Source organism: Amycolatopsis sp. NPDC051716 (assembly GCF_040681595.1).
GTDB lineage: Bacteria > Actinomycetota > Actinomycetes > Mycobacteriales > Pseudonocardiaceae > Amycolatopsis.
In genome coordinates this window covers 1-54,925 of the sequence record NZ_JBFAZA010000051.1, presented here as the reverse complement: position 1 = coordinate 54,925, position 54,925 = coordinate 1, and the positions used below count along the sequence as shown (strand labels likewise).

Annotated in this window: 50 protein-coding genes and 1 pseudogene; 22 read left to right on the top strand and 29 right to left on the bottom strand. The window is 70.8% G+C overall.

Annotated features, from left to right (window positions below):
* Positions 1-145: 145 nt before the first annotated feature.
* Both AB0M30_RS43170 and ybaK read right to left on the bottom strand, forming a co-directional pair.
* A pseudogene (locus AB0M30_RS43170) lies at positions 146-288 on the bottom strand (Cys-tRNA(Pro) deacylase); the annotation flags it as partial.
* A gap of 373 nt (positions 289-661) precedes the next feature.
* Positions 662-1,138 carry a Cys-tRNA(Pro) deacylase gene (gene ybaK, locus AB0M30_RS43165; protein WP_103341237.1) on the bottom strand — a complete coding sequence of 159 codons (477 nt, stop codon included), beginning with the start codon at positions 1,136-1,138 and terminating at the stop codon, positions 662-664.
* A gap of 192 nt (positions 1,139-1,330) precedes the next feature.
* Here ybaK and AB0M30_RS43160 point away from each other — a divergent pair, with 192 nt between their 5' ends.
* From AB0M30_RS43160 to AB0M30_RS43150, 3 genes are all read left to right on the top strand, one after another.
* On the top strand, positions 1,331-1,954 hold the full coding sequence (locus AB0M30_RS43160; protein ID WP_013229712.1) for a sigma-70 family RNA polymerase sigma factor: 624 nt from the start codon (positions 1,331-1,333) through the stop codon (positions 1,952-1,954).
* Positions 1,951-2,271 carry a mycothiol system anti-sigma-R factor gene (rsrA, locus tag AB0M30_RS43155; protein WP_103341238.1) on the top strand — a complete coding sequence of 107 codons (321 nt, stop codon included), beginning with the start codon at positions 1,951-1,953 and terminating at the stop codon, positions 2,269-2,271. Before AB0M30_RS43160 ends, rsrA begins: the two co-directional genes overlap by 4 nt.
* 213 nt (positions 2,272-2,484) lie before the next feature.
* On the top strand, positions 2,485-4,005 hold the full coding sequence (locus tag AB0M30_RS43150; RefSeq protein ID WP_103341239.1) for a PAS domain-containing sensor histidine kinase: 1,521 nt from the start codon (positions 2,485-2,487) through the stop codon (positions 4,003-4,005).
* 354 nt (positions 4,006-4,359) lie between these two features.
* Here AB0M30_RS43150 and AB0M30_RS43145 read toward each other — a convergent pair whose 3' ends face one another.
* Positions 4,360-4,614: a WhiB family transcriptional regulator gene (locus AB0M30_RS43145; RefSeq protein ID WP_003059797.1), complete on the bottom strand. Its 255-nt coding sequence runs from the start codon at positions 4,612-4,614 to the stop codon at positions 4,360-4,362.
* A 275-nt stretch (positions 4,615-4,889) separates the two neighbouring features.
* Positions 4,890-5,816, bottom strand: a complete 927-nt coding sequence (locus AB0M30_RS43140) for a diacylglycerol kinase family protein (protein ID WP_364597109.1) — start codon at positions 5,814-5,816, stop codon at positions 4,890-4,892.
* A gap of 350 nt (positions 5,817-6,166) precedes the next feature.
* On the opposite strand from AB0M30_RS43140, the gene AB0M30_RS43135 reads away from it, so the two are divergent.
* A complete protein-coding gene (locus tag AB0M30_RS43135) occupies positions 6,167-6,637 on the top strand; it encodes a hypothetical protein (RefSeq protein ID WP_364597106.1) in 471 nt (156 codons plus the stop codon).
* Between the two features lie 122 nt (positions 6,638-6,759).
* On the opposite strand, the gene AB0M30_RS43130 is transcribed toward AB0M30_RS43135, so the two are convergent.
* Both AB0M30_RS43130 and AB0M30_RS43125 read right to left on the bottom strand, forming a co-directional pair.
* Entirely contained in the window at positions 6,760-7,242 is a 483-nt protein-coding gene (locus AB0M30_RS43130; protein ID WP_364597103.1) for a GNAT family N-acetyltransferase, read from the bottom strand.
* A gap of 1 nt (position 7,243) precedes the next feature.
* Positions 7,244-7,831: an acid phosphatase gene (locus tag AB0M30_RS43125; RefSeq protein WP_364597100.1), complete on the bottom strand. Its 588-nt coding sequence runs from the start codon at positions 7,829-7,831 to the stop codon at positions 7,244-7,246.
* A gap of 83 nt (positions 7,832-7,914) precedes the next feature.
* On the opposite strand from AB0M30_RS43125, the gene AB0M30_RS43120 reads away from it, so the two are divergent.
* Positions 7,915-8,388: a hotdog fold domain-containing protein gene (locus tag AB0M30_RS43120; RefSeq protein WP_364597097.1), complete on the top strand. Its 474-nt coding sequence runs from the start codon at positions 7,915-7,917 to the stop codon at positions 8,386-8,388.
* Here the strand turns inward: AB0M30_RS43120 and AB0M30_RS43115 are convergent.
* From AB0M30_RS43115 to rfbC, 4 genes are all read right to left on the bottom strand, one after another.
* Positions 8,385-9,044 (bottom strand): hypothetical protein, encoded by a 660-nt coding sequence (locus AB0M30_RS43115; protein ID WP_364597094.1) that lies wholly within the window; start codon positions 9,042-9,044, stop codon positions 8,385-8,387. The two genes, AB0M30_RS43120 and AB0M30_RS43115, sit on opposite strands and share 4 nt — an antisense overlap.
* Positions 9,045-9,114: 70 nt before the next feature.
* Positions 9,115-9,549: a MarR family winged helix-turn-helix transcriptional regulator gene (locus AB0M30_RS43110; RefSeq protein ID WP_364597091.1), complete on the bottom strand. Its 435-nt coding sequence runs from the start codon at positions 9,547-9,549 to the stop codon at positions 9,115-9,117.
* A complete protein-coding gene (locus AB0M30_RS43105) occupies positions 9,546-10,019 on the bottom strand; it encodes an SRPBCC family protein (RefSeq protein WP_364597088.1) in 474 nt (157 codons plus the stop codon). Before AB0M30_RS43105 ends, AB0M30_RS43110 begins: the two co-directional genes overlap by 4 nt.
* A gap of 71 nt (positions 10,020-10,090) precedes the next feature.
* On the bottom strand, positions 10,091-10,708 hold the full coding sequence (gene rfbC, locus AB0M30_RS43100; RefSeq protein ID WP_364597085.1) for a dTDP-4-dehydrorhamnose 3,5-epimerase: 618 nt from the start codon (positions 10,706-10,708) through the stop codon (positions 10,091-10,093).
* Positions 10,709-11,067: 359 nt separating this feature from the next.
* On the opposite strand from rfbC, the gene AB0M30_RS43095 reads away from it, so the two are divergent.
* Positions 11,068-12,249 carry an NADP-dependent malic enzyme gene (locus tag AB0M30_RS43095; RefSeq protein ID WP_364597082.1) on the top strand — a complete coding sequence of 394 codons (1,182 nt, stop codon included), beginning with the start codon at positions 11,068-11,070 and terminating at the stop codon, positions 12,247-12,249.
* A 99-nt stretch (positions 12,250-12,348) separates the two neighbouring features.
* On the opposite strand, the gene AB0M30_RS43090 is transcribed toward AB0M30_RS43095, so the two are convergent.
* Positions 12,349-13,758, bottom strand: a complete 1,410-nt coding sequence (locus tag AB0M30_RS43090; protein WP_364597079.1) for a bis-aminopropyl spermidine synthase family protein — start codon at positions 13,756-13,758, stop codon at positions 12,349-12,351.
* Positions 13,759-13,851: 93 nt separating this feature from the next.
* Between AB0M30_RS43090 and AB0M30_RS43085 the strand changes: the two genes are divergently transcribed.
* The 4 genes from AB0M30_RS43085 to AB0M30_RS43070 are packed head-to-tail and all read left to right on the top strand — an operon-like array spanning position 13,852 to position 17,151.
* The gene (locus tag AB0M30_RS43085; RefSeq protein WP_364597076.1) at positions 13,852-14,937 is read left to right on the top strand and encodes an ATP-binding cassette domain-containing protein; all 1,086 of its coding nucleotides are present in this window, start codon (positions 13,852-13,854) and stop codon (positions 14,935-14,937) included.
* Positions 14,934-15,602, top strand: a complete 669-nt coding sequence (locus tag AB0M30_RS43080) for an ABC transporter permease subunit (protein ID WP_364597073.1) — start codon at positions 14,934-14,936, stop codon at positions 15,600-15,602. The genes AB0M30_RS43085 and AB0M30_RS43080 overlap by 4 nt, the downstream gene beginning before the upstream one ends.
* On the top strand, positions 15,599-16,282 hold the full coding sequence (locus tag AB0M30_RS43075) for an ABC transporter permease subunit (RefSeq protein WP_103341251.1): 684 nt from the start codon (positions 15,599-15,601) through the stop codon (positions 16,280-16,282). Before AB0M30_RS43080 ends, AB0M30_RS43075 begins: the two co-directional genes overlap by 4 nt.
* On the top strand, positions 16,279-17,151 hold the full coding sequence (locus AB0M30_RS43070) for an ABC transporter substrate-binding protein (protein ID WP_364597070.1): 873 nt from the start codon (positions 16,279-16,281) through the stop codon (positions 17,149-17,151). Before AB0M30_RS43075 ends, AB0M30_RS43070 begins: the two co-directional genes overlap by 4 nt.
* On the opposite strand, the gene AB0M30_RS43065 is transcribed toward AB0M30_RS43070, so the two are convergent.
* The 8 genes from AB0M30_RS43065 to AB0M30_RS43030 form a co-directional block, all read right to left on the bottom strand.
* A complete protein-coding gene (locus AB0M30_RS43065; protein WP_103341253.1) occupies positions 17,148-17,753 on the bottom strand; it encodes a LysE family translocator in 606 nt (201 codons plus the stop codon). The two genes, AB0M30_RS43070 and AB0M30_RS43065, sit on opposite strands and share 4 nt — an antisense overlap.
* A gap of 55 nt (positions 17,754-17,808) precedes the next feature.
* A complete protein-coding gene (locus tag AB0M30_RS43060; RefSeq protein WP_364597066.1) occupies positions 17,809-18,789 on the bottom strand; it encodes an LLM class flavin-dependent oxidoreductase in 981 nt (326 codons plus the stop codon).
* Between the two features lie 13 nt (positions 18,790-18,802).
* The gene (locus AB0M30_RS43055) at positions 18,803-19,321 is read right to left on the bottom strand and encodes an N-acetyltransferase (RefSeq protein WP_364597063.1); all 519 of its coding nucleotides are present in this window, start codon (positions 19,319-19,321) and stop codon (positions 18,803-18,805) included.
* Positions 19,322-19,533: 212 nt separating this feature from the next.
* A complete protein-coding gene (locus tag AB0M30_RS43050; protein ID WP_364597060.1) occupies positions 19,534-23,244 on the bottom strand; it encodes a multifunctional oxoglutarate decarboxylase/oxoglutarate dehydrogenase thiamine pyrophosphate-binding subunit/dihydrolipoyllysine-residue succinyltransferase subunit in 3,711 nt (1,236 codons plus the stop codon).
* 232 nt (positions 23,245-23,476) lie between these two features.
* Positions 23,477-23,989: a DUF4291 family protein gene (locus AB0M30_RS43045; protein ID WP_364597057.1), complete on the bottom strand. Its 513-nt coding sequence runs from the start codon at positions 23,987-23,989 to the stop codon at positions 23,477-23,479.
* A 254-nt stretch (positions 23,990-24,243) separates the two neighbouring features.
* Positions 24,244-27,990, bottom strand: a complete 3,747-nt coding sequence (locus tag AB0M30_RS43040; protein WP_364597054.1) for an ABC transporter ATP-binding protein — start codon at positions 27,988-27,990, stop codon at positions 24,244-24,246.
* Between the two features lie 96 nt (positions 27,991-28,086).
* Positions 28,087-28,968: an ABC transporter permease gene (locus AB0M30_RS43035; protein WP_364597052.1), complete on the bottom strand. Its 882-nt coding sequence runs from the start codon at positions 28,966-28,968 to the stop codon at positions 28,087-28,089.
* The gene (locus AB0M30_RS43030; protein WP_103341258.1) at positions 28,968-30,026 is read right to left on the bottom strand and encodes an ABC transporter ATP-binding protein; all 1,059 of its coding nucleotides are present in this window, start codon (positions 30,024-30,026) and stop codon (positions 28,968-28,970) included. The genes AB0M30_RS43035 and AB0M30_RS43030 overlap by 1 nt, the downstream gene beginning before the upstream one ends.
* 562 nt (positions 30,027-30,588) lie before the next feature.
* Here AB0M30_RS43030 and AB0M30_RS43025 point away from each other — a divergent pair.
* Positions 30,589-31,266, top strand: coding sequence for a response regulator transcription factor (locus AB0M30_RS43025; protein WP_364597049.1), 678 nt, complete (start codon positions 30,589-30,591; stop codon positions 31,264-31,266).
* A gap of 102 nt (positions 31,267-31,368) precedes the next feature.
* On the opposite strand, the gene ald is transcribed toward AB0M30_RS43025, so the two are convergent.
* A complete protein-coding gene (gene ald, locus AB0M30_RS43020) occupies positions 31,369-32,484 on the bottom strand; it encodes an alanine dehydrogenase (protein ID WP_364597046.1) in 1,116 nt (371 codons plus the stop codon).
* 173 nt (positions 32,485-32,657) lie between these two features.
* Between ald and AB0M30_RS43015 the strand changes: the two genes are divergently transcribed.
* Entirely contained in the window at positions 32,658-33,593 is a 936-nt protein-coding gene (locus AB0M30_RS43015) for a zinc-binding dehydrogenase (RefSeq protein ID WP_364597043.1), read from the top strand.
* Positions 33,594-34,011: 418 nt separating this feature from the next.
* Here the strand turns inward: AB0M30_RS43015 and AB0M30_RS43010 are convergent, their stop codons facing one another.
* Together AB0M30_RS43010 and AB0M30_RS43005 are read right to left on the bottom strand one after the other, a co-directional pair.
* Positions 34,012-34,932, bottom strand: a complete 921-nt coding sequence (locus AB0M30_RS43010; protein ID WP_103334705.1) for a zinc metalloprotease — start codon at positions 34,930-34,932, stop codon at positions 34,012-34,014.
* A 164-nt stretch (positions 34,933-35,096) separates the two neighbouring features.
* Complete coding sequence (locus AB0M30_RS43005; protein ID WP_364597039.1) at positions 35,097-36,653, bottom strand: helix-turn-helix domain-containing protein; 1,557 nt, start codon at positions 36,651-36,653, stop codon at positions 35,097-35,099.
* A 50-nt stretch (positions 36,654-36,703) separates the two neighbouring features.
* On the opposite strand from AB0M30_RS43005, the gene AB0M30_RS43000 reads away from it, so the two are divergent.
* On the top strand, positions 36,704-37,324 hold the full coding sequence (locus AB0M30_RS43000; RefSeq protein WP_364597036.1) for a class I SAM-dependent methyltransferase: 621 nt from the start codon (positions 36,704-36,706) through the stop codon (positions 37,322-37,324).
* A gap of 345 nt (positions 37,325-37,669) precedes the next feature.
* Entirely contained in the window at positions 37,670-38,095 is a 426-nt protein-coding gene (locus tag AB0M30_RS42995) for a hypothetical protein (protein WP_364597114.1), read from the top strand.
* 64 nt (positions 38,096-38,159) lie between these two features.
* On the opposite strand, the gene rdmE is transcribed toward AB0M30_RS42995, so the two are convergent.
* Positions 38,160-39,722, bottom strand: coding sequence for an aklavinone 12-hydroxylase RdmE (gene rdmE / locus AB0M30_RS42990; protein WP_364597033.1), 1,563 nt, complete (start codon positions 39,720-39,722; stop codon positions 38,160-38,162).
* Positions 39,723-39,883: 161 nt separating this feature from the next.
* On the opposite strand from rdmE, the gene AB0M30_RS42985 reads away from it, so the two are divergent.
* Both AB0M30_RS42985 and AB0M30_RS42980 read left to right on the top strand, forming a co-directional pair.
* Positions 39,884-41,188 (top strand): bifunctional o-acetylhomoserine/o-acetylserine sulfhydrylase, encoded by a 1,305-nt coding sequence (locus AB0M30_RS42985; RefSeq protein ID WP_364597030.1) that lies wholly within the window; start codon positions 39,884-39,886, stop codon positions 41,186-41,188.
* Entirely contained in the window at positions 41,185-42,303 is a 1,119-nt protein-coding gene (locus AB0M30_RS42980; RefSeq protein ID WP_364597028.1) for a homoserine O-acetyltransferase, read from the top strand. Before AB0M30_RS42985 ends, AB0M30_RS42980 begins: the two co-directional genes overlap by 4 nt.
* A 12-nt stretch (positions 42,304-42,315) precedes the next feature.
* Here the strand turns inward: AB0M30_RS42980 and AB0M30_RS42975 are convergent, their stop codons facing one another.
* From AB0M30_RS42975 to AB0M30_RS42965, 3 genes are all read right to left on the bottom strand, one after another.
* On the bottom strand, positions 42,316-42,822 hold the full coding sequence (locus AB0M30_RS42975) for a hypothetical protein (RefSeq protein ID WP_013229665.1): 507 nt from the start codon (positions 42,820-42,822) through the stop codon (positions 42,316-42,318).
* A 49-nt stretch (positions 42,823-42,871) separates the two neighbouring features.
* Entirely contained in the window at positions 42,872-43,459 is a 588-nt protein-coding gene (locus tag AB0M30_RS42970) for a TetR/AcrR family transcriptional regulator (protein ID WP_199191026.1), read from the bottom strand.
* A gap of 94 nt (positions 43,460-43,553) precedes the next feature.
* On the bottom strand, positions 43,554-45,152 hold the full coding sequence (locus tag AB0M30_RS42965; RefSeq protein ID WP_364597024.1) for a cellulase family glycosylhydrolase: 1,599 nt from the start codon (positions 45,150-45,152) through the stop codon (positions 43,554-43,556).
* Positions 45,153-45,433: 281 nt separating this feature from the next.
* Between AB0M30_RS42965 and AB0M30_RS42960 the strand changes: the two genes are divergently transcribed.
* From AB0M30_RS42960 to AB0M30_RS42945, 4 genes are all read left to right on the top strand, one after another.
* Positions 45,434-46,204, top strand: coding sequence for an SGNH/GDSL hydrolase family protein (locus AB0M30_RS42960; RefSeq protein WP_364597021.1), 771 nt, complete (start codon positions 45,434-45,436; stop codon positions 46,202-46,204).
* A gap of 126 nt (positions 46,205-46,330) precedes the next feature.
* Positions 46,331-47,944 (top strand): carboxyl transferase domain-containing protein, encoded by a 1,614-nt coding sequence (locus AB0M30_RS42955; protein WP_364597018.1) that lies wholly within the window; start codon positions 46,331-46,333, stop codon positions 47,942-47,944.
* A 5-nt stretch (positions 47,945-47,949) separates the two neighbouring features.
* Entirely contained in the window at positions 47,950-49,935 is a 1,986-nt protein-coding gene (locus AB0M30_RS42950) for an acetyl-CoA carboxylase biotin carboxylase subunit (RefSeq protein ID WP_364597015.1), read from the top strand.
* The gene (locus AB0M30_RS42945) at positions 49,932-51,086 is read left to right on the top strand and encodes an acyl-CoA dehydrogenase family protein (RefSeq protein WP_364597012.1); all 1,155 of its coding nucleotides are present in this window, start codon (positions 49,932-49,934) and stop codon (positions 51,084-51,086) included. Before AB0M30_RS42950 ends, AB0M30_RS42945 begins: the two co-directional genes overlap by 4 nt.
* A gap of 82 nt (positions 51,087-51,168) precedes the next feature.
* Here the strand turns inward: AB0M30_RS42945 and AB0M30_RS42940 are convergent, their stop codons facing one another.
* The 3 genes from AB0M30_RS42940 to AB0M30_RS42930 are packed head-to-tail and all read right to left on the bottom strand — an operon-like array spanning position 51,169 to position 53,327.
* Complete coding sequence (locus AB0M30_RS42940; RefSeq protein WP_364597009.1) at positions 51,169-52,458, bottom strand: hypothetical protein; 1,290 nt, start codon at positions 52,456-52,458, stop codon at positions 51,169-51,171.
* Complete coding sequence (locus AB0M30_RS42935; RefSeq protein ID WP_364597007.1) at positions 52,455-52,790, bottom strand: hypothetical protein; 336 nt, start codon at positions 52,788-52,790, stop codon at positions 52,455-52,457. Before AB0M30_RS42935 ends, AB0M30_RS42940 begins: the two co-directional genes overlap by 4 nt.
* Positions 52,791-52,805: 15 nt before the next feature.
* Positions 52,806-53,327: a YbaB/EbfC family nucleoid-associated protein gene (locus AB0M30_RS42930; RefSeq protein WP_360173482.1), complete on the bottom strand. Its 522-nt coding sequence runs from the start codon at positions 53,325-53,327 to the stop codon at positions 52,806-52,808.
* Positions 53,328-53,470: 143 nt separating this feature from the next.
* Here AB0M30_RS42930 and map point away from each other — a divergent pair, with 143 nt between their 5' ends.
* Positions 53,471-54,235 carry a type I methionyl aminopeptidase gene (gene map, locus AB0M30_RS42925; protein ID WP_364597004.1) on the top strand — a complete coding sequence of 255 codons (765 nt, stop codon included), beginning with the start codon at positions 53,471-53,473 and terminating at the stop codon, positions 54,233-54,235.
* 9 nt (positions 54,236-54,244) lie between these two features.
* The gene (locus AB0M30_RS42920; RefSeq protein ID WP_364597001.1) at positions 54,245-54,757 is read left to right on the top strand and encodes a GNAT family N-acetyltransferase; all 513 of its coding nucleotides are present in this window, start codon (positions 54,245-54,247) and stop codon (positions 54,755-54,757) included.
* Positions 54,758-54,925 lie beyond the last annotated feature (168 nt).

Here is a 54,925-nt window from a genome sequence, read left to right as displayed (position 1 = left end):
CCGCTGCGACGTCCTCTACGCCATGCTCCGCAACGGCACCCACTACCGCCACCCCGCTGCCGCTGCGGCTTGACAACCAGATAGGGACACCCCCCAGGGACGGGCGGGGGACGTCCGGTCGCTCCCTGGGTCGTATTTTTGCAGCTCAGGCGCCGATCGGCGCCACTACGGCGCCGGTCAGCCGGATGAGCTCACCCGGCGCGAGTTCCATTTCCAGCCCCGCCGCTCGGCCGAGCAGAACACCGTCTCGAACCCCTCCGCCGAGGCGTCGATCACCACCGGTAGCTGTCTCGTTTGAGGACACGCATCCTCAGCTTGCGCGCCGCGTCGCGGCGTCGCCCGGCAGCTCGCTGGTGCTCAAGAAGCCGCCCCCGTGCGGCCACGCTCCAGCTCGCCCGCGCTCCGAAGGTGCGATGACATCAGGCGACCAGCGTTCGGCGCACGTCTTCTCGACTATCGCGTGGCCTCTCATTCGAAGCAAGGTGATCAGTTGCGGTGCGTTATAGACCGCTGACCAGCTGTGTCCGAGGTTCGCTTCGCGGATTTCCCAGCCTTTGCGGCGTTCCGGCTGCCTCATTCAGCGGGAGTAAGCGGTCGCCCCCACGCCGCCGTGCCGATCGGCGGTATCCGCTCGATCAGGGGTCGTGCTCGATCCTCCCCGTTACGCCCCGATCGGCGCCACCGCGGCGCCGGTCAGCCGGATGAGTTCGCCCGGCGCCAGCTCCACTTCGAGCCCCCGCCGCCCGGCCGAGCAGAACACCGTCTCGAACCCCTCCGCCGAGGCGTCGATCACCACCGGTAACCGGCTTCGGTGGCCCAGTGGCGAGATCCCGCCCAGCACGTACCCCGTCGCCCGCTGGGCCGCCGCCGGGTCCGCCATCTTCGCCTTCTTGCCGCCCGCCGCGGCCGCCAGTGCCTTCAGGTCCAGCTGGCCGGTGACCGGGACCACGCCCACCACGAGCCGGCCGTCCACCTCCGCGACCAGCGTTTTGAACACGCGTGCGCGGTCCAGGCCCAGCGCTTCCACCGCTTCCAGCCCGTACGAATCCGCCCGCGGGTCGTGGTCGTAGGCGTGCAGCGTGTGCGCCACTTTTTGCTTCACCAGCAACGCCGTCGCCGGGGTGCCCTTGCCAGCCATGGCGGAAGTCTAGGGAATGCCCGATCCCCCCGATCGGTTGTACCGGACGTGACAACAACGCTCGCCACCACACGCTCACGCAGCCGCCGCAGTTCCCAGGCACCGGCGAACCGCGGCGTGCCCGGTCCCCGCGTAAACTCGGGTCCGCCGTATGCGCGCACGCGCATCGACGCCGAGCGGGAAGGGAACGGTTTGCCGAGCACGCAGAACTCAGCGCCGGAAGAAGCGACCGAGGCCGAGCGCGCCGAGCGTTTCGAGCGGGACGCGATGCCGCTGCTCGACCAGCTGTACTCGGCCGCGATGCGGATGACCCGCAACCCCGCCGATGCCGAGGACCTGGTCCAGGAGACCTACCTCAAGGCGTACGCGGCGTTCGCCTCCTTCAAGGCGGGGACGAACCTGAAGGCCTGGATGTACCGCATCCTGACCAACACCTACATCAACGGCTACCGCAAGCGTCAGCGGCAGCCGGTGCAGGCGCCCACCGAGGAGATCACCGACTGGCAGATCGCCAAGGCGGAGAACCACACCTCGAGCGGGCTGCGGTCGGCCGAGGTCGAGGCGATGGACAACCTGCCCGACACCGACGTCAAGGCCGCCCTGCAGAAGCTGCCCGAGGAGTTCCGGCTCGCCGTCTACCTGGCCGACGTCGAGGGCTTCGCGTACAAGGAGATCGCCGAGATCATGGACACGCCCATCGGCACCGTGATGTCCCGCCTGCACCGCGGCCGCGCTCAGCTGCGCGACCTGCTCGCCGACGTGGCCCGGGAGCGCGGTTTCATCCGGGGTGCCCAGGAAGAGGTGGCCGGGCGATGAACGACATGTGCGAAGGCGCGTCCGACAAGGTCCGCTGCGAAGAGGCGCTCGCCGACATCTACCTGCTGCTCGACCGCGAGTGCAGCCCCGAGCGTGACGCCGCGTTGCGCTCGCACATCGAGGACTGCCCGCCGTGCCTCGAGGAGTACGGCATCGACGAGCACATCAAGCAGCTGCTGGCCCGCAAGTGCGGCGGCGACCACGCCCCAGCCGAGCTGAAGAGCCGGCTGCGCGCGTCGATCCGCCAGACCGTCGCCACGCGCGGCGGCGTCACCGTGGAACGCACCGAGATCACCCTCGAGCAGCGCTCCGAGTAGTGCCTGAGCACGACTAAGGCCCCCACGCTGAGTGTGGGGGCCTTCGTCATGCCGACGCCGGGAATCAGGCGTTGGGCTTCTTGCCGTGGTTCGCGCCGTTCTTCTTCCGGTCGCGACGCTTGCGGGCGCGCTTCGACATGTTCACTCCTCGTCGTCAAAGCTGGTCAACCTCTCAAGTGTGTCATGACGTCCCGCTCTGGTTGGATGGGGTGCGTGTCCACGCTCGCCGAACTGCTCGCCGACAACACCGGCCTCCCGGGGGAGGCGGCGGATCACCTGCAGACCGTCGTCGCGGAGTGGCAGCTGCTGGCCGACCTGTCCTTCGCCGACTTCCTGCTCTGGGTCCCGGTGACCGAGGAACTGCAGCCCGACGGCGGTGACTTCGTCTGCGTCGCGCACGCGCGGCCGACGACGGCGCCCACGGCGCACCCCGAGGACGTCGTCGGCACGCGGTTCACCGTCCAGGAGCACCCGCAGCTGGCGAAGGCCATGCGCGAGGTGCGGATCTGCCGCGAGGAAGACCCGCACTGGTACCGCGACCTGCCGATGCGGCGTGAGGCGATCCCGGTCCGGTTCCACGACGAGGTCATCGCCGTGATGAGCCGCGAGACGAACCTGGCCGCGCCGCGGGTGCCGTCGCCGCTGGAAATCGCGTACCTGGGCAGTGCCGGCGACCTGTGCCAGATGATCGTCGACGGCACGTTCCCGCCGAACGGGACGAACGCGACCGACACGCACACTTCGCCGCGGGTGGGGGACGGGCTGATCCGCCTCGACTCGAGCGGCACGGTCGTGTTCGCCAGCCCGAACGGCCTGTCCGCCTACCACCGGATGGGGCACGAGTCCGACCTGGTCGGGACGCGGCTGGCGCCGCTGACGCGGTCGCTGATCCGCGACCCGTTCGACGCGACCGAGGTGTCCCACCGGATCATCGAGGCCCTCGACGGGAAGCCGTCGAGCCGCACGGAGGCCGACTCGCGACGCGGCGCCGTGGTGCTGTTCCGCGCGCTGCCGCTGCGGCCGGCGGGGCAGGCGGCGGGCGCGCTGGTGCTGGTCCGCGACGTCACCGAGGTGAAACGGCGTGACCGCGCGCTGCTGTCGAAGGACGCGACGATCCGGGAGATCCACCACCGGGTGAAGAACAACCTGCAGACGGTGGCCGCGTTGCTGCGGCTGCAGTCCCGGCGGACGTCGTCGGAGGAGGCGCGGCTCGCCCTGGCGGAGTCCGTGCGCCGGGTGACGTCGATCGCGCTGGTGCACGAGGCGCTGTCGATTTCGGTGGACGAGCGCGTCGACCTCGACAAGCTGCTGGACAACGTGCTGCCGATGGTCGGCGAGGTCGCCACGGCGGAGTCGCAGGTCGGGCTGTCGCGCAAGGGCTCGTTCGGGGTGGTGGTCGCGGAGATCGCGACGCCGCTGGTGATGGTGCTGGCCGAGCTGGTGCAGAACGCGATCGAGCACGCGTTCCCGGCGGGCCGGTCGGGCAAGGTCGAGCTGATCGTGGAGCGTTCGGCCCGCTGGCTGGACGTCGTGATCCGCGACAACGGGCGCGGCCTGCCGTCGGGGTTCTCGCTGGAGCGGTCGGACGGGCTCGGGCTGCAGATCGTCCGGACGCTGGTGGAGTCCGAGCTGCGGGGCTCACTCTCGCTGCGAAAGGTGCGGCCGGAGACGTCGGCGACCCGAGTGACGGGGACGGAAGCCGCCCTGCGCATCCCGCTGTCCCGCCGCCTCTGACTCGTGTCGTCTCTTCAATCACGCGTGTCGACTCCCTGAACACGCGAGTTGGCTCCTCAATCACGCTGGTGCCTTGCTGCCGTGTGATTGAAGGGTCAACTCGCGTGACTGGGGGGTCGACACGCGTGATTGGGGGGTCGACACGATGAAGGCCCGGCACCAGGTGCGTGGTGCCGGGCCGTTCAGCGCTTCGTGGGAGGTTGAAGTCCCGGTGAGGTTTCACCGCACCCGTCGCCAGGTGGTTTCGCCTCGGTTGTTAAGCTCAGACCGGGTAGGTATCACCCCAGACGGCGTGGGCACGACAAATGCCCGCCGGGTGAAATTCCTGCTCGGCCTGGGTGGATCTCGAGAAACTTAGGCGTTGGTCCGCGTGCCGATGTGCGTACGGCGGCGCTTGAGCGCGCGTCGCTCATCCTCGCTCATGCCGCCCCACACGCCCGCGTCCTGGCCGCTGGCCAAAGCCCAGGCCAAGCAGTCGGAAGCGACGGTGCAGCGGTGGCACACGGCCTTCGCCTGCGTAACCTGCGACAGAGCCGGACCGCTGGTTCCCACCGGGAAGAACAGCTCGGGGTCCTCGTCTCGGCAGGCCGCGTCGTGGCGCCAGTCCATGTTCGTGAGCTCCTTCATATGGCGCGGGAGGGCCGCGCCACAGTCGTCTAATGGCGGTCGTGTTCTTGGGTGCTTGTGAATGCTTTCACGAAGCACCGCTTTCGACAAGGGTTTCCGGAAGATCGGTGAGTCAGGTCACCCGGCCGAGCGACCCCTCTGACCTGCGGTTTCTCTCCGACACAGCCGTCCGAAGGGAAGGCTGATGCGCTGAGTGGAGCTTCTCCGTCGACGAACGGCACCTGGCACTTATCCGCAGGCGATCAGCGGTCCCGTCGTCACACGATTACCGTGAGTGCGTTCGGGACGCTGAAGAATTCCACTCGGGTCCGCTGGCCGACGAGGTCGCCGTCCACCTGGAAGTTTACCGGTTCAGCTGCGTCGATGCGGATCATCGGGAGGTCATCGTGACGCACGAGACGCCGGCCGCGCTGGTTGCTCTTCGTAGTCAAAGCTTGGCGTACATGCTTGAACACCGTCGGCAACCCCAGACCGTTCAACGCGAACAAACCCAATCCCGTCTCGAACGAGCAACCCGGGTTGAGGTGAATGGCTCGCTCACCCAGGTAACTCCACGGATCGGTGTTCGACACGAAAGCGGTCAACGCCTCGGCGGGTTCTTCACCCGGGATGCGGATCGTGAGGGCCGGCCGGCCCAGCGGTGGCCGGAAGTAGGAGCGGACGGCGGCCCGCAGGTAGAGGCCGGCCGTCGTCTGCTTGCCGCGGCGCTTGGCGACCCGGCCGACGACGTCGGCGTCCCAGCCGAGGCCGGAGTTGAAGGTGAACCAGTGCCCGTCGGCCAGGCCGAGCCCGACCCGGCGCGAGCGGTCGTTCTCCAGCGCGTTGAGCAGCTGGTGGGTGGCCTCGAACGAGTCCGCCGAGATGCCGAGGGCGCGCGCGAACACGTTGGCCGAGCCGCCGGGGACGACGCCCAGGGCGGGTACGTGCCCGATCTCCGAAGGGTCGCCGTCGGCGTCGGCGAGCAGGCCGTTGACGACCTCGTTGACCGTGCCGTCGCCGCCGTGCGCCACGACCAGGTCGATGCCGTCCCGCGCGGCCGAGCGCGCGACGGCCATCGCGTGGCCGCGGTAGTCCGTCTCGACCACGTCGAGTTTCACCTGGCTGGCGAGCGCGTGCGCCAGCACGTCCCGGCCACCGGCGGTGGTCGAGGTGGCCTGGGGGTTCACGACGAGGATTGCGCGCATTACCGCAGAGTAAGTGACATCCGGCGGCCCGAGAACCTTCCGGCGCCGCATGGTGACGGGCGCAACCCCGGGGAACAGCACCTTCGAGACCCTGTGCCGGGCGGTCCTCCTTCGCACGCGAGTGTCCGCTCGTCGTGACAAGTGCACCCGGGCCGACCGCCCGCTCATCGACGACACCTGAATCTTCGGCGCCCGGGCGGTCCCGCGAAAACGGCCGACCGGGTGGCATACGATCGAATTGGCTCACGCACGGTGACTCGCCCTGGTCGAGTCCACTGTGCCGCCGCAAAACTGTGCTCCCGCAAAGCAGGTCGCCAGTACTTGCCCCGTCCGTCCGGAAGGCCGCCGCAGTGAAGTTCTCGCCCGCTCCCCGCGAGGTCCGGCTGGCCGGTGCCGTCACCGCGGTGCCGTCGCTCGCCCTGCTGGTGTTCGGGGTGATCGTGCTGGTGAACGGCCTGCGGTCGCCGGCTCAGCCGGGCAACAACGTCTTCGTCGAGTCGGGCACGTTCATCGTGGTGGCGCTGGCGTTCCTGGCCGCGTCGGCCGGGCTGGTGCTCGGCCAGACGTGGGCGCGCTCGCCCGGCGTGGTGATCGCGCTGATCGTGATCGGCCTCGGCTGGTACCTGCTGGGCCCGTCCGGCGAGCCGCTGTGGGGTGTGCCGATCGCCCTGCTCGGCATCGTGGCCCTGGGCCTGCTGTTCCGCCGGTCGGCCCGGGCCTGGGCGCTGGGCCTCCGCGAAGGTGAGACCGAGACGGAAGCCGCCGAACGCGGCGGCCTCGCCGGCCGCCGCGCCGAGCGCGAAGGCCACGAAGAGGACTGAGTAAGGCCCCGCCGAGAGGTCGCGAATGACTCATTCGGGACCTCTGATGCCGCGAATGAGTCGTTCGCGACGTTCCTCGGTGCGGGCGATGAGCCGTTCGAGACCTCGGGCGGCCAGGCGCGTTACGCCTGGGCGGCGAGGGTGTGCAGCGGGGCGTCGGTGAGGCGGTTGACCGTCCACTCGTCCATCGCGACCGCGCCGAGGGCCTTGTAGAACTCCGTCGCCGGGTTCCAGTCCAGGACCGACCACTCGAGCCGCGCGTAGCCGTTCGCGACGCACTCGGCCGCCAGCGCCGCCAGCAGGGCCTTGCCCAGGCCCGAGCCGCGGTGGGACGCCTGCACGTACAGGTCCTCGAGGTAGATGCCGTGCACCCCGCGCCAGGTCGAGAAGTTGAGGAACCAGACCGCGAAGCCGACGACCTCGCCGTCCACTTCGGCCACGTGCCCGAACAGCTTCGGCGCCTCGCCGAACAGCGCGTCGTGCAGCTGTGCCGGCGTCAGGTGGCACTCGTCGGGGGCGCGCTCGTACTCCGCCAGGTCGTACGCCAGGCGGACGGCCGCTTCGACGTCGTCGGGGCGGATCCGGCGGATGCGGTCGTCGGGCACGTCAGTCCTCCGCGGGCAGCAGGTTGAGGTGTTCGATCTGGGGTTCGCCGCGCTCGTCGCCGAGCACCGCGATGCCGGCCGCGTCGAGTCCGAAGTGGACGCCGGCGGTGGCGGGCAGGCTGAGCCAGCGGGCCACCAGCACGCGGCTGAAGTGCCCGTGTCCCACCAGGATCACGTCGCCCGCTTCGCTGGCTCGCCGGGCGCGCTCCAGCACCCGATCAGCGCGGGCGGAGACCTCCGAAGCGCTTTCGCCGCCGGGGATCGGGTGGCTCCAGACCGTCCAGCCCGGCACGGTTTCGCGGATCTTCGGCGTGGTGACGCCTTCGTAGTCGCCGTAGTCCCACTCAGCGAGGTCTTCGGTGACTTCGTCGACGCGCAGCCCGGCCAGCGCCGCGGTGCGCAGCGCCCGGGCTCGCGGGCTCGACAGCACCAGCGACGGGCCGCCGACGAGGCTGCGGAGGGTGCCGCCCGCGGCCCGCGCCTGGCCTTCGCCCGCCGGCGTCAGCGGGATGTCCGTGCGGCCGGTGTGCCGCCCGTTCAGCGACCATTCGGTCTGCCCGTGCCGGAGGAGGAAGAGACGGTTCGCCACGCGGCCGAACATACCCGGCCGTTTGCGCGCCGGCTGGCCCTCTGGTTTGCTACTGAGCGGTAGCTTAGCTTGAGGAGATCTTCATGTCCCAGACGCCGACGTTCGCGATGTGGCACAAGCTGGCCGGGAAGCCGGGCGGGAAACAGCTGTTCAGCGCCGCGATGTGCCTCCGGGTGCCGTACTTCCGCACGGTGCTGCCCTCGGTGCGCGAGCTGCGGCCGGGCCACTGCGAGGTCACCGCGCCGAAGTGGTGGGGTGTTTACAACCACATCCGCACCTTCCACGCGATCGCCGCCTGCAACCTGGCCGAGATCGCGATGGGCATGCTCGCCGAGGCGACCGTCCCCACCACGCACCGCTGGCTGCCGAAGGGCATGACCGTCGAGTACGTCGCGAAGGCCGAGACGGGCCTGCGCGCGGTGGCGGCCCTGCCCGCGCTGCCGGAATTCGGCGACGAAGGCTTCGACCTCGAGGTCCCGGTGACCATTTCGGACACGAACGGCAAGTCCGTGGTCACCGGGACGATCACCATCTGGGTGACGCCGAAGAAGCGTTAGAGCTGCTTGTACTGCACGTACGTCGTCTGGTGGAACGTGTTCTGCCCGGTCGGCGACGGCAGCCCCAGCTTCCGGTCGACGAGCTCGCCGAGCGGGCCGCAGCCGTGCGTCGCCGGGACGGCCAGATCCGGGTCCACGACGCCGAAGTGGAACGTCGGCGGGTTCTTGGAGAGCACCACCGGCGGCAGCGCCGGGTCGTCGTGGACGACGGTGTGCATCGGCGCGGCCGCCGTGCCGATGCTGCATTCCCGGCGCAGCAACGGGTGCCGCAGCACCGCGTAGACGTCCAGCTCGCCGCGGCGGGTGTCGTTGCCCTGGAAGTCCGAGTAGCCGCCGTAACGCAGCTGGAGCGTCGTGCCGGTCAGGCCGGGCACGCGCACCGGCTCGTGCCGCAGCGCGCCGAACGCCTGCGCGTACTGGCCGTTCACCCGGCCTTCGCTGAACGTCAGCCGCATTTCCCCCAGGGGGATCTCCTGGCTGCCGATCGTCAGCTTTCCTTGTGAGACAAACGCTTCACAGCGCCAGGTGCCCGGGTCGGCGTTCGACGGCGGTGCCGGGCAGTCGGTGAAGTCGAATGTTGGAAGTTCGTCCGCGGACGCGGTTCCCGGCAGCAAAGCCAGTGCGACCGCGGCCGCCCCCAGTGCGAGAAGTTTCATGGCGGTGAGCCTGCTCGGATCGCGCGACCGGGACATCCGGGATCGTCCCCAGGGAAAGCCCCGGGATTCGTCAGGGCCCGAGCCGGGCCAGTGCGTCGACGAAGCCGTCGTCGGTGGCCGCGAAGAACTCGGCGTCCGCGGCCTCGACGTCCTTCAGCGCCTTCGCGACCAGTTCGAGGCCGGCCGGGGTGACTTCCAGGCGCTTCGCGCGGGCGTCGGCCGGGTCGTCGGCGCGGGCCAGGAGGCCGCGATCGGCGAGCTTGCGGACGACCTGGCTGGTCATCATCGTGTCGGTGCCGGCCTGGTCGGCGAGCTGCCGCTGGGTCGGTGGCTCGCCCGAGCGGGTGAGCCACCACGTCGTCGTCAGCAGCACGAACTGGACGTGCGTGAGGTCGTGCGGGGCCAGCGCGGCCCGCATTGCCCGCTGCCAGGCCAGCGTCACGCGCCACAGCAGGAAGCCGGGGCTGCGCTCGGGGCCGGGCAGGCGGGACTCGGGGGCGGTCATACCTGCGATCCTGCCCTCGGGGGGTTCCGGGTGGCGGAGCTCCCGGCCTCGGGCGAAGCCCCGGATGTCGCAGCCTCGGCAAGACGGGCCAACGCGCGCATGGCGTCCGGGGTGTCCGACGTGACCTGCGGGCCGAAGCCCTCCGGGCCGTCGATCGTGACGCGGTAGGTGATCCGCGTGCCGCCGTCGATGTCGGTCAGGACGTGCTCGAACCGCAGGTGCGCGTCCGGCAGCACGGTCTCGTCGGTGAAGCTCCGGCCCTCGGTGACCTCGGTGAGGGTGAACGGGATCGGCGGTATGCCGTCCATCGTCATCGTGCCGCTGGATCCGGGGGCGAAGGGGCCGTCGAGGACCACCGACCGGACGCCGGCGTCCCACTCCGGCCAGCGGCCCGTGTCGGCCCAGAGCGGCCAGATCGCGGCGGCGGGGGCGGCGGAGTTCTCACTGTGCTCGTACTCGTAAAGTGCCATGCGAGCAGACTATATGCACGCATACTAATTGCGCAAGCGGCCAAGCGGCCGGGATCGGGCAAGGCGATCGGTCAGGGGGACTGGTCAGGGGCCGAGCGGAGTTTGTCGTAGTAGGCGAGGCAGTCCGCGTACATCGGGAGGAGCCCCTGTTCCTCGGCTTCGGCCAGGGTCGGCGCGACGCGGTCCTTGTCCGAGATGATCTGCTCGATGTCCGCGGGCCAGGGCAGGTCCAGCGCGGGGTCGAGCGGGGTGATGCCGTGCTCGCCGGTGGGGTTGTACGGCTCCGAGCACATGTACGTCATCACGGTGTCGTCCTCGAGGGCGACGAAGCCGTGGCCGAGCCCTTCGGCGAGGTACATGGCGCGGAAGTCGCGCGAGTCGAGCACGACCGCGTCCCACCGGCCGAAGGTCGGCGAACCGACGCGGACGTCGACGATGACGTCGAGCAGCGACCCACGCGGGCAGTAGACGTACTTGGCCTGGCCGGGCGGGGTGTCGGCGAAGTGGATGCCGCGGATGGTGCCGCGCCGGGACACGCTGTGGTTCGACTGGCCGAGCCGCAGCGGGTGGCCGACCGCATTGCGGAAGGCGTCCTCCTGGAAGGGGGCGATGAACAGGCCCCGCTCGTCGGGGAACGCCCGGGGCGAGAACTCGAAGGCGTCCGGGACGCTCAGCGGGCGGAATTGCATGACATCACCATATCGGGCGCCAACAAAACCGGACGGACGTCTTGGGAATTGCCGGTGAATCGGCTCCGGTGTGACATCAACCGCACCGAGGGGTCACCGGCGGCGGAGGACCTGTCACAATGAACGAACCGCCGCGTCCGCGGCCATCGCCAGACCCACGGCACCGATGGCCGACGTGACGCCTCGCCGACAGGCCGGCGCTACCGCGCTGGGCTGCCGTGCCGGGATATCCCACGGTTTCCCCCTGCGGACCGTGGTCCCAGCCCGCATGCCCAGGAGAAATTCCAGTGACCCGAGTCCGAACCGCGAGTTCCGTCATTCCCACTGGACGAATGACGGAAACGACGACAGGAAACCCCATGACCGACCCCACCGGCGCCGCAGCGCCGGTCACCGACGAAGAGATCTTCACCGGGCACGAGGGCGGCAAGCTCTCGGTGGCGGCCACCCGCCCGATTTCCAGCCCCCGTGACCTTTCGATCGCCTACACCCCCGGAGTGGCGAAGGTGAGCCGCGCGATCGCCGAAGACGCGGCCAAAGCCAAGCGCTACACGTGGGCGGACCGGCTGGTCGTCGTGGTCAGCGACGGGACGGCGGTGCTCGGCCTCGGCGACATCGGCGCCAGCGCGTCGCTGCCGGTGATGGAGGGCAAGTCGGTGCTCTTCAAGACCTTCGGCGGGCTCGACTCGATCCCGCTGGTGCTGGACACCACCGACGTGGACGAGATCGTCGAGACGCTGGTGCGGCTGCGGCCGTCGTTCGGAGCGGTCAACCTGGAGGACGTCTCCGCGCCGCGGTGCTTCGAGCTGGAGGACAAGCTCAAGGAGGCGCTGGACTGCCCGGTCATGCACGACGACCAGCACGGCACGGCGATCGTGACGCTGGCCGCGCTGCGCGGCGCCAACCTGGTCCTCGACCGGGCGATCGCCGACCAGCGCGTGGTCGTCTCCGGCGCCGGCGCGGCGGGCGTGGCCTGCGCGAAGATCCTCCAGGAGGCCGGCATCGGCGACGTCACGGTGCTCGACTCCCGCGGCATCATCCACGCCGGTCGTGACGGCCTGAACCCGGTCAAGGAGCGGCTGGCCGCGACGACGAACAAGGCGGGTCTGCGCGGCGGCCTGGCGGAGGCGCTGGAAGGCGCGGACGTGTTCCTCGGCCTGTCGGGCGCGACGATCGACGAGTCGCTGCTGGCCCGGATGGCGGGTGGCGGCATCGTGTTCGCCCTGTCGAACCCGGACCCGGAAGTTCACCCGGACGTGGCCGCGCGGTACGCGTCGATCGTGGCCACCGGGCGGAGCGACTTCCCGAACCAGATCAACAACGTCCTGGCGTTCCCCGGCGTCTTCCGCGGTGCGCTGGACTCGGGTGCCCGGGCGATCACGGAGAACATGAAGCTGGCGGCCGCCGAGGCGATCGTGTCGGTGGCGATGGACGACCTGGGCCCGGACCGGATCGTCCCTTCGCCGCTCGACCCGCGGGTGGCCCCGGAGGTCGCCGCCGCGGTGGCGAAGGCGGCGGAAGCCGACGGCGTCACGGACTGAGTCTCAAGCGCCCCAATGTGGCCTTCGGTGCGTCAGACGCACCGAAGGCCACATTGGGTGCGTCTGACGCAACCAAGGCCACATTGGGGCGTTCGAGACTCAGCCGAGCAGTTCGGTCAGGCGGTGGCGGGGGACGTCGACCAGGCGCAGGTTCACCAGGTCCGCCGGGACGTCGAGGGAGACGTTCGCCAGCCGGGCGTGGGCGCGGGTCAGGACCTCGTCCTGGTGCGCCACCGCGTCCGCGACCACCACCGCGTGGCGGTTGTCCGGCGTGCTCCGCAGGTACCGCAGCGCGTACTTCCCCCGGACGAGTGAGGCGAGCGCCTCCTGGGCCGCCTGGTCCGCCAGGTCGGGGTGGGCGTTCGGCAGGAGCAACGCCAGGCGCCGGGCGTTCGTGCCCAGCAGCGTCCGCAACAGCCACGGGCCCGGGTCGCCCGAGAGGTCCATCGCCACCGCGTCGCCCTCCGGGCCGGAGATCGACCAGTCCACCGGCCGCGACTCCAGCGAAAGCCCGCTCGAGACCGCGATCTCCTTCAGCTTCTCCAGCAGCGCCGGTTTCGTCCCGGCCGCCTCCACCGACTGCGGGCCGTGCGTGTAGATCGCCTTGCCGCTGCGCATCTTCTTGGCCTTCGCCGTCGGCTGGCAGACGTACAGGTCCGCCGCGCTGCCGATCGCCTGCGCGCCGAAGTAGCGGTTGAAGCCCGGCAGGATCGCTTCGAACGTCAGCCCGAGCGTCGCCAGCGAGCGCTGGACCTGCGCGCCCAGCGCCGGGTGGCGCGGGCTGTAGCCGTAGGCCAGCAGCAGCCGTCCTTCGCTCGGCTCGCGCAGCGCCTGCACCCCGCGCGCCGCGAACAGCCCCATGCCTTCGGGCGTGTACGGCGGATCGCTGAACACGAGGTCGAAGCCGCTCGAGAGCGAGGGCGGCAGGCCGACGCGCAGGTCCGCGTGCACCGTCCGGATCTCGCGGCCGCCGCGGTCGTCGAGGTAGGCGAGCACGCGCTCGTCCAGGTCGACGACGGTCGGCGACGCCGACGGGCAGACCGCCCGCACCGCCAGCGACGTCAGGTCGTGGTCACCGAGGAACAGCAGGCGGGCCGAGGCGAGGTCGTACTGCGCGTCCAGCCAGAGCGCGCGGCGCAGCACGGTCTCCGGCGTGGCCTGCACGTGGTCGAGCGCGGCCAGCGGTGCCGGCACCTCGGCCACCCACTCGGCGATCTTCGGCAGCAGTTCGTGCGCCGCGACGGCTTCGTCGAGCGGATCGGCGTAGCGCGGCGCGTGGTACTGCAGGTACGACGCCGCGACGCCGGGCGAGATGCGCAGGCGGTCGCCGCTGCGGTCCAGGTCGTCGCCGAGGGCGGCGAGGACGGCCTCCACGCTGCGCCGCGGCGCTGTGCTCAGCCGGACCAGCTCGCCGAGGTCGTGGTCGCCGGTGCGCAGCAGGTCGAGGACGCGGTACAGCGGGCGGACGCCGACGCCGTGCGCGGCGAGGACGTCGTCGAGTGCCTTCACGGGCTCCGAGCCTAGCCAACCACCTGCCGGAACAGCGTGCCAACCACCGCCGACTCGGCTACGGTCGAACCGACCGGGACATGGGGAGTGGCTGTGACCATCGAATTCCGCGACGTGACCAAGCAGTATCCGGATGGGACGGTCGCCGTCGACAAGCTGAACCTCACGGTCGAAGACGGCACGATCACCGTGTTCGTCGGCCCGTCGGGCTGCGGCAAGACGACGTCGCTGCGGATGATCAACCGGATGGTGGAGCCGACCGGCGGCCAGGTGCTGCTGGACGGCAAGGACGTCGCCGAGGGCGACCCGGCGCTGCTGCGCCGCGGCATCGGCTACGTCATCCAGCACGCCGGCCTCTTTCCACATCGGACAGTGCTGGACAACATCGCCACGGTGCCCCTGCTTTCCGGCTGGGACAAGGCGAAGGCGCGCAAGCGGGCCGCCGAGCTGCTGGAGATCATCGGCCTGCCGGTCGAGCTCGGCAAGCGCTACCCGGCCCAGCTTTCGGGCGGTCAGCAGCAGCGCGTCGGCGTCGCCCGCGCGCTCGCCGCGGACTCGCCGGTGCTGCTGATGGACGAGCCGTTCTCCGCGGTCGACCCGATCGTGCGCGAGGACCTGCAGAACGAGCTGCTGCGGCTGCAGTCGCAGCTGGGCAAGACGATCGTGTTCGTCACCCACGACATCGACGAGGCGGTCCGGCTCGGCGACAAGGTGGCGGTGATGCGCGTCGGCGGCAAGCTCGCCCAGTACGGCACCCCCGCCGACGTCCTGCGGCACCCGGTGGACGACTTCGTCGCGTCGTTCGTCGGCCGGGACCGCGGCTACCGCGGCCTGTCGTTCCTCTCCGCCGAAGGCGTCGAGGTCAAGGAGCTGGAGCTGGTCGAAATCGGCTCCGCCGTTCCCGCGAGCGACGGCTGGCGGCTCGCGGTCAACACCGAGAAGCAGCCCCGCGGCTGGCTGCCCCCGAACTCCACTGTGGACGGTCCGCTCACCGAGGACGCCCTCGTGGCCGGGGGATCGCTCTGGGTGCGGGGGACGCCGATCCGCGGCGCGCTCGACGCGGCGCTGTCGTCGCCCGCCAGCCTCGGCGTGGTCGTGGACGACGACCACCGGGTGCTCGGCGGCGTCGTCGCGAGGCAAGTGCTGGACGTGATCGAGGCGACCCCGCAGGCGTCATGAGCTTCTTCGACGAGCTCGGGCGCTACCTGAGCAGCGCGAACAACCGCATCCAGATCCTCGGTGACCTGGGCGACCACGTGTACCTGGCGCTGCTCCCGCTGGTCGTCGGGATCGTCCTGGCGATCGCGGCGGGCTGGCTCGGCCACCGCTGGCGGCCCGCGCGGCAGGTGCTGATGGTGGTGGCCAACCTGCTCTACACGATCCCGTCGCTCGCGCTGTTCGTCGTCATCCCCGGCCTGATCGGGTCGAAGATCCTCGACAGCGTCAACGTCGTCGTCGCGCTGACGATCTACACCACGGCGCTGCTGGTCCGGCCGGTGCTCGACGCCCTCGACGCGGTGCCCGCGCCGGTGGTCGCCGCCGCGACCGCCGTCGGGTACAAGCCGGTGCGCCGCTTCTTCGCCGTCGAGCTGCCGTTGTCCGTGCCGGTGCTGGCGGCCGGCGTGCGGGTCGCGTCGGTCAGCAACATCAGCCTGGTCAGCGTCGGCGCGCTGATCGGCACCGGCGGCCTCGGCGTGCTGTTCACCGACGGCTTCCAGCGCGAGTACTTCTCGCCGATCGTGGTCGGCATCGTGCTGACCCTCCTGCTGGCGCTGATCGTCGACCTGGTGCTGGTGGGCTCGCGAAACCTGCTGACGCCGTGGACCCGGGTGGAGGCGCTGTGATCACCGATCTCGTCCGCTGGTTCGGCGACCCGGCGCACTGGTCCGGGCCCGACGGCATCCCGCAGCGGCTGCTGGAACACCTCGGCTACACCGCGTTGTCGCTGGTGATCGCCCTGGTCATCGCGGTGCCGCTGGGCCTGTTCGTCGGCCACACCGGCCGCGGCGGCGTCGCGCTGGTGAGCGCCGGCAACGCCATCCGCGCGCTGCCGACGCTCGGGCTCGTCACGTTCCTGTTCCTGCTCTTCACCGAGAGCGTCACCTCGACGATCATCGGGCTCGTCGTGCTGGCCGTCCCGCCGATCCTGGCCGGGACGTACGCCGGGCTGCAGGCGACCGACCACGGCGTGGTCGACGCCGCCGAGGGCGTCGGGATGACCGGCTGGCAGCGGCTGTGGCAGGTCGAGGTGCCGATCTCGCTGCCGCTCGTGCTCGGCGGCATCCGCAACGCCGTGCTCCAGCTCGTCGCGACCGCCGCGGTGGCCGCGTACGTCGGACTCGGTGGCCTGGGCCGGTTCCTGCTCGACGGACTGGCCATTTTGGACTATTCCGAGGTCATCGCGGGCGCGTTGCTGACGACGTTGCTGGCCATCGTCCTGGACCTGCTCTTCGCGGTGCTGAACCGGGCCCTGGTGCCCCGGGGCGTCCGGCTCGCGGCGGCTGTGAAGAAGGTGGCGGCGTGAAGCGGCTGGTCGTGCTGGCGGTCCTGGTGTTGGCGGCCGGCTGTGGCAACCCGCTGGCGGGCGGCGGTGAGGGCGGCGCTTCCGGGGACATCATCATCGGAGCGTCCGACGTCGGCGAAAGCCTGCTGCTGGCCCAGATCTACGCCGGGGCGCTGCGGGACGCGGGCGCGACCAACGTGACCGTGCGGCCGCCGGTCGGCAGCCGCGAGGTCGTCGTCAAGGCGCTGCAGGACAAGTCGCTGTCGGTCGTGCCGGACTACAGCGGCAACCTGTTGCGCTACTTCGACAAGAACACCACCGCGACGACGTCCCAGGACGTCTACGCGCAGTTGCGGCAGAAGATCCCGCCCGGCTTCGAGGTGCTGGACCAGGCACCGGCGGAGGACAAGGACCTGCTCGTCGTCGGCCCGCAGCTGGCGTCTTCCGGGGTGAAGACGTTCTCGGACCTGGGGCGGCGCTGCCGCGAGCTGGTGTTCGGCGGGCCCGGCCAGTGGAGCAGCCGCTGGAAGGACAAGATCAAGTCGCTGTACGGCTGCGAGTTCAAGGAAATCCGTACGACGGACACGGGCGGCCCGGTGACGGTGGCGGCGCTGAAGTCCGGCGACGTGCAGGTGGCGGACCTGTTCAGCACGTCCTCGACGATCGCGGCGAACGGGTTCGTGCCCCTGGCCGACGACAAGAACATGTTCCCGGCGCAGAACATCGTGCCGCTGGTGGCGCGGGGGACGCTGTCCCCGCGTGAGGTGGCGGCGCTGAACCGCGTGTCGGCGGCGCTGACGACCGAGCAGCTGACGCGGCTGAACGTCGAGTTCACCGAGGAGAAGCGCAACCCGCTGGACATCGCGGAGGACTTCCTCGCCCGGGCTTAGTGGTCGACGGCCAGCTTCACGCCGAGGCCGATGAAGATGCCGCCGGTGGCGACCTCGATGCGGCGCTGGTTCTTCTTCCGCCGGACCCAGCCGCCGAGGCGGCCGGCGAGGACGCCGACCGTGCCGTCGACGAGGAACTCGAACACGATCATGATCGCGCCGAGGACCGCGAACTGCAGCCAGACGTGGCCTTTCGCCGGGTCGATGAACTGCGGCAGGAAGGCGATGGTGAAGGTGACCATCTTCGGGTTGAGCAGGTTGGTGAGCAGGCCGCTGAGGTAGGCGCGGTCGCTTTTCCGCTCGACGAGCGGCTTGCGGTTCCGGATGGCCTGGACACCCAGGTAGATGAGGTAGCCGGCCCCGGCGACCCGCACGACGGTGAAGGCCACGGGCACGGCGGCGAAGAGCGCGGCCAGCCCGGCCGCCGCGACGGCGACGTGGATGGCTTCACTGGTGGCGACCCCGGCGGTGGCGAGCAGGCCGGCCTTCGGGCCGCCGCGCATGCCGCAGCCGAGGATGAAGAGCATGTCCGGGCCCGGGGTGACCATCGCGATCGCGGTGGTGACGAGGAAGGCCAGGAGGAGGTGCTGGTCGACCGGCATGGCTCGATCGTGGCACGCCGGTCGTCCCGCACGAACTCCTTTTCCGGGAACGGCCTCAGCCGCGCACGGCCGACGCCACCCGGGCCGCGTCCTCGATGCCCCGCTCCGGGGGCTCCTCCGGCAGCGGCAGCAGCACCACCGAACCGCTGCCGGCCTCGTGCAGCGCGCGGACCGCCGCCGCGCAGGTGTCCACGTCGCCGCAAACGGCCAGACGGTCGATCCACTCCGGACGCAGGCCCGCCGCCAGATCGTCCACTGTGGACGCCGAGTCCAGCAGGGCCAGCAGCTCCCCGGCGAACGGCAGGCCCTCCACCTGCACCCGCGATCCCGGGGTCAGGGACTCCGCGACCGTCAGGCGCGCCCGCTCGCGGTCGCCCAGGGCCAGCCAGTTGTACGTCACCACCGCGTGGTGGGCCGGCGCGCCTTCCGCCGCGCGGCCCGGTGCGATGCCCGCCAGCGCCGTCCGGACGTACTCCGGCGGGGCCGGCTCGGCGAGGATCGTGCCGTCCGCCGCCGCGCCCGCGACCGCCAGGGACTTCGGGCGGCGGACGCCCGCCACCAGCGGGGGCGGCGACGCCGGCGGGAACACCAGCTCGACCTCGTCCAGGTGGACGTGCAGGCCGTCCATCGAGACGCGCTCGCCCGCCAGCAGCCGCCGGACCGCCAGCAGCGTCTCCTCCAGGGCCGCCAGCGGGGATGCCGGGTACGCCCCGATCTGCCGCATCCACGACGCGACGCCGTGGCCGAACCCGGCGATCAGCCGGTCCGGGTGCAGCTCGGCCAGCGCCGCGACCTCCATCGCCGCGATCGCCGGGTTGCGCGCCACCGCCGGCAGCACGCCGATGCCCACCTTGATCGTCGACGTCACCGCCAGCGCCGTCGCGACCGTGGCGACGCCGGCCGCCCAGAAACAGTCCTCGACCAGCCAGAGCTCGTCGAGACCCGCGTCTTCGGCTTGGCGCGCGAGGTCGCGCAGCTTGGCCGGCGGCTGCTCGCGGTTGATCCGCACCCCCACGGACGAGGTCGGTGTGTACACGCGCGGCTCCTGTTCAGATCCGGGAGAACGCGGGCGCGTACTCGAACGCGCCCGCCTGGGTTGGTGCGTACGCGGAGAGGGTCCGCGCCTGGAAGTACCGGCCCCACCGCGGGTCCGGGGCCGTGATCGCCAGGTCCGCCGCCGGCACGAACCCGAATCGCGAGTAGTAGGCGGGCTCGCCGACCAGGACGACCAGGCCGTGGCCGAGGGCGTCGGCCGCGGCGACCACGGCGTGCACCAGCGCGGAGCCGACACCGCTCGTTTGGTGCGCGGGCAGCACGCCGAGCGGCCCGAGCCCGACGGCGGCCTTCTTGTCGTCGCCGAGGCGGGCGCGGCTGCAGCACACGTGCCCGACGACTTCGCCGTCGTGGAGGGCCACCAGCGACAGGGCGTTGATCAGGTCGCCTTCGGCGCGGAGTTCGTCGACGAGGGGCGCTTCGACCGGGGTGACGTTCGCTTCGCGCCGGAAGGCCTCGCTGTGGACGGCGTGGATCGCCGCCTGGTCAGCGGCTGTCTCGCGGCGGATCAGCATGATCGCCACCTTGCCGTGAACCGGCTGCGGATGGCAATCGGGTTTGGGCTGCGCCCCCGGTTTCCACGCTACCGGAGGGCACCGACAGTTCCGGGCGGGCGACGAAGCCCGGGTGGGCGACGAAGCCGGGCAGGCGACGAATTCCGGCGGACCACGACGAAGGCCTCCTCACCGGCGGACCGGGGAGGAGGCCTTTGTCAGGCTTCAAGCGATCAGTCGAACGCCTTCGAGATCAGCGCCTTCTGCTCGACCTCGTGCACCTTCGACGAACCCGCCGACGGAGCCGCCATCGGGCGGCGGGAAACGACCTGCAGGCCCGAGAGCACCTCCGGGAACTTCCGGGGCAGGTTCAGGCCGAAGAACGGCCACGCACCCTGGTTCTCCGGCTCCTCCTGGACCCACGCGACCTGCGTCGCGTTCGTGTAGCGCTCCAGCGCCGCCAGCAGCTTCTTCTTCGGCAGCGGGTAGTACTGCTCGATCCGCACGATGGCGACGTCGTCGGCCTCGCGCTTCGTCCGCTCGGCCACCAGCTCCCAGTACAGCTTCCCGGAGGTCAGCAGCACCTTGCGGATCTTCGCCGGGTCCGGGGTGACGTCGTCGATGACGGACATGAAGCGGCTTTCGCCGGTGAAGTCCTCGGTCGGCGAGGTCGCGGCCTTGTTGCGCAGCATCGACTTCGGCGTGAAGACGACCAGCGGGCGCTGGATGCCGTCGAGGGCGTGGCGGCGCAGCAGGTGGAAGTAGTTCGCCGGGGTCGACGGCACCGCCACCGTCATCGAGCCCTCCGCGCACAGCGAGAGGAAGCGCTCGATGCGGCCGGACGTGTGGTCCGGGCCCTGGCCCTCGTGGCCGTGCGGCAGCAGCAGCACGACGTCCGAGCGCTGGCCCCACTTGGCCTCGCCCGAGGAGATGTACTCGTCGATGACCGTCTGGGCGCCGTTGACGAAGTCGCCGAACTGCGCTTCCCACATGACCAGCGACTCGGGGTTGGCCACCGAGTAGCCGTACTCGAAGCCGACGGCCGCGTACTCCGACAGCGCCGAGTCGTAGATCATCACGCGGCCCTGGCCGTCGGCCAGGTTCTGCAGCGGCGAGTACTCCTGGCCGGTCTTGCGGTCGATGAACACCGAGTGCCGCTGGGTGAACGTGCCGCGGCGCGAGTCCTGGCCGGACAGCCGGACCAGGCGGCCCTCCATTGCCAGCGACCCGAACGCCAGCAGCTCGCCGAACGCCCAGTCGATGTCGCCCTCGCGGGACATCTTGTGGCGGCGCTCCATGACCGGCTTGACGCGCGGGTGCGGGGTGAAGCCCTCCGGCACGTTCACGAACGCGTCGCCGATGTGCTCCAGCGTCTTGCCGGTGATCGCCGTCGCCACCTTGGCCGGCACCTGCTGCTCCTCCTCGACGGAGGGGCTGGCCTTCGCCGGGTGCTTCTCCAGCTCGCGCACCTCGTTGAAGACGTGCTCCAGCTGGCTCGAGAAGTCGCGCAACGCGGCCTCGGCCTCTTCGACGGAGATGTCACCGCGGCCGATCAGCGACTCGGTGTAGGTCTTCCGCACCGAACGCTTGGTGTCGATGATGTCGTACATCGCCGGCTGCGTCATCGAGGGGTCGTCACCCTCGTTGTGGCCGCGGCGGCGGTAGCAGATCAGGTCGATGACGACGTCCTTGTGGAACGCCTGGCGGTACTCGACGGCCAGCTTGGCCACCCAGTGCGCGGCCTCCGGGTCGTCGCCGTTCACGTGGAAGATCGGCGAACCGATCATCTTCGCGACGTCGGTGGCGTACTGCGACGAGCGCGAGTGCTCCGGCGCGGTCGTGAAGCCGACCTGGTTGTTGACGATGACGTGCACGGTGCCGCCGGTGCGGTACCCGCGCAGCAGCGACAGGTTCAGCGTCTCGGCGACGACGCCCTGGCCCGCGAAGGCCGCGTCGCCGTGCATCAGGACCGGCAGCACGGTGTAGCCCTCGCCGCCCTTGTCCAGGAGGTCCTGCTTCGCGCGGACGATGCCCTCGAGCACCGGGTCGACGGTCTCCAGGTGCGAGGGGTTCGCCGTCAGCGACACCTTCGTCTCGCCGTCGCCGAACATGCGGAAGTACTTGCCCTCGGCGCCGAGGTGGTACTTCACGTCACCGGAGCCGTGCGCCTGGCCCGGGTCGAGGTTGCCCTCGAACTCCTGGAAGATCTGGCTGATCGGCTTGCCGACGATGTTGGCCAGGACGTTCAGCCGGCCGCGGTGCGGCATGCCGATGACGACCTCGTCGAGCTCGTGCTCGGCGGCCTTGTCCAGCAGCGTGTCGAGCAGCGGGATCGCCGTCTCGCCGCCTTCGAGCGAGAACCGCTTCTGGCCGACGTACTTGGTCTGCAGGAACGTCTCGAACGCCTCGGCGGCGTTCAGCTTCGAGAGCACGTACTTCTGGACCGCGGGGTCCGGCTTCTCGTGCGGGATCTCGACGCGCTCCTGGATCCAGCGGCGCTCCTCGGGGTCGAGGATGTGGGTGTACTCGATGCCGACCGTGCGGCAGTACGAGTTGCGCAGCACGCCCAGGATGTCGCGCAGCTTCATCCGCTCCTGGCCGGCGAAGCCGCCGACCGGGAACTCGCGGTCGAGGTCCCAGAGCGTCAGGCCGTGGGACAGCACGTCCAGGTCCGCGTGGCTGCGCTGGCGGTAGTTCAGCGGGTCGGTGTCGGCCATCAGGTGGCCGCGCATCCGGAACGCGTCGATCAGTTCGATCACGCGGGCGGTCTTGTCGACCGGGCCGTCCGGGATGTCGGCGACCCAGCGGATCGGCTCGTACGGCAGGCGCAGGCTGGTGAAGACGTCGTCGTAGAAGCCGTCTTCGCCGAGCAGCAGCTGGTGGATGCGCTTGAGGAACTCGCCCGACTCCGCGCCCTGGATGATGCGGTGGTCGTACGTCGAGGTCAGCGTCATGATCTTGCTGATGCCGAGGTCGACCAGCGTCTTCTCGCTGGTGCCCTCGAACGCCGCCGGGTACTGCATGGCGCCGACGCCGATGATGGCGCCCTGGCCGGCCTGCAGGCGCGGCACCGAGTGGTTGGTGCCGATGCCGCCCGGGTTGGTCAGCGAGATCGTGGTGCCGGAGAAGTCGTCGGCCGTCAGCTTGTTGTTGCGGGCCTTCTTGACGATCTCCTCGTAGGCCTGCCAGAACTGCAGGAACGACATGTCCTCGACGCCCTTGACCGAGGCCACGACGAGGTTGCGCGACCCGTCCTTGCCCTTCATGTCGATGGCGAGCCCGAAGTTGACGTGCTCCGGCGTGATCGCGAACGGCTTGCCGTCGATCTGCTGGTAGTGCCGGTTGAGGTTCGGGTAGTCCTTCAGCGCCCGCACCATGGCGTAGCCGATGAGGTGCGTGAAGGAGATCTTGCCGCCGCGGGTGCGCTTGAGGTGGTTGTTGATGACGATGCGGTTGTCCGCCATCAGCTTCGCCGGGACCGCGCGCACGCTGGTCGCGGTGGGGACGCTCAGCGAGGCGTCCATGTTCTTGGCGATGGCCGCCGCGGCGCCGCGCAGCTGCTTCGACTCCGGCTCTTCCTTCTTCGCCTCGGCCTTGGGCTCGGCCTTCGCGGCCGGCTTCGGCGCCGGCTTCGGGGCTGCCTTCGCGGGGGCCGGCTTCGCGGGCGCCGACGCGGTCGACGACTGCTTGGCCGCCGACTCCGCGTTCTGCACGGCCTTGGCCGAGGGCTGCGCCGCCTGGCCGTTGGCCGTCGGCTTGACTTCGGCCTGCTGCTGCCGGGCGGTGTCCGCCTTGGCCTGCGCGCTCTGCGTCGGCTTGAAGTCCGCGAAGAAGTCGTGCCAGGCGGCATCGACTGAAGATGGGTCTGCGAGGAACTGGTCGTACATCTCTTCGACCAGCCACTCGTTGGGGCCGAACTGTGACGCAGGGCTGCTGCTGGACACGGCTGGGGCTCGCCTCTATCCGTCTCGATCTCGATCTTGAATCCGCTGATGCGCCTACCAGGCTAACCCCCTCGGTGACCGCGATGTGATGGAACCGGCCTGTGTGAGGCGTGGCGCACTAGGGTATCGGTCACTGACTCGATCAAGATGTGCTAAGGGAACCTTAAGCCCTGGACCGGGTACAGGGTTCCCGGCCGGCCGGGATGGGGCCGCTCGATCGGAGGGCGCTCTCTCAGGGCGTGGCGTCGACGGCCTCGGCGAGGTCCTCGCCCAGCGGGTACGGCGGCTCGTGGGGGACGAGCTTGACGGCCAGGTGGAGCTGGTCGGTGGCCAGCAGCCCGGCGATGTCGCGCATCACCGGTGTGACATCGGTGACGGCGGTGATCCACTCGTCGACGGGTGCACCGTCGAGGCCGATCCGGATCGCCTGGAAGTTCAGCGCGGTGTGGTCCAGATCTCGCTCCGCTTCCCACCGGACGTGCCCGTGGGCCAGGGCCCACTCGAAGCCTTCGCGGGTGAGGTCGATCGCGAGGATGCGCTCGTGGCCGGGCTTGCGCCCGTTCTCGCTGCCGTGGGCCGCGAGCCGGAACGACGGCGTGACCTGCACCACCCCGCCCCGCTCGAAGGCCTGCTTCTCGAGCGCGGCATCGGCGACGGCGGGCGGGCACGCCTGGTAGACCCGGACGCTCGCCTCGGTCTGCGCCGCCCGCACCTGCCGGTCGGGAACCCGCTTCTCTTCGAACATGCCCGCCATGCTCCCAGCGCCCCGGCCACCCGGCCACGAACTTTCGTGCGTAAGCAGTCATCACCCGTGATTGGAGGGCCATCACCCGAGTTTGAAGGGTCGACTCGCGTGCCTGGAGGGTCGGCTTGCGTACCCAGGGGGTCGGCTCGCGTACCCAGGGGGTCGGTTTGCGTACCTGGAGGGTCGGCTCGCCATCCGACCCTCCAGGTACGCGAGCCGACGGTGCAGGTACGCGAGCCGACTGGTCCGGTACGTCAGCCGAGGGCCCAGAGGCGGGCGTAGGGGCCGTTGGCGGCCAGGAGCTCGGCGTGGGTTCCGGTTTCCACGATGCGGCCGTGGTCCAGGACCACGATGCGGTCCGCGCGGGCCGCTGTCGCGAGGCGGTGGGCGACCACGAACGTCGTGCGGCGGTGGGCCACCGTCTCCGTGGCCCGGAGGACCGCCGCCTCCGTCGAGGGGTCCAGGGCCGCCGTGGCCTCGTCGAGCAGGAGGACGTCCGGGTCCACCAGCTCCGCCCTCGCCAGGGCCACCAGCTGACGCTGGCCCGCCGACAGCGAGCGACCACGCTCGCCCACCGGCTGCAGGAAGCCCGCCGGGAGGGCCGCGACGCCGTCCAGCGCGCCCACCGCGCGGACCGCCGCCTCGACCTCCGCGTCGGACGCGGCCGGGCGGCCGTAGCGGACGTTGTCGGCCACCGTGCCCGAGAACAGGTGCGCCTCCTGCGGCACCACGCCCATCCGGCGGCGCATCCCGGCCAGCTCGTACTCGCGGACGTCCGTGCCGTCGATCCGGACCTCGCCGCCGGTGACGTCGTAGTAGCGCGCCACCAGCTTGACCGCCGTCGACTTCCCGGCGCCGGTCGCACCGACGAGCGCGATCGTCTCGCCGGCCGCGACGTCCAGCGAGAACTCCGCCAGCGCCGGAGTCTCGGCGCCGGTGTAGGAGAACTCGACCTCCTTGAACGAGACCTCGCCGCGCAGCCGCGCCGGCACCGCAACCGGCTTCTCCGCCGCCGGGACCGACGTCGGCGTCCGCAGCAGGTCGCCGATGCGGTTCAGGCCGACGCTCGCCTGCTGGTAGCCGTCGAACACCGCCGACAGCTGCTGGATCGGCGAGAAGAACTGCTGCAGGTACAGCAGGAACGCGAGCAGCACGCCGGCCGACAGCGTGCCCGCCGAGACGCGGCTTGCTCCAGCCACCAGCACCGTTGTGGTCGCCAGGTCCGACATCAGCGCCACCAGCGGGAAGTACGTCGCCACGTACCGCTGGGCCCGCAGCCGCGAGCGCCGGTAGTCGTCGCTGCGCGAAGCGAACGCCTCCGCGGAGCGGTCTTCGCGCGTGTACGCCTGCGCGACCCGCAACCCGCTGACGTTCTCCTGCATGTCCGCGTTGACGACGCTGACCCGCTCGCGAGCCTCGTTGTACGCCTTCGACGCCGAGCGCCGGAAGATCACCGTGGCCACCGCCAGCACCGGCACCATCGCCAGCGCGTACAGCGCCAGCCCGGCGTCGGTGACCAGCAGCGCGGCCGTGATCCCGGCCAGCGTCAACGCGCTGACCACCGCGGTGGCCAGCCCGGTCTGCAGGAACGTCGAGAGCGCGTCGACGTCCGTGGTCATCCGGGTCATGATCTTCCCGGACAGCTCACGCTCGTAGTAGTCGAGCCCGAGCCGCTGCAGGTGCGCGTAACTGCGGACGCGCAGCGCGTACAGCACCGTCTCGCCCACCCGGGATGTCAGCCTCGTCTGCGCGAAGACCACCAGCCAGTCGGCGGCGATGACCGCGGCGCCGATACCGGCGGCCAGCCAGATCATCCACTCGACGCCGGCGCGCACCCCGTGGTCGACGCCGAACTGGTACAGCCCGGGCAGCGCGATCGACGCCAGCGCGTCCGCCGCCACCAGCCCGATCACCAGGAACAGGGGCCCGCGGACCGGCCGCAGCAGCCCGGCCAGCCGGAACTTCGGGTCGGGCGCGGTGACGTCCACACCGGGCAGCTGCGGCTCGTCGACGGCGGGCGGGAGCTTGCGGACGCCCTCGATCAGCTCCGGCGTCGGCGGCACGTCCAGGCCGCCGCCCCCGCCGACGAACCCGCTGCTGTTCGGGTCGCCACTGCGCATCCGCGCGGCTTCGGCCAGTGCGTCGACCTCGTCCTGGCTCTCGTCCCGCGGCCACAGCGACGGCGTGACCCCGCCGGGGCCGCGATCGAGGCCCTCGCAGCGGTGCTTCTCTTCGACGTCATCGCCCGGGCCGGCCACGAGTTCGCGGAACAGCGGGCAGCGCGCCATCAGTTCCGACTCGGTGCCGACGTCGACGACGCGGCCTTCGTCCAGCACCGCGATCCGGTCGGCCAGGGCAAGGGTCGAGCGCCGGTGGGCGATCAGCAGGGTGGTCCGCGCCGCGGTCACCGAGCGCAGGGTGTCGTAGATCGCCGCTTCGGTAACCGTGTCGATGGCCGAGGTCGCGTCGTCGAGCACCAGGATCCGCGGGTCGGTGATCAGGGCCCTGGCCAGCCCGAGCCGCTGCCGCTGCCCGCCCGAGAGGGTCAGCCCGCGCTCGCCGACCAGCGTTTCGTAGCCGTCCGGCAGCGCGCGGATGAACCCGTCCGCCTCCGCGGCCCTGGCCGCGGCGACCACTTCTTCGTCGCTCGCGTCCGGACGGCCGTAGGCGATGTTGTCCCGGATCGAGGAGGAGAACAGGAACGCCTCCTCGAACACCACGCCGATCGCCTGCCGCAGCTGCCGCAACGGGACGTCACGGACGTCGAGGCCGCCGACCCGCACCGCGCCCTCGTGCACGTCGTAGAACCGGGGCAGCAGCAACGAGATCGTCGACTTCCCCGAGCCCGCGGTGCCGACCAGCGCGAGGGTCTCGCCCGGGTTCGCGGTGACCGAAAGACCGGCCAGCACCGGTTCGCTGCGGGTGTAGCCGAACCGGACGCCGTCGAGCTCCACGCCCAGCGGCCCCTCTGGCAGCGGCCGCGCGTCCGGCGCGTCGGCGACCTCCGGCTGCGCGTCGATCAGCTCGTACACCCGCTCGGCGCCGGCGCGGGTCAGCTGGGCCTGCACGACCAGGCCGGAGAGCATCCGGGCCGGGCCGATCAGCGTCGCGAGGTAGGTGGCGAAGGCCAGGAACGTGCCGAGGGTGATGGACCCGTTCAGCGCGAGGACACCGCCGATGCCGAGCACGGCGACCTGGCCGGCGGCGGGCAGGGCGGCGGTGGTCGCCGTCGGGATCGCCGAGAGCTTCGCCGCGCGAAGCCGCTCCCCGAACAACTTGCGCGCGGTCCCTTCCAGCTTCGAGACTTCCCGCGTCTCCTGGCCGAAGCCCTTGACCACCCGGACGCCGGTGACGGTCTCTTCGACCTGCTGCGCGACGTCCGCCGCGCGCTGCTGCGCCGACCACGTCGCCGGGAAGAGGCGCTTGCGGCTGCGCGCCACGATGATGCCGACCGCGGGCGTGACGACCAGCGCGATCAGCGTCAGCACCGGCGACAGCCACAGCATCGCGACGAACGACAGCAGCGCGAAAACCACCGAGCCGAAGGACAGCGGGACCTGCATCAGGATCCCGGTCACCAGCTGCAGGTCGGAGATCGCGCGCGAGGCGACCTGGCCGGTGCGCAACGCGTCTTGCTTGCCGCCGTCCAGCCGCGAAACGGCGTTGAAGACGCGCTGGCGCAGATCGTGCTGCACGTCGAGGGCGAGCTTCCCGCCGAGGTAGCGGCGCGCGAACGCGGTGCCGAAGGCGATCAGCTGCAGCGCGACCAGGAAAACGGCGATCCCGGGCAGCCCGCCGGTGCGCCCGGCCACCGCGTCGTCCACCGCCGTGCGCACCAGCAACGGGCTGGCGGCCTGCACGCCGACGCCGAACGCGGCCGCGAGCAGCGACAGCACGACGAGCACACGGTGCTCCCACGCCGCCGCGGACAACCGGCGGATCCAGCCGGCTGTCTCGGTGGGTGGGAGCTCTTGACGGGAGCGGGGCGGAGCGACGGTCACGTTGTGACAGTAAGCGCCACCACCGACAAAATATTTCCTCGAACGCCAAGAAGGCCACCTCGAGCAACTCGAGGTGGCCTTCGCGGACAGCTGGGACTACGTGATGTCGCGCTTCTGGTTGCCCGCCCAGCCGAGGCCGAAGAAGAGCAACGTCCACCCGAAGAAGATCAGCGCCGAAGCCCACCACGAGATCACGCCCGGTGCGCCCGCCGCGAGCTGCAGGCCGAGCGCCGACCAGTGGTCGACGCCACCCGGCAGGTTGAGCGAGTTGATGCCGAACGCGTCCGCGGCGATCCCGCCCACGATCCCGTTCGCGGTGCCGTTCGGCAGCAGCCCGCCCAGGATGTCGGCCGGTCCCCAGAGCGCGATGACGAGCACGTTCTCCACGATCAGGAACCACACCAGGAACAGCACCACGGCCAGCGGCACGCTGCGCAGCACCGCGCCGAACCCGATGCCGAACAGCGTCACCAGCACCGAGGCCAGGATCGTCCCGCCGAGCGCGGCCAGCCACTGGCCGGCACTGGGCCACCGCCCGGAATCGACCGACACCATCACCGCGATCGCCGAGACGCCGAAGCTCACCAGGCCGTAGATCGCGCCCCACGCCACGTACGTCAGCATCTTCGCGGTCAGCGCCGTGACCCGGTTCGGCGCCGTCAGGAACGTCGTCGTGATCGTCTTGCTGCGGTACTCGCCGGCCAGCGCGAACACGCCGAACAGACCGGGAATCAGCTGCGCGATGTTCACGCCGTGCGCGAACGCCAGCAGCCCGACCGGCAGCTTGCTCGCGTCCAAGCCGACCGCACCCGCGACCTCGCGAGCATCGCTGGAGCCGATGAAGTCCGCGAAGTCGTTCGTGATCTTGCCCCACACGAACGTCAGCCAGAACGCCACCAGCGCCAGCGGGATCAGCAGCACCCACCACGTGTTCAGCGAGAGCGTCTTGCGGAACTCCGCCTTGATCAGGTTGCCCATCACTGCTGCGGTCCTCCCCAGTACTGCTGCTGCTGTTGCTGCTGCGGGCCCGACGGCGGACCCTGCTGGTAGTGCTGCTGCTGCGGCGGGTAACCGGGCGGCGGGCCCTGCTGGTACGGCGGCTGCGGCGGCGGATAGCCCGGCGCACCGGCGTACTGACCCTGCGTCAGCTGGAAGAACATCCGCTCCAGATCGGCGTGCTCCTCCTGCATCCCGTAGACCGCGATCCCGGCCTTCGCGGCCAGGTCGCCGATCTGCTGGACACTCGACCCGGCGACCGCCACCCGGCCGTCCGGCGTCGGCGACACCTGCTGGATGCCGTTCTCCTGCAACGCCTTCACCAGCGCCGCCGGATCCGCGGGCTGCACCAGCACCCGCGACTGCTGGCCCTTGCGCAGCTGCTCCAGCGGGCCGTAATACCGCGTGACGCCCTGGCTGATGATCACCACCTGGTCGATCAGCTGCTCGACCTCGTTGAGCAGGTGGCTCGAAACCAGCACGGTCCGCCGCTGCTCCCGCGCGTACGACCGCAAGAAGTTGCGCAGCCACAGGATGCCCTCGGGATCCAGGCCGTTCGTCGGCTCGTCGAGCACCAGCACCTGCGGGTCACCCAGCAGCGCCGTCGCCAGCGCCAGCCGCTGCCGCATACCCAGCGAGAACCCGCCCGCCTTCCGGTCCGCGGCGCTGCCCAAGCCCACTAGGCCGAGCACCTCGTCCGCCCGCCGATCCGGCACCCCGATGGCCGCCGCGTACACCCGGAGGTGGTTGCGAGCCGTCCGCCCCGGGTGGAAACCCTCGTTTTCCAAAACCGAGCCCACCACCCGCGCCGGATTCCCCAGCTGCGCGTGCGGCCGCCCGTTGATCGTCGCCGTCCCCGATGTGGGTGTCACCAACCCGAGCAACATGCGCAACGTCGTCGTCTTACCGGCGCCGTTCGGACCCAGGAAACCCGTCACCGAACCAGGTTCGACCGTGAAGCTCAGGTTCTGCACGGCGTTCACCTCGCCGAACCGCTTGCTCAGGTTCTGCACCACAATCCGGCCACTGCCGTCGTGCATACCGTCCCCTAACGTTCCCCGCTGATGCGGCGTCATCCTGCCCTACCAGCCGCGCTCGCGCGCACGGAACGCCCGAGAGCGACCTTCGTCACTTTCCGCTACCGGCCAGTACCACGCTCGGCGCCGCTGACCAGAGGATTCACGTCGTCCGTCAGATCAACTTGGTAAAGAATTCGTGCGACTTGTCCACCCGGTGCAGCCAACTCCGCCAGACCCCTCTAAGCTAGGTATCGGCGGCCCGCTCCCAGTGACCCCCAGGCTGGTTGAGCGGGTCGCCCCTTCGTCTCTGCATCGCGGCTTCGCCGCTCATGTCGACTTCGTCCTTTTGCCCGGGGGGCCGAGCCCCCCGGACCCCCCACGGTGCCTTGCGCTCGGCTTCCGAGGGGGCTGGGAGGGAGTCCGGGAGGGGCACGGCCCGGGAGGGCAGGGTCCGGGAGGGGCCGGGGCCGGGGCCGGGAGGGGCAGGGGCCGGGACGGCGGGGTGTGGGGGCTCCCTGGGGTTTGCGGTGGCTGGTGCTCCGCTTTGGGGTGGGGTGCGTGGGGTGTGTGGCATCGTTGCGTTGTGCGGATCTTGGTTGTTGAGGATGAACGGCGGCTTGCTGAGGCTCTGCGGGCTGGGTTGGGTGCTGAGGGCTATGCCGTTGATGTTGCCTTCAACGGGCGGGATGCGCTTTGGCATGCCGGGGAGCGTTCGTACGCGGCCATCGTTCTTGATGTCATGCTGCCTGGGCTGAATGGGTATCGGGTGTGCCGGCGGCTTCGGGAACAAGGAGATCGGACTCCTATTCTCATGCTCACCGCCAAAGATGGTGAGGATGATGAGATCGAGGCGCTCGATACCGGGGCCGATGACTTTCTGCCCAAGCCCTTTTCCTATGGGGTTCTGCTTTCGCGGCTGCGTGCCCTGATCCGGCGAGGTGGGGCCACTCGGGCCGGTGTGCTCAAGCTGGGGGATCTTGAACTCGATCTGGCCAGCCGGACCTGTCGGCGCGGCGACGCCGGTATCACGCTCACCGTCAAGGAATTCGCCCTTCTCGCCTACCTCATGCAGCGGGCCGGGCAGGTTGTCAGCAAAGGCGAACTCGTTGACAACCTCTGGGACTTTGCTGCCTCCGCGACGGCCAACCTGGTCGAGGTGCACGTCAGTGCGCTGCGGCGGAAAATCGATCTGCCGTTCGGGGTCGAGACCATCCGGACCGTTCGCGGCGCCGGTTATCACGTGGTGACCGCGGGGGCCTGATTTCTGGCGCGCCCGGCAACCCGTCCGTAGTGGACGGACGGGCGTGAAAAAAGGGAGCGGGCTCCTGCCGTGTGCGACAGGAACCCGCTCGGGGAAATGCGGTCAGGCGAGGACGGTGTCCAGCGGCGTGTGCGGGAGGTCGTGGGCCACCGCGACCGGGCCGTTCGTCAGGACGCCGGCGTGGGTGTTGAGACCCTTCGCGAGCGCCGCGTCGGCCTGCAGGGCGGCCTTCCAGCCGTGCTCGGCCAGCTGGACCGCATACGGCAGCGTGACGTTCGTGAGGCCGTAGGTCGACGTCCGGGGCACCGCGCCCGGCATGTTCGCGACGCAGTAGAACACCGACTCGTGCACCGTGTAGGTCGGGTCGTCGTGCGTGGTCGGGCGCGAGTCGGCGAAGCAGCCGCCCTGGTCGATCGCGATGTCCACGAGCACGCTGCCCGGCTTCATGCGGGCCACCAGTTCGTTCGAGACCAGCTTCGGTGCCTTCGCGCCGGGGACCAGCACCGCGCCGATGACCAGGTCGGCCTGCAGCACGGACTCTTCGACCGAGAGCCGGGTCGAGGTCACCGTGCGGATGCGGCCGCCGAAGTCGTTGTCGATCTGGCGGAGGCGGTCGACGTTGGTGTCGAGGATCTCGACGTCCGAGCCGAGGCCGAGCGCGACGCGGGCGGCGTTCAGGCCCGCGACCCCGCCGCCGATGACGACGACGCGGGCCGGGTGCACGCCGGGGATGCCGCCGGGCAGCACACCGCGGCCGCCGCTCGGCTTCATCAGGGAGAACGCGCCGACCTGCGGGGCCAGCCGGCCCGCGACCTCGGACATCGGGGCGAGCAGCGGGAGCGCACCGGTCGCGGTCTGCACCGTCTCGTAGGCGATCGCGGTGGTGCCGGCCGCCAGCAGCGCGTCGGTCAGCGGCCGGTCGGCGGCGATGTGCAGATACGTGAAGAGGACCTGGTCGCGCCGGAGCCGGCCGTACTCCTCGGCGATGGGTTCCTTGACCTTGAGGACGAGCTCGCCCTCGGCCCAGGTCTCCTCGGCGGTGGTGAGGATCTTCGCGCCGGCGGCGACGTACTCCTCGTCGGTGATGGACGAACCCATCCCGGCGCCGGTCTCGACGAAGACGTCGTGCCCCCGGCCGGCCAGCTCGTGCACCCCGGCCGGGGTCAGCGCGACCCGGTATTCGTGCTTCTTGATCTCACGGGGAACGGCGATACGCACGGTCGGCCTCCTGGGTCGGTCTGCGTCCGGAATTCGGTGCGGTGTTGCCACTCACGGTGAACCACCCGGACGGCGGTGTCATCGTGCTGAGCGGACAGTTCCGAGCCGCATTCATGGTTCTCTGAGAACAAGGTCCTTGACTTCGACTTCACTTGAAGTTGCAGCGTTGCGGCATGCGTGCGGTGTGGTTGAGAGAGTTCGGTGGTCCGGAAGTCCTGGTACCGGGGGAGGCGTCGGATCCGGTCCCCGGGCCGGGGCAGGTGCTGGTCGAGGTGGTGTTCGCGAACACCACGTTCGTCGAGACGCAGTTCCGGGCGGGCGCTCCGGGGCCGTTCCGGGGCTCGCTGCCGGTGATCCCGGGCAACGGCGTCGGCGGCGTGATCAGCGCGGTCGGCGCGGGCGTGGACCCGGGGCTGGCGGGGCAGCGGGTGGTCACGTCGACCGGCGGCTCCGGCGGGTACGCCGAGCGCGTCGCGGTGGACGCGTCGGCGGTGTTCGAGGTACCGCCCGCGCTGGCGCTCGACGCGGCAGTGGCGCTGCTCGCGGACGGGCGGACGGCGACCGGCTTGGTCCATGCGACCAGGGTGCGCCCGGGCGATCGAGTCCTGGTCGAGGCGGCGGCGGGCGGCGTCGGCGGCCTGCTGGTGCAGCTGGCGAAGGCGGCGGGAGCCACGGTGATCGGCGCGGCGGGCGGACCGGCGAAGGTGGCGCACGTGCGCGGGGCCGACGTGGTGACCGACTACCTGCGGCCGGACTGGACGGCCTCGGCCGGCCCGGTGGACGTCGTGTTCGACGGCGTGGGCGGGGCGATCGGCACGGCGGCGTTCGGGCTGCTGCGCCCGGGCGGCCGGATGGCGGTGTACGGGCTGGCGGGCGGTTCGTGGGCCGAAGTGTCCGAAGAGGACGCCGCGGCGCGGGGAGTTTCGCTGGTGCGCTCGATCGGAGAGCCGGCGCGGCTGCGGGCGTTCACGGAGTCGGCGTTGGCCGCGGCGGCGACCGGGAGCCTGGTGCCGGTGACCGGGCAGCGGTTCCCGCTGGAGAAGGCGGCGGACGCCCACGCGGCGATCGAGTCGCGCGCGACGGTGGGGAAGACGTTGCTGGTCGCATAGCGGCGATTTCGGCGGTGGGGCCTCCCTGCCACGCCCCACCCATCCCTGGGGGACGAGCCCTGCTCAGTCTATCGGTCGTCGCCGACCGTTCTGGCCGTTTCAGGGGCTCGGAGCCGGATTGATCCACAAGCGGCGAGGGTTGTGGACAGCCGGGCGGGCGGCTGGAGGGGCGGCCCGCGGCGGCGGCGCTTGTACTGGGGAAGCGCGGAACATCGCCGCAGTGGGGTGCATCGAGAGCACGGTGGCGGGAGCGCCGGGAAAGCGATGCGGTGCAGCCGAAGACCGCGAGGCGGCGAGACCAAGTCGACCGAGGGCTCAGCCGAGCGTCTCCGGCGGGCCAAGCCGCCGGAGACGCCGTGAAGGCCCCCTCGGGGAGCCCGAGGAGGCCTTCACGGATTCCGCCGCGGGAAACGGAGGCTCAGGCGCGGTACGCCGACCACGCGCTCTTCATCCGCGAGGTCTGGCCCGCGGTGAACTCGTACATGCAGCTGTCGTAGCTGTAGTCCATGAAGTTGTGGACCGGGTCCTTGCCCGTCGAGGTGCAGGTGTCCTTGTTCGCCGGGCAGCCCGACGTCGCCGTCGCTTCGGCCGGGGTGTCCGAGACGTAGTCGCCCGAACCGGAGCAGCCGCCCTGGAACGTGTGGTAGAGGCCCATCCAGTGGCCGACCTCGTGGGTTGCCGTGTCGCCCTCGTTGAAGTTCGTCGCCGAACGGCCCGGGAGGGACTCGTCGAGCAGCACCACGCCGTCCAGCTTCGGCTGCGAGCTGTAGTTCGACGGGAACGTCGCCCAGCCCAGCAGGTCGTCGCCGAGGTTGGCGGTGTAGACGTTCAGCGCGTTCTTGCCGCCCTTGCGCAGCGCGTTCTTCATGTTGCGCTCGGCCGAGGTGCCGTCGGTGATGCCGTTGTACCAGGTGGAGTTGTTCGTGTAGTCGGTGCTCACGAGTGAGAAGCTGAAGCCGCTCGACGCGTAGGCGCTGTTCAGGACCGAGATCTGCTTGCTGATCGTCGACGCGGGCAGGTTGCCGGTCGAACCGCTGGTGATCACGTGGAAGTACACCGGGATCGAGACCGCGGCGGCGGCCTCGGCCGAACGCGCCGAACGCTTGCCGGCGAGCTTGCTCTGCATGTCCGCCTCGATGCGGGCCGCCTCGGCCGGGGACACCGAGTCGGCGTGACCGTCCTTGCTGCGGTCCGCGGCGTGGGCGGGGGTGAAGCAGTCGCCGCTCGGCGCCGCGACGGCGCTCCCGGCTCCTGCGGCCGGGACGACCAGGGCGACCAGGGAGAGCGCGGACACCGCACCCAGCTTGATGGCCTTACCGAACCGCTCCGAACTGCTCATGGAGGTACTCCTCTGGCAACGACCCGGCTACCCGGGGTGGTGAGGAGAAAATGCGGCACGCGATCTTCGGAATCCACCATCTTTCGGCTGGAAAAGACAATCCGAACGATCGGCGCGATCCATGCGGAGTAACGCATGGGTGAAACGCTGGGCCGAACGGCCCATCAGCTCCAGCGCACGGCGACGAGCTGGGTCAGCAGGGCCAGCCGGACGTCGGGGTCGTCGAGGTCCAGCGGCACCAGTTCGAGCAGCTTCCGCATCCGGTACCGCAGGGTGTTCGGGTGGATCCGCAGCTCCCGCGCCGCCGCCCGCGGGTCGCCGGGGTGCCGCAGCCACTCGTAGAGCGTCTCGACGTACCCGGCCTTGCCCGATTCGTCGTGCGCGCGCAGGGTGCCCAGCGGGCCGAGATCGGCGACCCGCGCCGCCGAGGCCGCCGTCGCGCCGCGATGCAGCGTCAGCGCCGTCCAGGCCTCGTCGAAGGCGATCACGCGCGCCGCGAGGATTTCGGCGCGCAGCAGGCTGAGGGCTTCGTCGGCCTGGGCGCGCGACGCCGAGAGGTCGCCGAGCCCGCCGGGGGAGCCCGCCGCCGCGCGGGAAGCGCCGCCGCGCCGGGACGCCGGTTGTGCGTCCAGGGCCTGCCGCAGCTCGGTCCAGCCGCCCGGACCCGGCCGGTCCGGCACCACGGCGTAGAGCAGCCCGCCGAGCTCGGTCGCCACCGGGCGGCTGCCGATGCCCTGGGAGATCCGTTCGAGCAGGGCGAGCCGCAGGCCCTCGGCGTCGCGCCCGTCGCCGCCGGTGACCTCGATGACGACCACGCGGTGCGGCTCGTCGGACAGGTCCAGCTCCGCCATCGCCTTGCGCGGGTTCGCCCGGCCTTCGAGCACCTCGCGCAGCAGCTCGGCCGACGCGCGGCGCTGGGCGTCGGTGTGCGCGCGCCGCCGCAGCAGGTGCAGCGCGACGACCGGGGCGGCGTCGGCGAACGCGGCCGCGCGCTCGTCGGACACCGGCCCGGCGACCACCGCCCACATCGACCCGAGCAGCTCGCCGCCCATCCGGATCGGCACGATCAGCCGCGGCAGCGTGCCGTCGCGCTGGGCCGGGACGAAGATCGTCTGCCGGCCGCGCGACAGCTCGCGGAACACCCCGCGCGACCGGAACCGCGCGAGGACGTCGTCGGGGATGCGCCGGCCCATGATCGTGGCGACGCGGGCGGGGTCGGTCAGGTCCTGGCGCGCGGAGTAGGCGAGCACGCGCGAGTTGGTGTCCTCGATGGTCACCGGCGCGTCGACGACGCTCGCGACGGCGTCGGCCAGCCGGAACAGGTCACCGGACCCGGGGTCGAGGTCCTCGGACTCGTCGGCGAGGGCGTCGAGGACGGTCCGCAGCAGCCAGACGAGCTGCGCCCACGACGTCGCGGCGTGCACCTGGATCAGCGCGATCCCGCTGGCCTTCGCGGCCCGCTTCACCGCCGGTTTCGCGGCCAACGGCGGCTTGAGCAGCACCGCCGCGGCGCCTTGTCCGGCGCTCTGCTTCACCAGCTCGGCGGCGTCTTCGGGGCCGGTCGTGGCGACGCCGAGCACGAGGTCCCCGGCGGACAGGGTGAGCGCCCCGCCGGGTTCGGCGATGACGACGTCGGCGACCGCGGGCGAGTCTTCGGGCACCTGGAGCGCGTGGAGCAGCGTCGGCCCCACCCGGTCGACCACGCTCCGCACCGAAACCACCAGACCATTCTTGCCGAGAAACCGCTGGAAGGCTCGGTAGGGTCGGTGCGGTGAGCGAAGCCCGGCGGATCGTGGAAAGCGGTTACGACAGCGTGGCGGAGCGGTACCTCGAGTGGAGCGCGCGGATCGCGGACGACCCGCGGTCGCGGTTCCTGGGGGAGCTGACCGGCCGGCTCGGCGACGGCGCCCGGGTGCTCGACCTCGGCTGCGGCGCCGGGGTGCCGAGCACCGCCGCGCTCGCCGGACGCCACGACGTCCTCGGTGTCGACCTCTCCGCGGCGCAGCTGGACCTGGCGCGGCGGAACGTCCCCGGCGCGCGGTTCGAGCGGGGCGACATGACCGCACTGTCCTTTCCGGACGGCAGCTTCGCCGCCGTGACGGCGTTCTACTCGGTGCTGCACGTGCCCCGGGAGGACCACGGCGCGCTCTTCGCGCGGATCGCCGCCTGGCTGCGTCCCGGCGGCTGGTTCCTGGCCGCGCTCGGGTGCAGCGAAGCGAACGGCGTCGAGGCCGGCTGGCTCGGCGCGCCGATGTTCTTCAGCAGCCACGCGCCCGCGGAAAACCGGCGGCTGCTCGCAACGGCCGGGTTCACCCTCGAGGTGGACGAGCTCGTGACGATGCGGGAGCCGGAGGGGCCGGCGACCTTCCACTGGGTGCTCGGCCGGCGCTGAGCCGGGGCCTGCCGGGGCGGTGGCGGGCGGACGCGCCGCCCCGGCAGGCGTTCAGGGGGGATCGCGCACGGTGCTCCGGTGATTTCGGGAATGCCGGACCCGCGGATCGATCCTCGGGTCCGGAGAGGCGCCGACTCTATTTCATCCCGGCGATCCGTCCCAGCCGGTTCCCCCATTCATCGCAACGGTGGAAAACTCCTGCCGGAGATCCCGGAAGAGCGAAAAGAAACCGCCCGTGGCGCCGGAAGCCCTTGTGGTCAGCGAAACCCGCCCCGGTGGGCTCGCGGATCGGACGTGTGGCATCCTCTCGCGATCGACCGGAAGGTTTCGCCGGGAAAGTGCGAGGTGGCCGGCTTGTACGGACGTGACGTGGCGGAATGGCAGAAGATGATCGACGCGGGCAAGGCGATTCTGATCGCGCGCGCGGTCGTGGACCGGACGACTTCCTTCGGTGAATTCGCCGCCGCGCTGATCCGGCGCACCGGGGTGGCCGGGTTCGACTTCACCACCGGCGAGGGCCGCGCGAGCATGGCCTGCCTGCTCGACCGCATCTCGGAAGCCGGGTTCGACGAGGCGGGCGGGCGGCTGCTCGGCGCGTTCGTCCGCGACCTCGGTGCCGAGGACGCCGGGCCCGGCTTCTACCGGCTCGCGAGCCGCAAGGGCCTGGCCGTGCCCCGCACCCGCGGCGGGCGGCGGCTGTTCTGGGCCCAGCACGTCCGCGAGCTGCACGAACACTTCGCCGGAGTCGGCCGGCGGCCCGCGGCGGGGTGACCAGCCGGGTGGCCGCCCCGAACCGCGGGCTCCGCGTGAAGCCGGAGAACCGGAGAAGCAGCGACTAGCGGGACAGGACCGCCGTCAGGACCCGCCACAGCTCGCCCGCGGTGTCCTCGGCCGGCTCCGGGGAGCGCCACGCGACGATGCCGTCGGGACGCACCAGCGAAGCGCCGCCCGTCGCAAGGCCGTAGCGAGCGGCGAAGAGGTCGTCGTCGAGCACGTGGCAGTCGAGACGGACGCCCAGCTCCGCCGCGATGTCCGCCGCGGCCGGCTGCCACCGCGTGCCGTCGCCGGCGCACAGCAGGACCCACGAATGCCCGAACAGGTCCACAGTGGACTCCAATCCGGGTGCGCGGAAGCCGGGGCGGCCGGTCGGGGCGTGCACGTCCTCGACGCGTTCGCCGTCGTCCGGCTCCTCCGCGAGCACCGCGGTCGACCGGTAGCGGAACCCGAGCAGGATCGCCAGCTGGTCCTCGGCCTTCGTCAGCCCGGAGACGTCGAGATCGGGGTGCATGCGCTGCTTCATGTTGTGCAGCGACGTGTCGATGACCATCCGCGCGATCGGCTTCCGCTCGGCTTCGTAGGTGTCGAGCAGTGCCGGGCCCGCTTCGCCGCGCAGCACCGCGGCGAGCTTCCACGCGAGGTCCGCGGCGTCGCCGACCGCCGTGTTGCCGCCCATCCCGCCGGTCGGCGGTGTCACCTTCGCCGCGTCGCCGATCAGGAAGACCCGCCCGGCGCGGAACCGGTCGGCGAGCCGCGCGGCGACCTCCCACGAGCCCGTCCAGACGATCTCCGGGTCCAGTTCCGGCAGGTCGGTGGCGGCGCGGATCATCGCGACGAGCCGGTCGTGGGTGAAGTCCGCCGGGCTTTCCCCGCGGTCCGGGAAGTAGTCCGGGGCGAAGACGTACCGGTTCGGCACGTCGGTGTTGACGAACCCGGCCGTGAAGTCCGGGTGCTGCAGGTAGAACAGGTCCGACAGACCGGACTGGACCCGGTCGCCGAGGTCGGCGTCGAACACCACGCCGAGGCAGTGGCTCAGCGCGTCCATCCCGGTGGTCCCGATGCCGAGCCGCTGCCGGATGCCGCTGCGCCCGCCGTCGGCGGCGACGACGTAGTCCGCGCGCACCACGGTTTCCTCGCCGGTATCGCGGTGCCGCAGCGTCGCGGTGACGCCGCCGGAGTCCGGCGCCAGGTCGGTCAGCTCGGTCCGGTACACCACCCGCGCGCCCGCCTTTTCCGCGTGCGCCAGCAGGATCGGCTCCACGACGTCCTGCCCGGCCATGCCGGCGGGCAGCGTCGTCGACGCCGAGACGTCGAACTCGCTGCCGTCCTGGCCGAGCCGGTGCAGCACCCGGCCGGCCAGGCTGGTCGCGACGGTGATCCGCAGCCCCTGCGACGCCCGCGGGCTGGCCGCCAGCACCTCGCGGTCGATTCCCGCCCAGTGGAACAACTCCATCGTGCGCCAGTTCTGCCCGGCGGCGCGCGAATGGACCGACGTCCCCGCGTGCCGCTCGACGGTCAGCACCTCCACGCCCGCCTGCGCCAGGAACAGCGACGCCGACAACCCGCCCAGCCCGGCCCCCACGCCCAGCACCTGCACCCGCTCCGCCACGACTACCTCCATGCTCGTGAATCTCCCTTGATAAATATCTTAGTCACAGAGAGATTAGATTGGCAAGACAATCCGGCTCCCAGGAGGTGGGAAGGGTTGGGTAGGCCGTTCGGCGCAAGTAGCTTCGTCCCGGCAGCCCTCCGAGAACCCCTTGAGCCGCAAGGAGAAAACCGATGGCCGAGAATTCGGCGTGGTCCTTCGAGACCCAGCAGATCCACGCGGGTGCCGCGCCGGACCCGGCCACCGGGGCGCGGGCGACGCCGATCTACCAGACGACGTCGTACGTCTTCCGCGACAGCCAGCACGGCGCCGACCTGTTCAGCCTCGCCGAGCCCGGCAACATCTACACGCGGATCATGAACCCGACCCAGGACGTGCTGGAGCAGCGGCTCGCCGCGCTCGAAGGCGGCGTCGCGGCGCTGGCGTTCGCGTCCGGCTCGGCCGCGACCACGGCGGCGATCCTGAACCTCGCGGGGGCGGGCGACCACTTCGTCTCGAGCCCGTCGCTCTACGGCGGCACCTACAACCTCTTCCACTACACGCTGCCGAAGCTCGGGATCGAGGTCACGTTCATCGACGACCAGGACGACCTGGAGCAGTGGCGCGCCGCCGTCCGGCCGAACACCAAGCTGTTCTTCGCCGAGACGCTGGCCAATCCGGGCAGCAACGTCCTCGACATCCGGGGCGTCGCCGACGTCGCGCACGAGGCCGGCGTGCCGCTCGTCGTCGACAACACCGTGCCGACGCCGTACCTGCTGCGCCCGATCGAGCACGGCGCCGACGTCGTCGTGCACTCGGCGACGAAGTACCTCGGCGGCCACGGCACCACGGTGGCCGGTGTGCTGGTCGACGGCGGCACGTTCGACTTCGGCAAGGACCCGGCGAAGTTCCCGGGGTTCACCGAGCCGGACCCGAGCTACCACGGCCTGAAGTACTGGGAGGCGCTCGGCCCGGGGGCGTACGCGGCCAAGGCGCGCGTGCAGATCCTGCGCGACACCGGCGCGGCGATCTCGCCGTTGAACAGCTTCCTGATCCTGCAGGGCATCGAGACGCTGTCGCTGCGCATCGAACGGCACGTGGCGAACGCGCAGGCGCTGGCCGAGTGGCTGGAGCAGCGCGACGAGGTCGAGACGGTCTACTACGCCGGCCTGCCGTCGAGCCCGCACCACGCCAACGCGCAGAAGTACCTCCCGCGCGGCGCGGGCGCGGTCCTGTCGTTCGACCTGCGCGGCGGCGTCGCGGCGGGCCGGAAGTTCGTCGACGGCACCGAGCTGCACAGCCAGCTGGTGAACATCGGTGACGTCCGGAGCCTGATCGTGCACCCGGCGTCGACCACGCACAGCCAGCTCAACCCGGAGGAGCAGCTCTCCAGCGGCGTCACGCCCGGGCTGGTCCGGCTCGCCGTCGGGCTGGAGGGCATCGAGGACCTCAAGGCCGACCTCGAGGCCGGATTCCGGGCGGCCAAGGCGGAACTGTGACGGCTGAGCCCGTCACTGGCGCCTGGCGGATCGGTGATCCGCCGGGCCGCCGGCAGTTCGTCACCGGCCCCGGCGCGCTCGCGCTGGAGGCCGGTGGCGTGCTGCCGTCGTTCTCGCTCGCGTACGAGACGTGGGGGACGCTGAACGCCGACGCGTCCAACGCGATCCTCGTCGAGCACGCCCTCACCGGGGACAGCCACGCGGCCGGGCCCGCCGGGCCGGGCCACCCGAGCGCGGGCTGGTGGGACGCGCTGATCGGGCCGGGGAAGGCCGTGGACACGAACGAGTTCTTCGTCGTGGTCCCGAACGTGCTGGGCGGCTGCCAGGGCTCGACCGGGCCGTCGTCGCTCGCGCCGGACGGGCGGCCGTGGGGCAGCCGGTTCCCGGTGGTGACGGTCCGCGACCAGGTCGCGGCCGAAGCGGCGCTGGCGGACGCGCTGGGCATCGGCCGCTGGGCGGCCGTCGTCGGCGGGTCGATGGGCGGGATGCGCGCGCTGGAGTGGGCGGTGTCGCTGCCGCCGCGGGTCGCTTCGGTGCTGGTGCTGGCCTCGACCGCCCGGGCGTCGGCCGAGCAGATCGCCTGGGCGGCACCGCAGCTGCACGCGATCCGCGCCGACCCGTGCTTCCACGGCGGCGACTACTACTCGGCGCCGTCAGGGCCCGGCACCGGGCTCGGCATCGCCCGGCGGATCGCGCACGTCACCTACCGCAGCGAGCCCGAGCTGGCCCAGCGGTTCGGCCGGGAGCCGCAGGACGGCGAAGATCCCCTGCGCGGCGGCCGGTTCGCCGTCGAGTCCTATTTGGACCACCACGCGGCCAAGCTGGCGCGCCGCTTCGACGCGAACAGCTACCTGGTGCTGACGGAGTCGATGAACACCCACGACGTCGGCCGCGGCCGCGGCGGCGTGGCGGCGGCCCTCGGCCGGGTGACGGCGCGGGCGGTGATCGGCGGCGTCGACAGTGACCGGCTCTACCCGCTGTACCAGTCGGCGGAGATCGCGGCCGGGATCCCGGGGGCGCCGGAGCCGTCGATCGTGTCCTCGCCGTACGGGCACGATTCGTTCCTCATCGAAGCCGGCCAGATCGCGGCCCTGGTCAAGCACCTGCTGGGTTAGGCCCGCTTGGCCCTAGTCGGAGACGGCCTCGGAGATCCAGGGGGCCACCGGCAGGTCGCGGTCCAGGCACTCCACCGACAGCCGGATGGTCCAGCGCAGCGCCTGCAGGACGAGGCTGTCGACCTCGTCCGGGGCCGCGTTGGCGAGCGCGATCTCGACCTGCTCCTGCGCGGCTTCGGTGTTGCCGTGCACCTCCGCGAGCAGCGTCCGGACCGCGGTCCGCACCGGCGGGTCGGCCTGGTCGATCGAGACCTCTTCGCCGTCTTCGTCGAACACCTGGACCTTCACCGGGGCGCTGCCGCCGTCGCCGAGGGTGGAGACCATCGCGCTGCACTCGCCGAAGAGCAGCAGCATCAGGGCCTTCGTCTCGTCCGCGCGGGCCTGCGGCTCGGCGGCCGAGGGGGCGACCTCGCCCAGCGCTTCGGCGTCGTCGCCGAGGCTCAGCGCGGTCAACGCGCGCTGAGCCTTCTCGACGAGCCGGCGCTCCTGCTCGCTCCAATCCGGGTCCACGTGCCCCATCAAACACCACGAGGGCGCTCGGCGGGATACCTTGATCCGCCGATGGCCATCAGGCCGCACGAAGGGCACCCAGCGCGAGCCGGCAGAGCAGTTCGGCGAGCTCGTCGTCACCGAGATGGCGGTTGTACGGGGTCGAGTTGATCAGACCGAACACGGCGTGTGCCGCCGACCGCGCCTGCCGTTCTCCCAGGTCCGGGACCGCTTCGCGGATCACGCGCACCCACACCTCGACGTACTGGCGCTGGAGCGCGCGCACCTGCTTGCGGTCGGCGTCGGTGAGGTTGGCGAGGTTGCGCTCCTGAACGGTGATCAAGGCCGGGTGCTCGAGCGCGAAATCGACGTGGAACCGCACGAGGCCGGTCAGCGTGTCGTCGGGCTCACCCGGCCGGGCGGCCCGCGCCGTGCCGCCGTCGAGCAGGTAGCGGCTGATCGAGTTCAGCATCTCGCCGAGGATCGCGTCCTTGCTGCGGAAGTGCCGGTAGAGCGCCGGGCCGGAGATGCCCACGGCGGCGCCGATGTCGTCGATCCCGACGCCGTGGAAGCCGTGGTGGGCGAACAGCTCGGCGGCCGCGGACAGGATCTGTTCCCGCCGGTTCGCCTTCTCGCCGTTCACCAGAGGGGTGGGGTTGGCCGGCATCAGGCCATATTAGAGCGGCAGGTTAGCGAGCGCTAACGTCGCCGCGTCCCGGCCCTGGCTGCGGTGCGCTGACGGCCCCGCAGCCAGGGGCGGATCACGCGGTGCAGGCCGCCGTGCCGAGCTTGACGGCCGAAGGTGCGCCCGACGGGCCGTTGGCGGTGAAACCGAGCGACACCGCCGCTCCGGCGCCCAGGGACGGGCTGTAGGAGGGCGCGCTCACGGTGACCGTGGTACCGGTCTGGGTGAAGGTGCCGTTCCAGCCGCTGGCGATGGTGGCTCCGGCGGGCAGGGCGAACACGACGGTCCACGGATTGGCGGCGTTCGTCGCGGTGTTGGTGACCGTCAACGTGCCCTGGAAGCCGCCCTGCCAGGAGTTGTCCAGTTTCCACGCCGTCTTGCACCCGCCGGTGCCGCCGCCGGTCGTCGTGGTGGTCGGGGTGGTCGTCGTCGGGTCGGGACCGCCGCCGGCAGGCGGGATGAGGTAGGGCTGGAGAATGCTCTGCTTCGCCTGGTTGACCGTGGTCCAGTCGTCGTTGAGGATGCCGCCGGTGTCCCCGGAGTTGGGGTTCCACGACCAGTAGGTGAACGAGATGCCGTTGACGCCGGTCCCGGTGTAGGCCATCAGCTTCTCCAGCCACACCTTGTCGACCGGGTTCGCCAGCGTGGTGCCGAACTCGCCCATCATCAGCGGCGCGATGTTCTGCTTGTACAGGTAACCCCAGTAGTGGTCCCAGATCGCGGTCAGGTTCGCCGGGTAGTCGGGAGCGCTGAACCACGGCTGGTTGTAGACCGAGGTGGCGTACTCGTGCGGGGAGTACACGACCCGCCCGGGCACGGACAGGCGTACCGGGAACTCGCCCGCCTTCGACAGGTTCCCACCCCACCAGCCGCAGTCCTCGTCGTTGGACGGGTCGCCGTCCCACACGTTCGACAGCCCGCCGCTGGGGCAGCTCACGCCCTCGACGAAGATCAGCCAGTTCGGCTGCACGCCCAGGATCGCGTTGCCGGCGCGTTCGGCGGCCAGCCGCCAGTCGCGGGCGGTGTCGCCGCAGCCCCAGCACGCGCCGGTCGCGGCCGGGTTGGTGCCCTCGGCGTGCGGCTCGTTGTGCAGGTCGGCGCCGATGACCGTGGTGTTGCCCGCGTAGTGCTGGGCAAGCGTCTTCCAGTCGTTGATCCAAGTGCTTTCCGGGACGCCGGCGGTGTACCAGAGCGCGGTCTGACCCGAGCTGGTCGGCCGGTGCCGGTCGAGGATGACGCGCATCCCCTTCTGCCCCGCGTAGCCGATCACCTTGTCGAGGATCTGCAGCGGGGAAAGCCCGACCAGGTCGGGGTTGGTGTAGTCGTTGATGCCGGTCGCCGTGGCGCCGGGCTTCAGTGCGTCGTCGGAGAACGGCACGCGCAAGGTGTTGTAGCCCAGCTGCGCCATCTGGTCGAGCTGCTGGCGCCAGGTGCGGCTGGACCACAGGCCGTGGAAGGTCTTGTTGTCGGTCTCCATCCCGAACCAGTTGATGCCGGTCAGCCGGACCGTCGCGCCGGTGCTGTCCAGGATCTTGTTGCCGCTGGTGTGCAGGTACCCGGTGCCCGTACCGCCGGCGGCCGCCGCGACCTGGCCGGTCGCGCCGAAGGTGACCAGCCCGCTCGCGGCCACCACGGCCGCGGCCAGCAGGCCGAACGCCTTTCTCAGCTGCGTCATCTGCTCTCCTTTGAGCGAAACGTCGTTCTGGGAGCGCTCCCAGACGAGGTTAGCGGTCGCGGCCACCCTGTCAAGGGCGCAGGGCGAATCCTGCGCCGCGGGAAACGACGGCTGACGAACCGCTGACGTTTCACACTTCCGGTGTGGGCCGAGTGGGTACCTACCGGTAACCAGGGGTTCCTTGTGAGCCTCTCACCTGCTGTCCTATTTGGGTCGGCCCTGTCACAAAGGAGTGACCCATGGCTGTTCCCACCCGTAATTTCCGGCGATCCCTCCTACGGTTGAGCACGGCCCTGGGGGCCGTTGTCGTTGCCACACTCGGTGTCACGGGCCTCGCCCACGCCGCCGGGACCGTCTACGCCGCGCTCGGCGACTCCTACTCCTCCGGGGTCGGAGCCGGCAGCTACGGCAGTTCGGGGAGCTGTTACCGCAGCTCCAAGGCCTACCCGCAGCTGTGGGCCAACGCCCACAGCGGAACCTCGTTCACGTTCCTGGCCTGCTCGGGAGCGAAGACCGGGGACGTGCTCAGCCAGGCGAACTCGATCCCCTCGTCGGCCACGCTCGTCACGGTGACCGTCGGCGGGAACGACGCCGGGTTCAGCGACGTGATCACCACCTGCACCCTGGGCAGTGATTCCGACTGCGTGAACCGGGTCAACACGGCCAAGGCGTACGTGAACAACACGCTGCCGGCGCTGCTGACCAACACCTACAACGCGATCAAGGCCAAGGCGCCGGGTGCCCGGCTCGTCGTCCTGTCCTACCCGCGCTTCTACACCGTGCCCGGCTCCTGCTGGGTCGGGCTGAGCGACACCAAGCGCACGGCGATCAACTCGGGCGCCGACGCACTGGCGTCGGTGATCCAGTCGCGGGCCGCCTCGGCGGGCGGGACCTTCGTCGACGTCCGGCCGTCGTTCACCGGGCACAACATCTGCTCGTCGGCCGGCGATTACCTGCACAGCCTGACCTGGCCGGTGATCGAGTCCTACCACCCGACCGTGGCCGGGCAGTCGGGCGGCTACTACGCCCCGCTGACAGCGGCGATCGGCTGATCCGGCCGTGGCGGCCACCCCGGTCCGCCGGGGTGGCCGTCGCGCGCGTTCCGGCGACTGGACACCCACGTTAGCGGTCGCTAACATCGGAGCGGAGGTTAACGACCGCTAACTTCGAGGGAGCCCATGGACACGCCGGCACTGGGGACCACCGCTGCCCCGGACAGCGAGGCCTACGCCCGTAACGCCACCTCCCACGCGGAGCTGGTGGAAGACCTCCGCAAACGTTTGGCAAGCGCCCGGCTCGGCGGGCCGGAGAAGGCGCGCACGCGGCACGTCGAGCGCGGCAAGCTGCTCCCGCGCGACCGCGTCGACACGCTGCTGGACCCGGGCTCACCGTTCCTCGAGCTGTCCCCGCTGGCGGCGAACGGGCTCTACGACGACGAAGCGCCGTCGGCCGGCATTATCACCGGCGTCGGGCGGGTCTCGGGCCGGCAATGCGTGGTCGTCGCCAACGACGCCACCGTCAAGGGCGGCACGTACTACCCGATGACGGTGAAGAAGCACCTGCGCGCCCAGGAGGTCGCGCTGCACAACAACCTGCCGTGCGTCTACCTGGTGGACTCCGGCGGCGCGTTCCTGCCCAGGCAGGACGAGGTCTTCCCGGATCGTGAACACTTCGGCCGGATCTTCTACAACCAGGCGACGATGTCCGCCCGCGGCATCCCGCAGGTCGCCGCCGTGCTCGGCTCCTGCACCGCCGGCGGCGCGTACGTCCCGGCGATGAGCGACGAAGCCGTGATCGTCCGGAACCAGGGCACGATCTTCCTCGGCGGGCCGCCGCTGGTGAAGGCGGCGACCGGCGAGGTCGTCACGGCGGAGGAGCTCGGCGGCGGCGACGTCCACGCCCGCCAGTCCGGCGTCACCGACCACCTGGCCGACGACGACGCGCACGCGTTGCGGATCGTCCGCTCGATCGTCTCGACGCTGGGCCCGCGCACGCCGAGGCCGTGGGACGTCCTGCCGACCGAAGCTCCCGCCGTCGACCCGGCCGAGCTGTACGGCGTCGTGCCGACCGACCCGCGCACGCCGTACGACGTGCGCGAGGTGATCGCCCGGATCGTCGACGGCAGCCGGTTCGGCGAGTTCAAGAAGGAGTACGGCGCGACGCTGGTCACCGGGTTCGCCCGGATCCACGGCCACCCGGTCGGCATCATCGCGAACAACGGCGTGCTCTTCGCCGAGTCGGCGATGAAGGGCGCGCACTTCATCGAGCTGTGCGACAAGCGCTCGATCCCGCTGCTGTTCCTGCAGAACATCACCGGCTTCATGGTCGGGCGCGCGTACGAGGCGGGCGGCATCGCCAAGCACGGCGCGAAGATGGTCACCGCGGTGGCGTGTGCGCGGGTGCCGAAGCTGACCGTCGTGATCGGCGGTTCCTTCGGGGCCGGCAACTACTCGATGTGCGGCCGGGCGTACTCGCCGCGGTTCCTGTGGATGTGGCCGAACGCGCGGATCTCGGTGATGGGCGGCGAGCAGGCGGCTTCGGTGCTCTCGACGGTCCGCCGCGATTCGATCGAGGGCCGCGGCGGCGAATGGTCCACAGAGGACGAAGAGGCGTTCAAGGACCCGATCCGCGAGCAGTACGAGGCGCAGGGCAGCCCGTACTACTCGACGGCCCGGCTGTGGGACGACGGCGTCATCGACCCGGCGGACACCCGCACGGTGCTCGGCCTCGCCCTCTCGGCCGCGGCCAACGCGCCGCTGTCCGAGGTCAACTACGGCGTCTTCCGGATGTGAGGGGCATGTTCGACTCAGTGTTGGTCGCGAACCGGGGCGAGATCGCGGTCCGGGTCATCCGCACGCTGCGGGACCTCGGCATCCGCGCGGTCGCCGTCTACAGCGACGCGGACGCCGACGCGCGGCACGTCCGGGAGGCGCACGCGGCCGTCCGGATCGGCCCGGCGGAGGCTTCCCGCAGTTACCTTTCGATTCCGGCCATCGTGGACGCCGCCGTGGCTTCCGGTGCGCAGGCGGTGCACCCGGGGTACGGCTTCCTGGCGGAGAACGCCGAGTTCGCGCGGGCCTGCGAGGCCGCCGGTCTCGTGTTCATCGGCCCGCCGGTCGCGGCGATCGACGCCATGGGCGACAAGATCCGCGCCAAGGCGATGGTGTCGAAGGCCGGTGTCCCGGTCGTGCCCGGAGCGTCCGATGTGGACATCCCGTCCGGGGGCTTCGCGGAGGCGGCCGCGAAGGTCGGCTACCCGCTGCTGCTCAAGCCGTCCGCGGGCGGTGGCGGCAAGGGGATGCGGCTGGTGCACGTCCCCGAGGAGCTGGACCCGGCGATCGAGTCCGCGCGGCGCGAGGCCAAGGGGTCCTTCGGCGACGACACGCTGCTGATGGAGCGGTTCGTCACGACTCCCCGGCACATCGAGATCCAGGTGCTGGCCGACACGCACGGCAACGTCGTCCACCTCGGCGAACGCGAGTGCAGCCTGCAGCGGCGGCACCAGAAGATCATCGAAGAAGCGCCGTCGGTGCTGCTGGACGACGCCACCCGCGAAAAGATGGGCTCGGCGGCGGTCGAGGCCGCGCGCTCGGTCGGGTACGTCGGCGCCGGGACCGTCGAGTTCATCATGTCGGCCCACGACCCGGACGAGTTCTTCTTCATGGAGATGAACACCCGGCTGCAGGTCGAGCACCCGGTCACCGAGCTGGTCACCGGCCTCGACCTCGTCGAGTGGCAGGTCCGGGTGGCCGCGGGGGAGCACCTTTCCCTCAAGCAGGAGGACGTCGTCCTCAATGGACACGCGGTCGAAGCTCGCGTGTACGCCGAGGACCCGGCGCGCGGCTTCATCCCGACCGGTGGGACGGTGCTGGCGGTGCACGAGCCCTCCGGCGACGGCGTCCGCGTCGACTCCTGGATGACACCCGGCGCGGTGGTCGGCTCGAACTACGACCCGATGCTGGCCAAGGTGATCGCCTGGGGCCCGGACCGCGCGGCGGCGCTGCACCGGCTCGACCTCGCCCTGGCCGACACGGCGTTGCTGGGCATCGGCACGAACACGGCGTTCCTGCGCGGGCTGCTGGCCGACGCCGACGTCCGCGCCGGCAAGCTCGACACCGAGCTGGTCGACCGGCGGCTGTCGGAACTCATTTCCTCGGACGTGCCCGCGGAGTTCTTCGTCGCGGCCGCGCTGGACCGGTTCCTGGAGCTGCAGCCGTCCGGGCCCGTGGTGGACCCGTGGGACGTGCCGGACGGCTGGCGGATGGGCGGCTCGGGCGGGGTGACGTTCCGGTTGAAGTCCGGTTCCGCCCGCGCGGTGGTCCGGGTGCAGGGTACGCCCGCCGCGGCGACGGTGTTCGTCGATGACGCCGCGCCGGTCCAGGTCTCGGCCCGGCGTGACGGCGACGTGCTCGAAATCCGGCATTCGGGCGGGTTCCACCGCTACCGCCAGGCGTGTGGTCCGGATAGGACGGTCTGGCTGGCGCGCGACGGGCTCAGCTTCCCGTTCGGGGAACAGGAGTTCGTGCTGGCCTCGCGCGGCGAGGCCGCCGGCGCGGGCCCGGTCACCAGCCCGATGCCGGGCACGGTGCTGGTGGTGAAGGTCGCCGCGGGAGACGTCGTGAAGGCCGGGACGCCGCTGCTGGTCGTCGAAGCGATGAAGATGGAGCACACCGTCACCGCGCCGATCGACGGCGTGGTCAGCGAACTCCCCGTCCGGGCCGGCCAGCAGGTCGCGCTGGACGAAACCCTTGCCGTCGTCAAGCCTCAAGAGGAGCAGCCGTGATCGACTTCCGCCTGGACGAGGAGTACGAGTCCCTCCGCAAGACCGTCGAGGACTTCGCGCACGCCGAGGTCGCGCCGGTGATCGGCGAGCTGTACGAGAAGGAAGAATTCCCGTACGCCATCGTCGCGAAGATGGGCGAGATGGGCCTCTTCGGGCTCCCGTTCCCCGAGGAGTTCGGCGGCATGGGCGGCGACTACTTCGCGCTGTGCCTGGCGTTGGAGGAGCTGGCGCGGGTCGATTCGTCGGTCGCGATCACGCTGGAGGCCGGGGTTTCCCTCGGCGCGATGCCGATCTTCCGCTTCGGAACGCAGGAGCAGAAGGAGAAGTGGCTGCCGTCGCTGTGCGAGGGCACCGCGCTGGGCGGCTTCGGCTTGACCGAACCGGGCGGCGGGTCGGACGCGGGCGCGACCCGCACCCGCGCCACTTTGGACGGTGACGAGTGGGTGATCAACGGCAGCAAGGCGTTCATCACGAACTCGGGCACGGACATCACCCGCCTGGTCACGGTCACGGCGGTGACGGACGTGATGGAGAACGGCCGCAAGGAGATCTCGGCGATCATCGTCCCGTCGGGGACGCCGGGCTTCGCGGTGGCCCCGAAGTACTCCAAGGTCGGCTGGAACTGCTCGGACACGCACGAGCTGTCCTTTTCGGACGTCCGGGTCCCGGCGGAGAACCTCGTCGGCGTCCGCGGCCGGGGCTACGCGCAGTTCTTGTCCATTTTGGACGAAGGCCGGGTGGCGATCGCCGCGCTCTCGGTGGGGCTGGCGCAGGGCTGCGTCGACGAGTGCCTCAAGTACGTGAAGGACCGCGTCGCGTTCGGCAAGCGGATCGGCGAATACCAGGCGATCCAGTTCAAGATCGCGGACATGGAGGTCCGCACGCACACCGCACGCCTGGCGTACTACCAGGCGGCGTCGAAGATGCTGCGCGACGAGCCGTTCAAGAAGGAGGCGTCGATCGCGAAGCTGGTGGCGTCGAACGCGGCGATGGACAACGCGCGCGACGCCACGCAGATCTTCGGCGGCTACGGGTTCATGAACGAGTTCCCGGTGAGCCGCTTCTACCGCGACGCGAAGATCCTCGAGATCGGCGAGGGGACGAGCGAGGTCCAGAAGATGCTGATCTCCCGGCACCTCGGCGTCGCCTGACTAGTGTCGCGCGTCCGAAGTTCAGTGACAGCGGCCCGGTCCCCGCTCTTTCCGGACGTCAAACGACTTGCGACGCGCGACACTAGGGCTGCTGTTGCTTCTTGTCCTCCTCGGCCCACGCGGCTTCCGCCTGCATCTGGATGTCGGTGAGCCCGCGGTCGACCTGGACGATGCTCTTGCCGGCCCAGCCGGCGAAGTTCTTGGAGCTCTTGGCGTCGGACAGCGCCTTCAGCATCGGGTAGTAGTCCGGGTGGTTCTTCTTGATCCAGTCGTCGGCGAACTTCATCTTCTGGTAGCTGTCGCCGAACTTGGTCTTCAGCCAGTCCTCGTGCTTCTTGATCATCGGGAAGTCGTGCTCGCTCAGGTGCGACTGCGGGGCCGGCGGCTTGGCCGGGGGCGGCGGGTCCGCCGGCTTCGGCAGTGGCCGGGAGAAGTTGGGCGTGGTGCCGTCACCCGGGGGCCGGGTGCTCGGCGTGGCGCCACCGCCCCCGGGCGCGTCGTGGGTGACCGCGGTGCCCGGCGGCACCGGTTTCGGCGGCAGCGGCCGCGAGAAGTTCGGCACGGTGTTCCCGCCCGGGGGCAGGTTCGTCATCTCATGGCCCGCGCCCGACGCGCCCGGCTTCGGCTTGACCAGCTTCGACAGTTTGGTGAGCCGGGCCAGGGTGCGCCCGGCGTAGGCGACGACCTTGGCGAGCTTGGCCGCCATCGCCGCGACCTGGATCGAGACCTGCACGACGATCTTGCTCACCCCGACCGCGATCGACGCGCCGAAGGTGAACGCGGCCATCGCGAGGGCGATCAGCATCGTGGAGATGATGTCGCCGAGGATCGTCGTGATGATGTCGCGCAGCAGCGCGCGGACCGCGGCGATCAGCGCCCCGGTGGTCTCGACCATGTAGCCGGCGACGTCGGACGCCTTCGCGTTCGCGTCGATCCAGCCCTTCCGGTCGTCGATCGACTTCTTGAAGCTGTCGTAGCCCTTGCCCTGCCACTGGGTGATCGTCGACTTGAGCGTGTCGTCGAGCTGGGTGCCGGTGTTGCGCAGCGCCTCGCCGATCTTGTGCAGCTCGTTGGCGACCTTCGTGACCTCGGACGGGTTGCCCGCGACCTGGTCCAGCGGCCACTTCAGGAACGAGACGTGCTCGATCAGCCAGCCCAGGCCCGCGGCGATCAGCTTCGAGAGCGGGTCCATGACGAACGCGACGGTGTCGAGCGTGGCGCTGATCAGGTTGATGCCCAGCTCGACGCTCACGGCCGCGAGGTCGCCGCCGTGTTCGGTCTGGACCTTGCCGATCGAGTCGCCGACCTGCTTCCAGCTGTCGAAGACGCCGGCGCCGGTCGTGGAGTTCGATGCCGTGATGGGAACGGTCACTTGCCCAGCTCCGTCTCGAAGGTGCTCAGACCCTGTGCCGTGTTCGAGTCGTGGGTCGCGTACGTTTCGGCCGCCTTCTTCACGTCGGCGGCGGACTTGCCGATGTCCCCGACGAGCTTGCCGATCTCCCCGGTGATCACCGCCATCGTGACCCGTGAGGGCACCGCGAGCACCTGCGCGAGCAGGATGCCGAACGCGGCGTTGTCGAACCCGTTGGCGGCCTGCATCCGGTTCGCGGCGTCCTGCACCGCCGGTTGCGTGGTGCCCGACAGGAACTGGCTGAACTTCTGCAACTCGGCGGGATCGACCGAGAAACCTGCTCCGGAAACCACCGGTTCTCCTCCGTACTACCAGGGATTGCTTTCGCCGTCGTCCTCTTCCGGCGTCTGCCGGGGACGGCGGCGCGGCTGACCACGCTGCGGTTGCGGGGGGCCCGGGGGTGCGGCCGGCCGGTCCTCGGCCTCCTGCTCCGGCATGAACACGTCACGCTTGTCCGGCTGTGTTCCCTCGTCCGGTTCGGGGGCCGGCAGGAACTCGTCCAGCAGCTCGCGGGCGGCCGAGTCCTCGCCCACCATGCCGCTGAAGGCCTCGGCGACCTCCGCCGACACCTTCTGCTGCGCCCGGCCGATCAGCTGCAGCACCAGTCCGGAAAGGGCTTGCGGGGGTCGTTCGTACGCGCGGGGGCCGAACCGGAGGTCCTGCAGGACGCCGCTCGGGCCGACGGTCACCGTGACCGCGCCGTCCGGCGACTGCACGGTGGCGACGGCGGTCCGGAGTTTCTCCTGTGCGGCCGCGGCTTTCGCCCGGATTTCCTCGAGCTCGACGGTGAAGGCGGCCAGCGGGTCGCCGGCGGGCACTGACTGGGTCAATTTGTCCTCGTCGCCAGAGAGGTTGTGAACGGAAGAAGTCAATCAGCGCTGCCTGAACTCCGGATGACGCGCATCGAGCCACCGGCTGAACGCGATCGCCCCCACCACTGGACACCAATATCTATACCGGTATAGTTATCGCCATGGTCGAGATCAAAACGGAGTCCGAGCTGGCGATGATGCGCGAAGCCGGGCGAGTGGTGGCGAACACCCTGCACGCGGTCAAGGAAGCGGCCGCGATCGGCGTCTCGCTGCGCGAACTGGACGAAGTCGCCGCCCACGTCATCAGCGAGGCCGGCGCGAAGCCGTCGTTCCTGCACTACCAGCCGCGGTCCGCGCCGACGCCCTACCCGAACGTCCTCTGCGCCAGCGTCAACGACGTCGTCGTGCACGGCATCCCGACGGCGTACCGCATCCAGGACGGCGACCTCGTCAGCATCGACTGCGGCGCCATCCTCGACGGCTGGAACGGCGACGCGGCGATCAGCTTCGTCGTCGGCAACGCCGATCCCGCCGACCTCGCGCTCATCGAGGCCACCGAGCGGGCGCTGGCCGCCGGGATCGCCGCCGCCCAGCCGGGTGCGAAGCTCGGCGACATCTCGTACGCGATCGGCGCCGCCGGCCGCGCACACGGCCACGGCATGCTCGACGACCACGGCGGGCACGGCATCGGCCGGGCGATGCACGAGGACCCGCACCTGCCGAACGAAGGGCGCCCGGGTCGCGGGATGCGGCTCAAGCCGGGGCTCGCGCTGGCGATCGAGCCGATGCTCACCCGGGGCGGCGACGCCTACCGCTACGCCGAGGACGGCTGGTCGATCCTCACCGCGGACGGCAGCCGGGCCGCGCACGTCGAGCACACCATCGCCATCACCGAAGACGGCCCGCGCGTGCTCACCGTGCGGTAGACAGAGGGAATGGACAACATCGTCATCCGTTCGGGTGATTCTGGGGATGCGGACACGCTGCTGGGCTTCTTCGACGAAGCCGTCGAATGGCTGGTCGCCCGCGGCAGGTCGAAGCAGTGGGGGACCGAGCCGTGGAGCCGGGTCCCGAAGCGCGTCGAGCGGGTCAAGGGCATGGCGGCGGACCCGGGGCTGCGCATCGCGGTGGTCGACGGCGAGGCCGCCGGCGCGCTGATCGTCTCGGAGGAGCACGACCCGCACGTGCCCGCGGTCGGCGAGCGCGAGCTGTACATCCGGCTCCTCATCACGTCGCGGCGGTTCACCGGCCGCCGCGTCGGCGGCCGCCTCCTCGAGTACGCACTCGACGAGGCGCGGCGGCGCGGGATCGACCTCGTGCGCGTCGACTGCTGGGCCGGCGGCGACGGTGGACTGCAGCGGTACTACGAGAGTCACGGGTTCCGCCCGACGGTCCGGTTCACCGTCGACGCGTGGGTCGGGCAGGTGCTGGAGCGGCGCGTGGGTTAGCGGACCCGGAACCGGGCGGTCATCCCGTGCAGGGCGAGGGGCCGGCCGTCGGGGCCCGGTTCGAAACTGATCAGCGGCTAGTGTCGCGCGTCGCAAGTTGTTTGACGTCCGGGAAGAGCGCCCCAATGTGGCCGTGGGGGGGGTGTAAGCAACGAAGGCCGGCGTGGG

Excerpts from the sequence above, each read along its gene's own strand:
- AB0M30_RS43140 (WP_364597109.1), bottom strand. The coding sequence starts at position 5,816 with ATGCGCGCAATCCTCGTCGTGAACCCCCAGGCCACCTCGACCACCGCC.
- rfbC (WP_364597085.1), bottom strand. The coding sequence starts at position 10,708 with ATGCAATTCCGCCCGCTGAGCGTCCCGGACGCCTTCGAGTTCTCGCCC.
- AB0M30_RS43010 (WP_103334705.1), bottom strand. The coding sequence starts at position 34,932 with ATGAGCAGTTCGGAGCGGTTCGGTAAGGCCATCAAGCTGGGTGCGGTG.
- AB0M30_RS42975 (WP_013229665.1), bottom strand. The coding sequence starts at position 42,822 with ATGGGGCACGTGGACCCGGATTGGAGCGAGCAGGAGCGCCGGCTCGTC.
- AB0M30_RS43120 (WP_364597097.1), top strand. The coding sequence starts at position 7,915 with ATGTCCCAGACGCCGACGTTCGCGATGTGGCACAAGCTGGCCGGGAAG.
- AB0M30_RS43055 (WP_364597063.1), bottom strand. The coding sequence starts at position 19,321 with ATGCTGATCCGCCGCGAGACAGCCGCTGACCAGGCGGCGATCCACGCC.
- AB0M30_RS43065 (WP_103341253.1), bottom strand. The coding sequence starts at position 17,753 with ATGCCGGTCGACCAGCACCTCCTCCTGGCCTTCCTCGTCACCACCGCG.
- AB0M30_RS43015 (WP_364597043.1), top strand. The coding sequence starts at position 32,658 with ATGCGTGCGGTGTGGTTGAGAGAGTTCGGTGGTCCGGAAGTCCTGGTA.
- AB0M30_RS43110 (WP_364597091.1), bottom strand. The coding sequence starts at position 9,549 with ATGACCGCCCCCGAGTCCCGCCTGCCCGGCCCCGAGCGCAGCCCCGGC.
- AB0M30_RS42970 (WP_199191026.1), bottom strand. The coding sequence starts at position 43,459 with ATGCCGGCCAACCCCACCCCTCTGGTGAACGGCGAGAAGGCGAACCGG.
- AB0M30_RS43115 (WP_364597094.1), bottom strand. The coding sequence starts at position 9,044 with ATGAAACTTCTCGCACTGGGGGCGGCCGCGGTCGCACTGGCTTTGCTG.
- AB0M30_RS43035 (WP_364597052.1), bottom strand. The coding sequence starts at position 28,968 with ATGGGCAACCTGATCAAGGCGGAGTTCCGCAAGACGCTCTCGCTGAAC.
- AB0M30_RS43080 (WP_364597073.1), top strand. The coding sequence starts at position 14,934 with ATGAGCTTCTTCGACGAGCTCGGGCGCTACCTGAGCAGCGCGAACAAC.
- map (WP_364597004.1), top strand. The coding sequence starts at position 53,471 with ATGGTCGAGATCAAAACGGAGTCCGAGCTGGCGATGATGCGCGAAGCC.
- AB0M30_RS42920 (WP_364597001.1), top strand. The coding sequence starts at position 54,245 with ATGGACAACATCGTCATCCGTTCGGGTGATTCTGGGGATGCGGACACG.
- rsrA (WP_103341238.1), top strand. The coding sequence starts at position 1,951 with ATGAACGACATGTGCGAAGGCGCGTCCGACAAGGTCCGCTGCGAAGAG.
- AB0M30_RS42950 (WP_364597015.1), top strand. The coding sequence starts at position 47,950 with ATGTTCGACTCAGTGTTGGTCGCGAACCGGGGCGAGATCGCGGTCCGG.
- AB0M30_RS43145 (WP_003059797.1), bottom strand. The coding sequence starts at position 4,614 with ATGGACTGGCGCCACGACGCGGCCTGCCGAGACGAGGACCCCGAGCTG.
- AB0M30_RS42985 (WP_364597030.1), top strand. The coding sequence starts at position 39,884 with ATGGCCGAGAATTCGGCGTGGTCCTTCGAGACCCAGCAGATCCACGCG.
- AB0M30_RS43105 (WP_364597088.1), bottom strand. The coding sequence starts at position 10,019 with ATGGCACTTTACGAGTACGAGCACAGTGAGAACTCCGCCGCCCCCGCC.
- rdmE (WP_364597033.1), bottom strand. The coding sequence starts at position 39,722 with ATGGAGGTAGTCGTGGCGGAGCGGGTGCAGGTGCTGGGCGTGGGGGCC.
- AB0M30_RS43095 (WP_364597082.1), top strand. The coding sequence starts at position 11,068 with ATGACCGACCCCACCGGCGCCGCAGCGCCGGTCACCGACGAAGAGATC.
- AB0M30_RS43030 (WP_103341258.1), bottom strand. The coding sequence starts at position 30,026 with ATGCACGACGGCAGTGGCCGGATTGTGGTGCAGAACCTGAGCAAGCGG.
- AB0M30_RS42965 (WP_364597024.1), bottom strand. The coding sequence starts at position 45,152 with ATGACGCAGCTGAGAAAGGCGTTCGGCCTGCTGGCCGCGGCCGTGGTG.
- AB0M30_RS43045 (WP_364597057.1), bottom strand. The coding sequence starts at position 23,989 with ATGTTCGAAGAGAAGCGGGTTCCCGACCGGCAGGTGCGGGCGGCGCAG.
- ybaK (WP_103341237.1), bottom strand. The coding sequence starts at position 1,138 with ATGGCTGGCAAGGGCACCCCGGCGACGGCGTTGCTGGTGAAGCAAAAA.
- AB0M30_RS42955 (WP_364597018.1), top strand. The coding sequence starts at position 46,331 with ATGGACACGCCGGCACTGGGGACCACCGCTGCCCCGGACAGCGAGGCC.